Genomic DNA, 47,118 nt, shown 5'->3' with positions numbered 1-47,118 from the left:
TGACTGTGCTGGGGCTTCGTTTTAATGTCATGGCTATTTGCCGGATATTTTTCTTTTCCCGCCACATGAGGGATAGCTTTTTTCGCTCGTTCAGTGTAAGATGGTGGTAGCTCATAAGGGGCGCCGCCTTTCCAGTAGTAGTCTTTTCCATTCCTACTGTATCACAACGGCCTCTCTTATGGGCCCTTTTTACTCTGTTGCACTTCTTATTTTAATCCGCCTCGCAGAGAAAGTAAGTGCCCGCTCCGGCACGAAGGGCAAGCCCTGCGCCAGCAGAATCCACACGGGGAACCCATAAAGACAAAAACAATGATTACAATGGAAAGCCGTCTGCGTATAAAAACAACCAGCGCACGCGCGACAAACGGAGCACGAAGCAGAAGTTCTTCTAAGTACTCCCCCGCAGCCTACGTGCAGGTTTAACCTGCCGCGATATGTATGCGGGGGTCAACCCACCTTACAAAAAAAGCGCCGGATTATTAAAAATCCGGCGCATCCTATTCCAATGTGACAATTTTTCTCATATCTGCATTTTATCTTGCAAAAAATCCCAAATAATGGTAGGATACCCATGTAAGGCATGATTAAAGTGCAAAGCAGGAACGGAGTGCGGGAACACCCCGTCCCCTGCCTACGGAGAGACATCCTCCATAAGCAACGGCAAAGCCGCACTATGCAGACACAGTATAACTCATTTTTCCCCTTTTGTATAGGGGCTGTAGCAAGAATGAGAATCCCACCAACGCGGGAGTTGTGTATTGCACTTGGTGATTTAGGCGCTGTGTTTATGGAAACATCCCTTTTCAGGGATTCCGTAACACGCGCTTTTTTGTTGCCTTACAGGCAAGCCCCGGCACGGGCCGGAGAATTTTTTCATGAACATTCTCCCCCGAATCTCATGCTGAAACGCGATGTTCGCAGTTCATCGCCGAAATTCCGGCCCTGCCGCCCTTGTCTGTAAGAGAATCCTTCCCGCACACATCGCCCATGTGCGGATACCCGGCCATTCAGGCCGAAAGCGCCGTTCCTCAAAAGGAACGGCGCTGTTTTTTGCAGATTGAGCCTGCGCACGTTATCGGCTCAGCTCGTAAAATAGCTCAGGTTGCGGGCGGCTACGCCATGCTGCTTCACCCCGGCCGTTACCAGCACCCGGATGGAGGAATGCGTGCCGCGCACCGAGGAACTCACGGTGGTCGGGTCTGCGCTGGCCCTCAGGGCAGTAATGCGGTAATACACATCCACCAGCCCGTCGCTTCTGGTCACACGGCGCAGTTCCTTCACGGACGCGATATGCGAACGGCTGGAAGCCGTCTGTATCTCGTTGGCGGAAGCGCCGGAAAGCGTCACCTTATAATCATAAATGTTGCCGGGCGCGAACTCATAGCTCACGGTATCGATCATCACCCACCCGCTTTTGTTTGTCGGTGTAGAGCTTGATGTCACCGTCAGCGTATAGCTGGTGGTGGTTCCATTTGAGGATTTCACCGTAAACACAGACGTTCCCGCGGAAAGACCCTGCACCTGGTATTGGATGCCGCCATTTACCGCAGTGCCCGATCCCAGCACCTGCGCGACATTGGGATTGCCGGACGTTACCGTAAACGTGCCGGAGGTAGGCCTCTGAATGAAAATAGAAGCCGTTCCGCCCACCGCTACCGTGCCGGAATAGCTGCTCAGCTGCACGGAATCCGTGGTGCCGGAGCCACTGTTGCTGCCGGAGCCGGAAAGCCCCAGATTGGTGGGGGTCAGTACATAAGAGCCGCCGTTGGAAAAGCCGATCTTAAACTGATCATCGTCATTCAGTTTATACTTTGAGCCCGTCACATAAGAAAGCTTGGAACCGGAGAGCTTATACAGGTAAAAGGAATTCTTCTCCGCGTTCTCCAGATCGTAAAAGACGGGGTATGTGATTTTGGCATCGTCGCCCTTATCCACAGGGAGGATCAGCGACGTGTTTTTCGGCAGGGCCGATGTGTATTTCATCTGCAGCACCGCGCTGTTGATCGTGATGGGGTCTGAAATCGTTACAGTAGAAATGGAAGCCATCTTAAGCGCCAGATTGATGTCCGTAAGGGTGTCCATTTTGCCGCTGGTAAATTCCCAAGCGTATTCCATGTCGCCCTCTTTCGAGTAAATCTCGAATGTGGCCTTTCTGCCGCTTTTCTCAATCGCCTGCAGCGTAGATTTCGGCAGGGTGATCGAGCTCATATCCTGCACAGCCTTCGAGGTAGCGGATTCAAAATTCAGTTGAACCCTTACGTTATCGCGGTCGTTTGTCAGGATATATTCAATCTCCGAAAGCTTCGCGGCATCAAATTTAAAACTGGAAGTGCTCATTATATCAATATCTACGGTCTCCTCGTCTGTCGCGGCCTGGGCTGTCTGAAAAGGCACTGCAGTCCACATCAGCCCCAGCGACAACACTGCCGCGATCCATTTCTTCGACGCTTTTTTCATGGCTTTGCTCCTCCCTGCATTCATGCCCACTCCCCGCAGGCGTTTTTATGTAACCGATCAGATTTTATCACAAATTTCCTGTTTTTCCCTCTCATTATATATAAAATCTAACTCTGCGTCAAGGCAAAGGAGCAGCCCGCGCCGATTCTCGCCTCCCGTGATACACAGGTCAGCGTGTTCGCTTCACACTGATTTCCCGCTTAAAACACAAAAAAGAGTGCAGCAACATCGCACTCTTTTTTTGATTGATTCTCTGCCAGCGGATGCTTCCGTCATCCGGCACTTTCTTTCTGACGTGCTGCCTGTATCAATCTGCAAAGTTGGGCATATCGCCCTCTTCGTGGCCGGCTCCCTCAAAATAAACCTGGTACCACAGCAGGAACACAAACACCGTCCAGATGCGGCGGCTATAATCGCGGCGGCCCTTAAAGTGATCCTCCAGATACCGCAGAAGCTCCTCCGTGTGGAAGAACTGCTTCGCCAGATCGGACGAAAACGCATCCTTCACGATTTTATAGTACCGCTCGTCGCGCAGCCACACACGGGTAGGCACCGGGAAACCCAGCTTCTTCTTCTCAGCGGTGCGCGCGGGCAGATGCCGCAGCGCCGCCTGACGCATGGCGTATTTGGTAGTGTCGTTTTTCAGGCGCAGGCTCTTCGGAATCGCCGACGCCACACGGAACACCTCTTTATCCAGGAACGGCACGCGCAGCTCCAAAGAGTTCGCCATGCTCATACGGTCGGCTTTCAGCAAAATATCGCCCACCATCCACAGGTTGATGTCGAGATACTGCATGCGGGTTACGTCGTCCAAGTCCTTCACGCGGTCGTAATACGGCTTCGTCAGCGTCTGCGGGCGCGTCGCGATGGACGGGTCCTTGAGCAGGCGCAGCTTATCCTCGTAACCGAACATTTTAGCGTTGCCGATAAAGCTCTCGTTTGTGGGGAATTCCCCGCGCGTGATAAAGCCCTGCCCGACAAAGTGCCACGGCACCTTCTGCACCACGCGGCGCAGGAACGTGCGCAGCCACTGGGGCAGCTTATGGTAATTCCGGAATACGTCCGGCTCGTTGTAAACGGTGTAGCCGCCGAATAACTCGTCAGCACCCTCACCGGACAAAACGACCTTGACATACTCGCTCGCAAGCTTCGAAACAAAGAACAGCGCAATACAGGACGGGTCGGCCAGCGGCTGATCCATATGGTACTGCACCTTTTTGATGTTGCCCCAAAATTCCTCCGAGGTGATCAGCTTTTTATGGTGTTCCACACCGATCTCTTTTGAAAGACTTTCAGCCCAGTCGATTTCATTGTATTTTTCGCCGAAATCAAAGCCGACGGTAAAAGTTTTCTGTCCCGGGAAATACGTCGCCACATAGCTCGAATCCACGCCGCTCGACAGGAAGCAGCCCACCTCTACATCGCTGATCTTGTGGCACTCGACCGATTCCTCGAACACTTTTTCAATCCGGTCGATCGCTTCCTCTTCCGAAAGGGACTCGTCCGGGTCAAAGCGAGGCTCCCAGTAACGGGTGGTGGTCACCTTGCCGTCGCGGAACCACAGGTAATGGGCAGGCAGCAGGCAGGAAACGCCCTCAAAGAACGTCTTGGGCGGAACAGCGTACTGAAACGACAGGTAGTTGTTCAGCGTATCGTAATCCAGGCGCTTCTCAAAGCCCGGGAACTCCAGAATGCTTTTGATCTCGGAGCCGTACACAAAGTGGTCGTTGACCATGGTGTAATGCAGCGGCTTAATGCCGAAGAAATCCCGCGCGATAAACAGGGAATTGTCCTGCGTATTCCAGATCGCAAACGTGAACATGCCGCGCAGGCGGTTCAGCAAGTCTTCATGCCATTCCTCGAATCCGTGGATCAGCACCTCCGAATCCGTTTGCGTCGTAAATACATGCCCTTTTTCGATCAGCTCCGAGCGCAGCTTCTGGTAGTTATAAATCTCGCCGTTGAAGGTGAGCACCAGCGTTTTATCCTCGTTGAAAATCGGCTGGTCGCCCGTAGACGACACGTCGATGATGCTCAGGCGGCGGAATCCCATTGAGATGTCGTCCGTCTGAAAGGCGCCGCTGCTGTCCGGCCCACGGTGCGTGATTTTATCGGTCATGCTTTTCAGCACAGCCTCCCTGTCAATGATTTCACCTGTAAATCCGCATATTCCACACATAATCTGATTTGTTCCCCTTCTCCGGTTGAAAGTGTTTCCTCGCGAGGAATACTGATGTGTCTTTTCCACGCCTTCGATGGGGAAAAGACACAGATATCATTCTTTCAGTAACATCCTTCTCCGCCTATTGCTCCAGCAGCGTTCTGGCCAGCGCCAAATCCACCAGCTGAAAACCTGATTCCTGAAAATCCACACGCTCCGCGGCGCGAAGCGATTTTTCATATACCTCCAGCCGCACTCCCTGATACACCGGCTTCTCCTCTCCCCGCAGGAACATGGAAAAGCCCAGATAGTCCAGCTCTTCGCTCTCTGTTAAAAAGAATGCTTTTTCCACTCTGGTTTGCTGCTTGCGCTCGGTCAGCTCCTGCAGCGCCAGCTTGACCATTTCCAGCGCCACGTCATTCAGGCCGCTTTCAAAGATCATCACTTTTTCTTTCAGTTCGGCGGGCGTGAGCACCAGCCGCTTTTTCAGCCCGGCAAGGGCCGGATGCCGCTGCTCCGCCTCAATCACCTGCTGGGTGCGCCCCGCCGGTGAAAGGCAGATCAAAAAACCGCGCTCCTTGTCGTGATAAAGGCAGGGGTACACCATCTGCGCATGGTAATCGCAGTCCGGGCATTCCCAGTAAAACAGGGTCTCGTTTAAAATCTGCTCCCGCTGCTCCGGATCGGCCGACGCGTCGATCTCGACCCACATGCGGCTTTTGTTCACCGCCCCGCAGCCGGGGCAGCTGAGCTCTTTGGTGATGCAGGCTGCCACAATAACACCCCCGTCGCTTCTTATAAAATCGTTCCGCCGCCGATTACCAGATCATCCTGGTAGAACACGACAGCTTGTCCCGGTGTAACGGCGCGCTGCGGCTCATCGAACAGCACGCGCACCTTTCCTTTTTCATCGGGCAGCACCCGCGCGGCCGCAGGCCTTGCCTGGTAGCGAACCTTGGCCTGCACATGCAGCTCGGCCGGCGGCTCGTCAAAGGCGATCCAGTTCAGATCGCCGGCGATCAGCTCCGAAGCGTACTGGCTGCCCTCCGGCCCCAGAACGATCCGGTTGTGCTCAGCGTCGATCGCATTCACATACATCGGCTGCAGAAAACTGATGCCAAGGCCCTTGCGCTGGCCTACGGTATAATGGGTAATCCCCTTGTGGCGGCCGAGCACACGGCCCTCGGCATCCACAAAATCGCCCTCGGGCAGTTCTTTGCCCGTATATCGGTGGATGAAGCCCGCGTAATCCTTATTTTCCACAAAGCAGATTTCCTGACTGTCGGGCTTTTTTGCCACGGGGAGCCCGGCCTCCTGCGCGATGCGGCGCACCTCGGGCTTTTCCATCTCGCCCAGCGGGAACAGCGTATGCGCGAGCTGATGCTGCGTCATAGAATACAGCACGTAACTCTGATCCTTCCCTGCAGGGGAACGGTACAGCAGCCAACGGCCGTTTTGATTCTGCCGCACAATTGCATAATGCCCGGTAGCGACAGCGTCAAAGCCGAGCTGCTGCGCACGGCGCAGCATTTCTTCAAACTTTAAATACCGGTTGCAGTTGATGCAGGGGTTCGGCGTGCGCCCGGCCTGATAGTCTTTGGCAAAGGGTTCGATCACATCGCGCTCGAACTCCTCGGTGAAATTCATCACCAAATGCTCAATCCCCAGCCGATAGCAAACGCGGCGCGCGTCATCTATGTCATCCAAAGAACAGCAGCCACCGCTCTGGCTGCTGCACATGTACTCGTCCGGGCGCAGACGCATCGTCACCCCTGTTACCTCATACCCCTGCCTCTGCAGCAAAAGAGCAGCGACAGAGCTATCCACCCCGCCGCTCATTCCCAGCAGTATTTTTTTGCTCATGCTTTCTTGTCTCCGTCCTGTTCGCGCAGCTCCAGCTTTCCGTCGTCTGTCAGGCGGAACGCTTTTCGCTCCGCCTTAACATCGTAGATCAGCTCCCGCGTTGCCTGCAAGTCCAGTATATGGGGGCAAACCGCTCCGGCCTGCTCCAGCTCCTGGCGCATCAGATTCAAAGCCTCGCCGGCGCCGCCGGCGTGAGTAACGAATCCGTATACCGTCTTTCCTCGCAAATCGTATTCCCGGATAAAATCGTTCATCGCGGGCGTGATGTTGCCGGCCCAGACCGGCGACGCCACGATCAGCGTTTCATATTCGGCAATATCGGAATCCACGGGAAGAATATCGCCGCTTTTACGGCGGATTGCGTCATACACGCCCAGTGTATACGCGCTGACCAGACCCCGGTGGGCAATTTCCCTCAGCTCCACAAAATCGGCGTCCAGCGATTTTGCCATGCAGCCGCACAGCTTTTTTGTTTTCCCTGTCTGGGAAAAGCAGACGATCAATGGTTTCATGCCGGCGCTCCCTTATTCTTCTGTGGGAGGAATCACACTGCCGTCTGTCTCGTCGGCCGCTTCACCGGAGGTTTTTGTTTCGGAAGTGCTGAACTCCTCATCATACTCCGAGGCCCCGTGAGAATGGGTTCCCCCAACTCCGTCAACCCGGCGCAAATCACGCTCATCCTCGTACATATCGTCATCGTAGCTGTCGAACTCTGCGTCGTGTGCCTGGCAGGCATAGCAGTCCTCATAGTCCTCGTACTCGTCGTACTCATCCTCTTCCTCGTCGGTCAGCTCCTCCAGACGGGTCAAAGCACGATCCAGACGGCGGCGGGAATTTTCCAGGGCCAAACAGTGGCGCTCAGTCTCCTCAAGGTTTTTGTCACGCAGATTATTAAAATAGTATTTTCCCAGAGCAATATACGCGCGGTCGATGTTCTTTTCCTCACAACGTACCACAGCTTTGATCCGGTTAATCAGCGCGTTCTTTCGGTTGGCTTCCACTACAAAATCAATCGCTTTTGTCACATTGGATGCGACGGAAGATAAAATTTTCATAGCTTCTCCTTTATCCGCTGCACCGTTCCGTTTGATTTACCGGTGGCCCGGCCAGAACGGCAAATTTTTTCAATTGCTGCCCTTATTATATCGCAAAAGGCCTCGGAATAACAGAAAATTTTTGTGAATTTATTTTTAGAAACCTCTTTTCAGGAAACCAGGGCATGGCCGTCGCCCACGCAAAGGTTTACCACCCGCGCAGGCAGGCCGGAAAGCTGTGCCACACACTCCACGGTCAGCGGGCTGTACCACTCGCGCCAATCCGGCAGCCTGTCCTGCAACAAAAGGCAGGCCGCAAAATAATCCGCCTGATTCTCCAGCCGCGGCATGCACAGGTTTGTCGTTTCCGCGAGCTCAACCGCATTCGTTTTCCCGTGCAGCAGCACGTGCCCCAGCTCATGTGCACACACATACGCGCGCAGCTCCGGCGGAACGCTGAGATTCAGCACAATGGTAAAACGCTGCTGAAAGCAAAGGCAGAAGCCGTTCACCGACAGGGGCAGATCCTGCCACAACACGGGGATGCCCAAATGATCGCACAGCTCAAAAACGTCGCCGCCGCCAAATCGCAGCCTAAGTGAGCGAACCAGCCGGTCAATCCTTTGATTCGTCATTTTCTCCCTCCTCCGGAATGGCGATCGCCGCCGCCACCCGGATTGCATTCACGATTTTTTCACGGTCCGCCTCGGAAAGAGGCGCGCCGTTAAACATCAGCCCCTGCTGATTTTTCAGGATGTTCGTAAAGCGGTCAATGACGGTATTGACCTCCTGCTGGGCCTGTGATTCCTCCCGGATGCCGAGCAGCACATCCGTGCTGACATGGAACATGCGGGCCAAACGGGCCAAAAGCTCACTGTCCGGCTCGCGCCGGCCCTGCTCATACATCCCCACTGCCGAGGCGGAAATACTCAGACGCCTTGCCAGCTCTGCCTGGGTCAGACCGTATTCTGTCCGTAGTTTTTTCAGTTCCACCGAAAACATAACGCTCACCCATCCCCCAATTTCACCCCGTCCCAGCCGGGACGCACCTGCACCAGGCAGGCGGCACGCCGACCGCGCAAACGGCAAAGCCGTTTGCGGCCAGAAGCTTTGATGCGGCCATTCTACCACACACTTCGTGTTTTTTCAAGAGCAAGTTTTCAAATTTTCGCCCTGCCTGCTGTCACTGTCCCATTTATCTCCCTGTGATCATTTTATCGAACATTTGTTTTATATTTCTATTGAAGTTCGGGTATTGCTATGATATGATGAAGCCTGACAAGCTCCGGTAATTCCATTCCACTCTGCCGCGCTTTGTCATTCAAACTACACGATTTGTGTATAAAAAGGAGAAATGACATGGATTATATGAGTTGGGGAGAAGAATACCTGGAGGAGGCGCGAGCGCTCAAAGCCAGAGTCGACTATTTGCGCAAGCAGCTGAAAAACGCTACTCCCAATGAGGCCAAAGAACTGAATGAACGCATCACGCTAATGTATTCGATGTATTTAGACTGCCGCGAAACCGGGCGGCTGCTGAAAAGCTTCGCAAAAGAAAGGGGGGCGCGCCATGAAAAGGAAACGCTTATCTCTTGACCAGTTCACAGAGGGCCTTGCCGGGGTTCAGGAGTACCTTCGCCAGGGGGAATCGACAGATGCGGAATACCGCCGCATGCTGCATACGCTGCGCCGCGCCATGGAGGGCGAGCTCACCGACCGCCAGCGCCAGTGCGTACAGCTCTGTTTCTTTGAAGGCCTTACCGCGCGGCAGGCGGCACAGGAGCTTTGCATTCACGAATCAACTGTCAGCCGGCACCTGAAAAAGGCACGGCAGCGGCTGGGGCGTGTACTCCTCTACTCGTTCGATCGGCTGGAATAATGTTGACAAACGCTCTGTCCTGCTGTAAAATAAAGCAGCTAATTGCCCCGCAGGACAGAGCGGATAATTTCATATTTGTCCCCGTAGCTCAGCTGGATAGAGCGTTCGCCTCCTAAGCGAAAGGCCGTGCGTTCAAATCGCGCCGGGGACGCCAGCAGCATGATGCTGCACCCAAATCGCGCTCCTCACCTTGGTGGGGAGCGTTTTGTTCTATTCACGCGTTATAGCTTGTCCCTTTTTGTTGACACGGACACAAAACGATGTTATTATAATCATGTCCCAGGACACAAAAGGAGTGTGATCGTATGTATATCGATATTACAACAAAAATAACACCCAAAATAATCAAAGATGTGCAGGGGAACGAAACGAAGGCCCTGACCGGTCATCTTGGAACGCATTTTGATGTCATGAATAAAGAATTTCCGCTGGAATACCTGAAGAAAACAGCGGTTATTTTTGATGTAAGAAATGTGAGAGAAAGAGATATCAGCATAAAAGATATCGATCTGGATCAGATTCAAGAGCAGATGTTTGTCATTTTCCATACCGCATTCATAAAAGATGAAGGGTATGGTACAGAAAAATATTTCAAAGAGCATCCACAGCTTTCAGATGAATTAATTGATGTTCTTCTGGAAAAAAAGGTATCTATGATCGGCATTGACTTTGCAGGAGTCCGCAGAGGAAAAGAGCATACGCCCAAGGATCAGTATTGTGCGGACAGAGGAGTTTTTATCATCGAGAACCTGTGCAATCTCGGGGAAGCTTTGCGTAATGAAGCACAGGTTAAAATGACTGCATATACCTTCCCGGTAAATTATGCGGAAATGACAGGCCTTCCATGCAGGGTTGTTTTGGAGGTGTAAATGTTGTCGGAAGGGTATCGTGAATTACTGGATCAGTTTGCCGAATACTTAGAGAAACAGGAAATGCTTTCAAGACTGACTGAGGCGGATTTTCTGCACGGATACAGTTATGCGGAAATCCACTGCATCGGTATGATCGGAGAGATGGAAAATCCAACTGCTTCTAAGATTGCAGAACGGATGAAGATGACCAGAAGCGCAATCAGTAAGATGACGAAAAGGCAGATCAAAGCAAAGCTGGTTGAAAAGTATTCCCTCGATGCGAACAAAAAAGAGGTGTATTTCAGACTAACGGAGGCTGGATGGAAATTATATCAGGAGCATGAAAACAGGCACAGGCTCTGGGAGCAGAGAGATACGGAATTCTTTCAACACCATTCGGCAGAAGAGCTGAACAGAGTACTCCAATTCATGAGGGAATTTAATCAGTACCTGAGAGTGCAGATAGATAAAATAAACAACCGGCAAGTCACCGGTTGAAAATTGCAATCTCCCTTTGACGAAGGCATTCTTCAAAAAATCTTTTTCACTATTGCTCCAAAAGGCCAGCAAAGCACCCTTTGCTTCGCGGACCTTTTTGTTACGGGATATATTCCCCAGCTGCCCCGCTCTCTCAGGAATTCCTGTTACTAAAAATCATAAATTTGCAAATCATTCGAATATTATCGTTATTCCCTTTGCCGTTCATGTAAATCTATCGTTTCCACACAATTGAATCTCGCTATTCCACAAGCTGATTTCATGTTATTCGATTGACAAAATAGATCATCAATTATAAAATAAAGAGTATCATACAGATTATGGATAAGGTGTAAATATATGGAAGAATCTGCCCTTAATCAGATTATTCGAGTAAAAGACCGTCTTTCCAAAAAGCAGCGTGTGCTTTGTGAATATATCGTATTAAACTACAATCAGGTCATTACGATGTCCGTAGCGGAGCTAGCGAAAAATGCAGGTGTAGGAACCACAACGGTTATGCGCCTGATCAAAGAGCTGAATTACGAATCCTATCAGGAATTCAAAAAAGCGCTTGTGGAAGATACCATTATCCGCACCACCGAAATTTATTCCAATATGAAGCAGTCCCTGCTTGCACACCCTAAAAATGAAAAAAACACGCTGACTACCATCATGCAGATGCTCAACCGCATTGCATCCGACTTGATGGGCAGCGTAAACACGCAGCAGTTTGAAAAGTCCGTTCAAATGCTGCTGGACGCAGAGCATATTTTTCTGTTGGGTTTTCGCAGCAGTTATGCGGTCGCCAAATATTTTGAAGACTCCGTGCACATTTTCTCCAGAAAGGTCATGCAGCTTTCTGATACACAGGAATACTTATACGACTATATTTTGCACATGAAGCCGACGGACGTTTTGTTTGTGATCTCGGAATGGCCGTGCACACAAAAAACGGTAGACTTTGCGTATTTATGTCATAAAAACGGGATTCCGATCGTACTGGTTACCAATACGTTGCTTAGCCCCATGGCAAAATACGCCGACGCCACGATTTCAACGAATGTGGTCAGCTCGCGCGCAGGGCGGCTTCCGTCCATGCTGGTAATCGAAGCGTTAGTGCAGGAGCTTGGGCGCAGAACCGCTCCGCAATCGATCGAGATGCTCGATTCTTTGCAGACCGTGCTAACTGAAAACCAGATTGTCCTGTATCATGATAAAGACATCAACAATTGAATTTGGGATTTATCCGAAAGTATTTGTCGGATCCGGGTGCAGAAACACCCGCGGATATTAGATTCGCGCACATCGGTATTGATATCTAAACTTGTAATCCTAACTATAAAAAGCCGGCCCTGAAAGAGGGCCGGCTTTTTTCATGAATCACAGAATCATTCCGTCAGTGTATAAGCGAAAAACAGCCAGCAGCAGACTTGCAACAGACAATCGGGCACAGCGGGTTAAATCGCCAGTCCCTCGGCCCACTCGGCAGCTCTTAAAGAGTTTTCCTCTGGCTTTCTCTTTGGCTCAACAAAATCAATTTCACCGAAGAACTCATTTCCGGGGAGCACTTTCTTCAGCCTGGTAAAGCACTTTTCGGCTCCGCCCCCTCCATGGCTGGCAAACAGAGCGATCCGCTTTCCAGAGATTTTCGATTGGCTGATAAAGCTTTTGATTGGCGGCGCAAACGATCCGGCCCAAACAGGCGTTCCGATGATTATGGTATCATACCGGTTCAAGTCGATGCGTTCGTTTGTCAGCTCCGGCTCCTCACCGAAAATAACGCTCTTCCCTCCCCAAAAATATTTACGGAATCCCTCTGTCGGGTACTCCTTGCTTGTTTTTAGCTCGACGACATCGGCGTTTATTGTCTCAGCAATCTTTTCCGCAATCATTTTTGTGTTGCCGTTAAACGAAAAATATACCACCAGAGTGCTCATAGTCATTCTCCTTTTCCGTATGTTATCTCTGTTTCGGATACATTCCGAAGCGGATGGCTTTTTTAGGACAGCTGTCGACGCATTCAAGGCAGTTGATACATTCGAGGGAATCCATATGGCCGGATTTCACCATCTCAGCCGCATTCAGACCCATCGGACACACGCTGCTGCATTTCCCGCAGGAAACACAAGTGTCGGGAGCAGGCATCAGTCTGAATCTCGGGATGTGGAGAAGGTCCGAAAGCTTCTCGCCCGTTACCATAAACGGGGCCATCCAGCAAAGGCTGTGGCACATGCCGCGCCGGCCGGTTAGGAGTGTGAACAGGTATATGATGGACATGACGATCGCGTATATCATGATATAATGCTTATCGATATCCACAAGATACAGAAAATTCCCCTTGAGCGGGCGATTTTGGAACCAGAGGAACACGATGAATGAAATCCACACCGCCCAGATGATGTATTTGGAGAGGTTCCTCCCTTTGCTGTTCCATTTGCGGTTATTTGCACCAGAAATATAATCCTGCCATGCTCCGCCGGGACAGAGCCAGCCGCAGAAAATACGGCTGCCAAAAATGGAAAACAGCAGGAGCAGTCCGAAAACCATTGCGCTTCCGTTCACTATGCCACTTGCAGCGGACAGAACAATCACAAACGGCGACAAAAAGAAAAAGGTCAGCGGAAACATGAGTGCGGAAAAAGCAAGGATGCCTTTGCGGGCCCTTTGTCTCATGTTAGGAATCAGCTCCCCTCTCAGAAATGATTTCCTTCGCTTCAACTGCCCAGTCCCTCATTGCGGAATAGATATACACGCCGCAGAGTGCGGTCAGCTGACTGTAAAAGCAGTCAACCTCTTTCTCCTTTAACTCCTTGAACAGCTCGATATATCCGTTCATATCCTTGACCAGCTTTTCATTCCGCCCGATGAAACTGTCCAAATGCCCAAGCAGCACCTCTGGCTCCGTGTTTTGCCCAAAGGAAATCTTGAGTAAGATTTCGTACCGCAGCTTCTCGATTTCAGGCTCCTTTTGCAGCCAATCAGAAAGCTCTTTTCTGCCTGCGTCGGTAATGCTGTATACGATCTGCCCGCGTCCGTTTTCGGGCTGTGTACGATCAGAGCTGACGGCAAGCCCCTCTGCAACCAGCTTCTTAAGCGTGGGATAGATCTGACCGAAGCTCTCCTGCCAGAAATGACTGTATTCGTTCTCTATCCATTTTTTAATCGTATAACCAGTCTGCGGCATGCGCGCAAGCATCCCCAGCATGACATATTTCGATATTCCTGTATTCTCTTTCACAATATACACCTGCTTTTCTCAACCTATCCAAATGATATATCATGATGATATGTTTGTCAAGAGAGAAAAATTTAATATTCAAAAACAGAAAGACTGGAAAACCCGAATACAGAAAAGTTTTTTTCACTATTTCTGGTCCTCATAAAATGCAAAGCGATCGATCCCATCTGCGCTGTTATCGATTTACAGTTGAAAAAGGCCTGGGATTATGGTATATTTCATATTGAATTTGCCGCCGGGTAAACGTCTTTCATTCATTCCATTAGGCCATTGAAGGAATGAGTGTCAGGCGTTTTATTTTTTATACCAGAAAGAGGTACCGATATGTTTAGAGAAATGCGTCGTAAAAAACAGGCTTTATCTTTAGAAGAATGCATTCAGGTGTTGAATCGGGGAACGTCAGGTGTGTTAGCGGTATCCGGGGACGATGATTATCCCTACGCTGTTCCGCTCAGTTATGTATATCGCGACAACAAGATTTTCTTTCATTGTGCCAAAGCAGGGCACAAGCTGGATGCGATTGCTAAAAATGCAAAAGTATCGTTTTGCGTGATTGATCAGGATCAGGTGGTACCGGACGAATACACCAGCTATTTTCGAAGCGTTATTGTTTTTGGCAAAGCTCATATCTTAGAAGAGGAAGCAGAAAAAAGAAACGCCATCGATATGCTGGCCGCAAGATATGCTCCCAGTCATGAAGAAAGCCGCCTGCAGGCAATTGAAAAGGAATTTCACATCCTGTGCATGATCGAGCTTACGATTGAGCACATCAGCGGTAAAGAGGCGATCGAGCTGGTCAAAGCCAAGCGTGTTCAAGGCAATTAAAATCATGTGGCTTTCACATTTTCATCAATGGGAATATGCGGAAAAACTTGAAATCAGGGATGATGAGCAGCCTCTGGCCCTCACATCGCATCTACCGTTCCCCCTGCCTTGCCACAAAAAAAGTGCCGGAAAGAGTTTCTTTCCGGCACTTTTTCTGTTGTTGATTTTATGATACAGAAATCTCTGATTGCCGGATTCGACCGAAAGAACAAAAAACGTCTGTCAGTCCTCTTCTTCGTCGTCCTCCGCTTCCTCACAGCCGGGATCGCTCTGAACATTCTTCCTGGCCAGCTCAGCATAATACTGCATGTTCGTCTTTCCCCATTCAAACATCTCATCCACAATCGGAACCAGCGTTCTTCCAAGCTCCGTCAGGTGGTACTCGACTCTGGGGGGAACCTCATCAAATACATTCCGGTAAATAATTCCATCCTGCTCCAGCTCGCGCAGCTGCTTGGTCAGAATCCGGTTGCTGATGTTCTTAAACAGCCGGAACAGCTCGCCGTACCGAAGCGGACCCTCGTGTCCAAGGTGCCATAAAATCACAATTTTCCACTTGCCGCTCATCAGTGAGAGCGTAAGCTCTTTTTCGCAGTTATACTCTCCGTTTAAAAGCCGCTTTTGAAGACTCTGCCTTAGCGTCAGTACCAAAACAATGGCCTCCCTTTTTCTGAAGATCTTTCGTCCTCATCCTTTTTCAAAATCCGTATTACCAGTATAAGGCAATTTTATGAAAAAGTAAATAAAAATAAGGCGGATTCTCCGAATATTTTAAAGCAGGAATGCCAAACAAGACCCATTACTATTTGTAATGAGCCTTATTTGGCATTTGTCCAATCTATGCTATCACTCAGGAGGCTTATGCGCGTAAAATATTTTTCAGGATATAGGATTTTTCCTGTGTCATTTCATCCAGCGTGACGCTGATTCCTTCCCGGCCAATCCCGCTCATTTTCCACCCGCCGAAGGGCTGGTCGGTATGGCGGTAATTGCCCGAACCGTTGATGACCACGCCGCCGCACTCCAGCTGCGATGCAACGCGCATCACCCTCTTCATGTCGCGGCTCATCACACCGGCCTGCAAACCGAAAATGGTATGATTCGCAATCCGGACCGCTTCCTCTTCCGTGTCAAACCCGATGATCGGGAGCACAGGGCCGAAAATTTCCATGTTGCAGGCTACCTCCATCTCGGGTGTCACCTGATCGAGGACGGTCGGCTCAAAGTACGATTCATCATAAAGGTCGCCGCCATACAGAAGCTTTGCTCCCTGCGCCACCGTGAGATCAACCTGCCGTTTTACTTCCCGCGCGGCCTTGGGGCTGATCAGCGAGCCGAGCTCGGTCGCCTCGTCGAGCGGGCTTCCCAGCTTCAGGTTCTCCAGTCTTTGGATCACCCGTTGGATAAACTCCTCCTTAACGGAATTCTGCACCAGAAAGCGCTTCGGCGCGCAGCAGGTCTGGCCCGCATTCTGCACACGTCCCTGCACCGCATCGGCTACAGCCAGCTCCATATCGGCGTCCTCAAACACGATAAAGGGGTCGTTGCCGCCCAGCTCCAGGAAGATGCGCTTGAGGGTTTCCGCTCCGGCTTTGGCGATGCCTTTGCCAACCGCGGTGCTGCCGGTCAGGCTGATCGCGTTGATCCCGTCGCTGTTGACCAGCATATCGCCCACCACGGCGCCGCCGCCTGTGACCAGCTGCAGCACATTGCCGGGAACGCCGCACTCAAGGCAAAGCTCCACAATCTTCATAATCGTCAGGGGATTATCTGTAGCCGGTTTAATAATGACCGCGTTCCCCGCCGCCAGAGCCGCTGCCGCTTTCTGCGAGCAGAGCTCCACCGGGTAATTGAATGGGGAGATACAGGCGACCACGCCGAGCGGCTCCCGCTGGGTAAAAATCATGTCATTTTCCGTACCGATCTGATAATCCGTCATGGTTTTTCCATAGTGGTGGTTTGCGGCCTCCGCAAAACCGCGGAAAATCTGTGCGCAGACGCGGATCTCGCCGCGCGCTTCGCGGATGATTTTGCCCATTTCGGTAGAGAGGCTCACAGCGAGCTCTTCCCTGCGGGCATCGATTGCATCCGCACATTTTGTCAGAATCCTCGAACGCTCGTGAACGGGAGTCGCCGCCCAAACCCGCTTGCCGATCTGCGCCGCGTCGACCGCACGCTGCACATCCTCCGCAGTCGCCACCGGAATCGTATCAAGAAATTCCTGCGTTGCGGAATTCAGAACATCTGCGGTGGCCGCATCCCCTGCGTCGACGCGTTCTCCATTGATAAACATTTTCAATGTAAGACACCTCACCTGTCTGTTGAATTTTGTGCGGGATCAGAAGGAAGCGTTCGGGTCGTAATACTTATCCACGTTCTTCTTGCTGACGCTGACCGGATCCAGATAAATCGTTCTGGAAATGCTCTCGCCGCCGTACCATTTCAGCACGGTTTCCAGAGTCAGCGTTGCGCATTCCTTGGGGTCGTTTCTGCCGGTAGCCAAAATCTGGCCGCCCTCTTTGATCAGGCGGTACATTTCCTTCTGGCCGTCTGCGCCGACGATCACGATGTCGTTTCTCTTTGCCGCCTGAACCGCTTTGAGCGCGCCCAGCGCCATATCGTCGTTTTCGGCGACGATGCAGTTAATGGAAGGGGCTGCCATCAGCATATCTTCTGCTGCAGAAAGGCCGCCCTCCTGGTTCCAGTTGCCCCAGCCCTGTGTCAGAACCTGCACGCTGGTTTTATTGGATTTGCCAAGCTGCGTTTCAAGAATGCCCTTCATTACGCCCATTCTTCTGTCTACCCCCAGCGCGTTGCCCTGGTTCCCGCTGAGCAGGCCGATCTTGATTTCCTTATCGCCGAAGTGCTCGGCCACGTCGATGCCGACCTTGTTACCCAGCTCGTAGTTGTTCGACTGGATCATCGCAATGTAATCCGCCGTGGGGTCAGCCGTGTTATCCATAATAAACACCGCAATTCCGGCCTTGGTCGCTTCCTGTGTTGCGGGAATCACACCCTTGGGGTCTTTGGGGTTAATTACAATCACGTCGCAGCCCTTTGCGATCAGGTCCTCAATGTCGGCCTGCTGCTTCGTCATATCACCGTCGGCGTTCGCCGTAAAGCAGGTGATTCCCTGTTTGGCGCAGGCTTCCTTAAAGGAGCTTTCCTGCGTGGCAAAATACGCGCCGCCCAGCGTTTGCATCGAAAGGCCGATCTTCAGCTCTTTTACGTCCTTTTTCGTTTCCGCCGAAGAGGAAGTACCGCCCGACGGAGTCTCCGCCGGCTTTTCTCCCGTCGAAACTGCGCCCGCGCAGCCGAATAAGGATGTTCCCATCATGCAGGCTGCGAGCAGCACACCCGCCACCTTTTTCCTGTTTTTCATTACTACAATCCTCCCTATCAAATGATTCACACCTGTTTTGTCTGTTGCAGAATCCCCGCTCCGGGAAAAACGCCTTGGTAGTGCGTGGGGCGTTTTTATCCCTTTGCAGGGGAATCCAGGTATTTGAACGGCGGCACTACTCGCCGAACCCCTGCCAATGCCATGCTAATTCTTTTTGCGGCTGCCCTGCAGCAGTACCGCAACAATAATGATGATTCCCTTGATGACCTGCTGCGGGTAACCCGCCACGTTCATCAGGTTCATGATGTTGCCGATCAGCCCGAGGATCAAAACGCCTACCAGCGTATTGATCGCCGTACCGCGCCCGCCGGAAAGGCTTGCGCCGCCGATCACGCAGGCCGCGATCGCGTCCATTTCCATTCCGCTGCCGATCGTGGGCGAGCCCACCCCGGTGCGCCCGTCGCTGATGATGCCGGCAAACGCGCACAGAAAGCCCGAAATGGTATAGACCATCCACTTATAATAGTTCACCCGGATACCGGAGAGGCGCACCGCTGTTTCGTTGCTGCCAATCGCCTGCACAAATCGGCCGAAGCTGGTGTACCGGAGCAAAAACGCGATCACCACAAATACCAGAAGCGCCGTGATCACCGGAAACGGGATGGAGTACAGGGAGCCCTGGCCGAAAATAGAAACCGCCCGGCTCTGAATCGGGATCGGCGTACCCCTCGAAACGATATAGGCGATGCCGCGCGCGGCGGACATCATCGCCAGCGTAACCACAAACGGCGCCATGTTCTGAAACGCCGAAAAATAACCGGATATCATGCCGCACAGCGCCGCGAAAAAGAAGGTCAGCAGCAGCGCGACCGGCAAGCTGGTAAAGGTTGCAAAATAAGCAAACAGAACGCCGCTCAGCGCAACGACCGATCCGACCGAAAGATCGATTCCCCCGGTCAGAATCACCAGCAGCATACCCATGCTGACAATGGTAGTACCCGAAAGCTGCCGCAGCAGGTTCGAAAGGTTTTTCTGTGTAAAAAACGCGTCCGATATCGTACTTGAAATGATGATCAGCAGCAAAAGCACCACAAGAGCTATGTATTTCTTAAAAAGCTCGGAGGCACGTTCCTGCCCCGTGAATTTTCCCCGCAGTCCTCCTTGCAGCTTCAAATCGTCGCCTGCAGAATGGTTCATTTCGCATTCCCTCCAACCGCTAGTTTCATAATGTTCAGCTCAGAAAGCTCTTCCTTTTTCAATTCTCCCTTTTTTTCGCCGTTATCGATCACAATCGTGCGGTCACACATGCCGATGATCTCGTTCAGCTCAGAGGAAATGATGATCACACCTAGATTGCGTTTGGCAAACTCGTTGATCAGATTATAGATTTCGATTTTGGCCCCGACATCCACTCCGCGCGTCGGCTCGTCGAAAATAATCACCTGAGAATCGGTGTTGAACCATTTGGCCAGCACCACCTTCTGCTGGTTGCCGCCGCTGAGCTGATGCACCGCCGCATCGATGCTGTCTGTTTTCACCGTCAGCTTTTCCACAAGCGACTGTGCAAGACGGTTCTCCTGCCCCTGCCGGATGACGCCAAGAAACCCCCGAACGCTGCGGATATTCGGCATGGTGATGTTGTGTTTGATGGCAAAATCCAGCACCAGTCCCTGCTCCTTGCGGTTTTCGGGGATGAGACCGATCCCGAGCCTCACGGCGTCCTTCGGGGAATGGATCGTGACCTCTTGTCCGTTCAAATACACTTTTCCGGATTTTTTCCTGTCCGCGCCGAAAATCGCGCGCACAATCTCGCTTCTGCCGCTGCCTACCAGGCCCGAAATGCCAAGCACCTCGCCCCGGCGCACAGAAAAGCTGATCCGGCGAAAGACCTCGCCCTCCAACTCCTCCACCCGCAGAATTTCTTCGCCCATCTCTACTGCGCGCGGCGGGAACATGGTGGAAAGCTTACGGCCGATCATCAGCTCGATCACCTGGTTCATCTCCATTTGATCGCGCCGGCCCGTGCCGGTCACCTCACCGTCGCGCATGATCGTAATGGAATCGGCGACCTGAAAAATTTCTTCCATCCGGTGAGAAATGTAGATGATGCTGACCCCTTCGCTGCGCAGCTTGTTCAGCGTTTCAAACAGCGCCGCGGTCTCCTTCGGGCTCAGTACGGCGGTCGGCTCATCCAGAATCAGAATTTTTGCGTTCTGCGAAAGCACCTTTGCGATTTCGACCACCTGCTGGTACGCGACGCTCAAATCCTGCACACGGCTTTTCACGTTAATGTCGAAATTCAGACTATGTAAAACAGCTTCAGCCTTTTCGTAAAGGCGTTTCCAGTCGATCAGCTTGCCGCTGCTCAGCCGGTCCAGAAAAATGTTTTCGGCCACCGTCAAATCGCCGGCCAGTTCAAATTCCTGGTAAATGATCCCGACCCCCAGCTCTTTTCCCCGGCGCGGGGAACCGATTTCCACCGGTACGCCGTCAATCTCAATCGTTCCCTCGTCTTTCTGATAAGCGCCGGACAGAATTTTCATCAGCGTAGATTTTCCGGCTCCGTTTTCGCCCACCAGAGCATGAATTTCACCGGGCCTTACCGCAAGGCTTACGCCGCTCAGCGCTTTTACGCCTCCAAAACTTTTTTTGATCCCTTCCATCCGGACACGATACCTGTCCTCCAAGATTCTGCCTCCTTTCCCCCAAAACACAAGCACGCACGCAATTTGTTATATTTACTAAAAAAATTACCGTTTTGTTTTTAATATTATTATAATCCTCTTGAAGCGAATGTAAAGTACGCACATTTTTGTTAGTGTGATAGTTACAAAAATGTGCGTACTTTACAATGTGAAAAAATGAGGTATACTGAAATCAGAAAAATTTACAAAAAATACCATAAATGTAAATATTTTATATTTATCCTGAACAGTAAGGAGGTGATACCCATGTGCTAACTTCTTGTAAACTCAGGGACGCCTAGTTGAATGAAGCTAGAGACAAAAGAAAGGAAGCGTGAAAAATCATGAAATCGTGGCTTAAAAAACTGTCTGTTTTAGCAGTCGCCCTGACGATGGTGTTTTCCACCACAAGTGTGGCTCTCGCTGCTGATGCCAAAGAAAGCTCTTCTCTGACGCTATATGATTCCACCACCACTTTCCGCCATTTTGACTTTACATTGAACGCTGACAACTCCTTTCAGACAGGGAATCCTTCCAGCATTGTCAACCAGGTTTTGAACACCAAAGTCATTGAGAACTCCTATATTAAGGCTACGTTCCTGCCGGATTACGGCGCGAGGCTGATTTCCCTGATTTACAAGCCGACCGGGAAAGAGCTTTTGTACCAGAACCCCGTCGGAACGCCTTATGGGATCAACGAATACAATTTTTACTACAACTGGCTGATGGTTTACGGCGGAATCATGCCGACCTTCTCGGAGCCTGAGCACGGAAAATACTGGCTGACTCCCTGGAGCTACCAGGTCGTCGCACAGGATTCCGAAAAAATTTCGATTCAGATGACAAAAACCGACGATGTTAATTTTGCAGCGACCCCCGGCAAGTTCGATAACGGCGCGACCGGTATCACCTGCAAGGTAACATATACGGTTTACGCGGACAAGCCGACCGTGGAAATGAAGGTCAATCTGAAGAACAACAAGAATCAGGCTGTCAAATATGAATACTGGACCTGCAACACGCTGGCGCCAGGTTCCACCCCCGGCAACACCGTCGGCTCCTCCTCCATGGAGATCGTAGCCCCGATGACCGAGGTAAAGAGCAAAGATGACTGGTGGCCCTGGATGGCTACTGTGGACGATGCGGTAGACGCTTCGAATCACATCTTTAAGTTTGACAACCTCGCGCATTTCTCGAATTGGGACGACATGGGCATTGCCTATGCGAACGATCTTTCCGACAACTGGTGGGGCGTCATCAACCACGATAATGAGCAGGGAATCCTGCGCATCGCCGACAATGCCAACGCCACACCCGGCATGAAACTCTGGACCTGGGGACATGACCAGAGCTACGCCGTTAACCCGGAAACCTCTTATGGCAATTCCGCACGTCCTTATATCGAACTGTGGGGCGGCAACTCCTTTGAGTTCTTTGCCGACGCAACCCTGCAGCCCCTTGAGGAAAAAGAGTGGACAGAATATTATACTCCTACCGTAGGGCTCAGCCAGGTTACCAAGGCGAATCAGAACGCCGCAGCTTACCTGACCAAGAGCACCACGGGCACGCAGGCCACCTTCGACGCAAAGGTCAACACTACCCTGCCGGGGAAAACGATCCGCGCGACAATGAAGCTGATCGGCAGCACCAATTACACTCTTCTGGACACCACCTTTACCGCTCAGGCAAACAATGCACAGACGCTGACCGCAAACGCTGATTTGAACAACATCGCGGCCGGAAGCTACACCTACCAGCTTGAGCTGAAGGATTCCTCCAATCAGGTTCTGCTCGTCGCCTCCATTCCCTTCACCAAATCCGGCGGCGGCACCTCTCCCGATCTGCCCAGCGCGACCTGGTATCTGTACAACCAGAACGTCAGCGGCACTTCGCCCAGCGGCCAGAACCTGCAGACCACCAACAGCGGACTCACCGGCTGGCAGCCGATCCGTGAAATCACCTCTGCTCCCGCTCATTGGTACAGCCCCGAGTTAAACGGCACCTATGCTGCCGGAAACTGGGACTTCACCCTTTGGAGCTCCGCGCCTGCGGGTGCCTCTAATGTAACCGTGGAACTGTATAAGACAGATCTCAACGGCGGGAACGCCACACTGATCGGTTCACAGACCAAAGATGTCTCCCTTACGGGCACCGGAAACCATCCATCTCAATACACCTTCAGCAACGTCGGCAAAACGACATTCTCCGGCCAGCGCCTGATGGTAAAAATCACAAAAGCCTCCGGTGCATCTGTCACGATGGCCTACAATACCAACGACTTCCCAACCCGGCTTGTTACCCCGTAACGCGGGAACAGCGGTGAGGAAAGTTCCATCTTCCGCTGAACCGCCGCACTGAGTTCTTCCTAATGCCGGCCGGTCTCATTCAAAATGGGGCCGGCCGGCATTTTTTGCAAATCGCTGTGCGCCTCCTTTCCCCGATCCCCATTTTCTCACCCCGATTCCTGCCAATATTCTTGAAATACGGGGATCCATTTTCCCGGAAAGGACGCACATATTGCTTTATTTGTAATAAATAGATAAAATTTCGGGGAATGATATCTGCAAAAACAGCTTTTTCCTTAAATTAATCTTGACAAAAATTATCCAGTTTGCTAGAATGCAGACAGAAAGTGGAGGTGGCACCTTGCTCATCACAAAAGAGACCGACTATGCACTGCGAATTCTGCGCGCATTGGCAGGCGGCGATCGTCTGACTGCCTCAGAGCTGGCCGCAAATGAGCAGATCCCCCAACAGTTTGCCTATAAAATATTGAAAAAGCTCCACAAAGCGGGCTTTGTTCAAATCGCGCGCGGGGCCGACGGCGGCTGTACCCTGGACGCCAACCTCAGCAGCGTCACGCTGTTCCAGCTCATCCGTGCAATGGAACGGGACGCCACCGTGAGCGCCTGCACCGCTCCCGGCTACGAGTGCCAGTGGCGGCGCGCGCACGGGGGCGAGATCTGCAAGGCACACATCCATCTTGCGCAGATTCAGCAGGCAATCAACCGCGAGCTGGATTCCCATGCCCTGCAGGATATTTTATTTGGCAGCTGACCCTTCCCTCTCTTACCGTCAGCAAAACTCTAACGATACACAGTCGCAAAAGGAGGAAGCAATATGTTATTCAAGACCACACAGCAGCACGAGGAACTCCGGGCGAAGGTCCGGAACTTTGCAGAGGAAAAAGTCAAACCCCTGACCTTCCTGCTGGACAAGGAAAATGAATTCCCGGCGGAAGCAGTCGCCGAGCTGGGAAAAATGGGACTGCTGGGCATCCCTTACCCCAAGGAATGGGGCGGCCTGGGACTGGATATCATCAGCTATGCCATCGCCGTAGAAGAGCTCTCCCGCATAGACGGCGGAACCGGAGTTATTCTTTCGGCACATACCTCTTTAGGCACATGGCCTATTTTCGCCTTCGGCACCGAAGCCCAGAAGAAAAAGTACTTAATCCCGTTATGTAAGGGCGAAAAGCTCGGCGCCTTCGGACTCACAGAGCCGAACGCGGGCTCGGATGCCGGCGGAACGGAAACCACCGCCGTAGACAAGGGCGATTATTACCTGCTCAACGGCGGCAAGATTTTCATCACGAACGCCCCCAAGGCAGATACTTACGTGGTCTTTGCAGTGACCACCCCCGACATTGGTACACACGGAATTTCGGCCTTCATTGTAGAAAAGGGCTGGAAGGGCTTTGAATTCGGCGATCATTACGACAAGATGGGCATCCGCTCCTCCTCCACCGCTGAGCTGATTTTCAACGACGTAAAGGTTCCCAAAGAGAACCTTCTCGGCAAAGAGGGCGACGGCTTTAAAATCGCGATGGCCACGCTCGACGGCGGCCGTATCGGCATCGCCTCTCAGGCGCTTGGCATCGCGCAGGGCGCGTTCGAGCAGGCGGTGGATTACGCTAAAGAGCGCGTTCAGTTCGGCAAGCCCATCGGCTTCCAGCAGGCCATCTCTTTCAAGCTTTCTGATATGGCAACCAAGCTGCGCTGTGCGCGGCTGCTGATCTACTCCGCCGCAGAAATGAAGGAAAACCACGAGCCTTACGGCATGGAGTCGGCCATGGCCAAGCAATATGCCTCCGACATTGCACTTGAAGTCACAAACGACGCGCTCCAGATTTTCGGCGGCACCGGCTACCTGAAGGGTATGGAAGTGGAGCGGATGTACCGCGACGCCAAGATCACCACTATTTACGAGGGTACCAACGAGATTCAGCGCGTCGTCATCGCGTCCCACATTCTGGGCAAGCCGCCGAAAAAAACCGGCGGGGCCGACCGCCGCATGCAGAAGCCCGCTCCCATCACCGGCGTGCGCAAAAAGGTACTGTTCCGCGAGGGCGACTCCAAAGAGCAGGTACAGGCGTTGGCGGAAGCCCTGAAAAAGGACGGCTTCGACTTTACAGTCGGCATTCCGATGGATACCCCCATTGCCAGAGCGGAGCGCGTTGTTTCCGCCGGCAAGGGCATCGGCGACAAGAAAAACATGAAGCTGATCGAGAACCTGGCCAGGGCCGCGGGAGCCGCCGTCGGTTCTTCCCGCCCGGTTGCGGAAACGCTCAAATATGTTCCGCTCAACCGCTATGTCGGCATGTCCGGCCAGAAGTTCACCGGCAACCTGTACATTGCCTGCGGCATTTCAGGCGCGACTCAGCACCTGAAGGGCATTAAAGACGCCTCGATCATTGTGGCGATCAACAAGAACGCCAACGCTCCCATTTTCAAAAACTGCGACTACGGCATCGTTGGCGATGTCAACGAGATCCTGCCCCTGCTGGCCGAGGCCCTCGGCACCGCTGAAAAGCAGCCGGCCCCGCCCATGGTAAAAATGAAGCGCCCGCAAATGCCAAGACCCGAACCCATCGGCCCCCGCTACGTCTGCAGCGGCTGCGGCTACGAGTATGTGCCGGAGCTGGGCGATGAGGAAAGCGAAATCGCACCCGGCACCCTGTTCCAGAATCTGCCGGAGGATTGGGTCTGCCCCGAGTGCGCCGAGCCGAAGGATCAGTTTATTGAGGCATAATGTCAGAGGGAGGAAAAATTTATGTATTGCGTCAGAAATGTAACCGAAGATTTATACTGGGTCGGGGCCAACGATCACCGGCTCGCCCTGTTTGAAAATGCATATCCCATCCCCAGAGGCGTTACCTACAATTCGTACCTTCTGCTGGATGAAAAAACCGTGATGTTCGATACGGTGGACTGGTCCGCCTGCCGCCAGCTGGTAGAAAATGCGCAGCATGTGCTGAACGGCCGCCCGCTGGATTACCTCGTCATCAACCATCTGGAGCCGGACCACGCCGCTTCCATCGATGAAATCCTGCTCCGCTGGCCGGATGTAACGCTGATCAGCAACGAAAAGGCGTTCATGCTGATGCGTCAGTTCGGGTTCCACGTGGATTCCCACAAGATCATCGAGGTAAACGAAGGCGACACCTTCAGCTTCGGCAAGCACACCGTTACCTTTGTATTCGCGCCTATGGTGCACTGGCCCGAGGTCATGGTCACGTTCGATACCACCAACGGCGTCCTGTTCTCCGCCGATGCGTTCGGCACCTTCGGCACTCTGGACGGAAAGCTCTTCGCGGACGAGGTCAACTTTGACCGCGACTGGCTGGACGACGCCCGCCGCTACCTAACGAACATCGTCGGCAAATACGGCCCGCACATTCAGCTGCTGCTGAAAAAGGCTGGCGGGATTCTCGACCAGATCAAATACATCTGCCCGCTGCACGGCCCCGTGTGGCGCAAGGACTTGATGTACTTTATCCAGAAATACGATATCTGGAGCCGCTATGAGCCGGAGGAGAAAGGCATTCTGGTCGTCTATGCCTCCATGTACGGCAACACCGAATCCGCCGCACAGGCGCTGGCTGCAAGGCTGTGCGACAAGGGCATGACAAACGTCGCGCTGTACGACGTTTCCTCTACCAACGTGTCTCAGCTGATCTCCGAAACCTTTAAATACAGCCATCTGGTGCTGGCCTCCGTCACCTATAACCTGGGCATTTACCCTGCCATGCACAACTACCTGCTGGATATGAAGGCTCTGAACGTGCAGAAGCGCACCGTCGCCATTGTTGAAAACGGCTCCTGGGCCTGCAAGTCCGGCGATCTGATGCAGAAGTTCCTCACGGAAGAGATGAAGGATATGACCGTGCTCAACGAGCGCGTCAGCATGGCGTCTGCCCTTGGCGAGGATAAGGAAGTGGAGCTGGATACTCTGGTGGATGCGATTCTGGATTCCATGAACGAGAAAAAATAACCGATTACCCTGCGGTACGTCAGCTGCCACTCCCCTTGTTTTAACCGCCGCGCGGCTAAACTGGATGCTGACGCGTGCAGACTGATCCCGCAGCCGGATCGCCGGGCCTCTTGCCGGCACCCCTATCTTGGCAAGAGCCCGGCGGTCTTTTTTATATTCACAGCAGAGATCGCACAGCGTGTCACCTTCCAAATTCACTTGTGCGCGCTCTTCCTGACCGCTCATGTGTTACACTCACGACAGGCCGAACCTGCGCGCGCAACGCATATTCCACCAGCGGGGTGTGTCGCATCTTTATCGGTACGTAGAAAACCCTCCCATCGCAGCTTGTGCCCGCGACAGGAGGGTTTCATACAATAGGCCGGGGCTTTTGAGCCCCGGCCTATTGTAACATTCTCTATTATGAGGGAGTGGTCGTCATTTCTTCCTGTTTTTCTTCCGGGACAGCCGGAGCAGCTTCACCAGCCGGCGTAGAATCTGTGCCGAGGAAGTTCGGCAATGTCATACCCGCCTGCTGGAACAGTTCGTTCATCGGTGGAATGGATTTCAGCATACCGGAGAGAAAATTGGCCGTGGTCGGGGAGCCGTTTTCCCCGCCCATGCTGTCCCATACGGTGACCTTGTCGATCTTGATATTCTTGATGGCGTCCACCTGAAGCTGCACCAGCTGCTCCAGCTTGTCGGCGATGATAAACTTGACCGCCGCATCCGGATCACCGCCTGCCGCACTGACAAGCTGCTGCATACCGGCTGCCTGTTTGGTCAGGATTTCCTCAACGCCTCTTGCCTGCGCCTCCATTCTGGCATAGATGGCGTCCGCCTCACCTCTGGCCTTACGGCGGGTTACCTCTGCCTCTGCTTCGGCCGCAATTTCCTTCTGCTGCTTGTCGATTTCGGCCTTTACGACGATATCTGCCTGCTGAGAAGCCCGAACCAGCTCGGCGCGCTGCTGCTCCGCGCGCTGCTGCGCACCGTAAGCCTCCTGCAGCGCCATAGCCGCCTGCACCTTTTCCGCAGCCGTTGCCTGGCGCAGTGCCTCGGCTTCCTTTTCGCGCCGGTTTGCATCCGATTGGGCAACCTCTATTTTTGCGTCGTTTTCACCCTGAATGGCAGTGGCATCCGCCGCAGCCACCTGAATGCGCTGATCCTTGAGGGCGTTTGCATGGCCGATTTCACCGTCGCGATTCTTTTCCGCCACGCTCTTTTTCGCGTCGTTAATGGCTTTGGCCGCCGCTTCCTTGCCCAGCGCATCAATATAGCCGGATTCATCGTTGATATCCGTCACGTTCACGTTGATGAGCCTCAGGCCGATTTTCTTCAGCTCGATCTCTACGTTATTCGACACCGCAAGCAAAAACTTGTCGCGGTCGGTATTGATCTCTTCTATGTCCATTGTCGCGATGATCAGACGCAGCTGACCGAAAATAATATCCTTCGCCAGCTCCTGAATCTCCACCAGCTTCAGTCCCAAAAGCCGCTCCGCCGCGTTTTGCATGATCCCCGGCTCTGTGGAAATGCCGACGGTAAAGCGCGAAGGCACATCCACCCGGATGTTCTGCTTGGACAGAGCGTTCTTCAGGTCAACATTAATGGAGATCGGCGTCAAATCCATATACTGGTACGCCTGAATGATGGGGATGATGAAAGCCGCGCCGCCGTGAATACATTTCGCGGACCGCATCTGCCCCGACGTGTCGTTCCCAACCTTTCCGTAAATGACCAGAACCTTGTCGGACGGGCATTTGCGGTAGCGTGAGAGCACACCGATCAAAGCGGCGAAAAGCACAACCACAATGATCGTAATTGCTACAATAATTTCAATTCCCATAAAAAGACCTCCCGATTTCTATATTTTCATATTGTTCCTGTCATTGCGCAGGATCAGAGGGCTCTTCCTCCTCCTGCTCCACAACAAGAACATTGTCCGCGCGAACATCCACTACCCGCACAAACGCCCCGCTCGGCAAACTGACCGCTCCGTCCGTGATGGCGGAGGCTTCGATAAAACGCTCCTGCACCGTCAGATTTACCTTTCCCTGCCCGGCTCCCCGCGCCGGAATCATCAGATACACCGTCGCCGTCTGCCCCAGGGCGTTGCGCATTTGCAGCGTCCCGTTCGAGGCCAGGCGCGCCGTCAGCTGAATGATCTTTGCCACGCCATACATGGCAAGCGCACCCAAAACAGCACCAATGAACACGGAAAGCGTCCCTGCTACGCCAGACTGATACGCAAGAATTGCCGTCCAGCTGAAAACAGCGAGAAACGCCACGATCCCTTCCAGCGTAAACAGGTGCAGCGCGCCCAAATCGCCGGGACTTCCGCCGTCCCCCGTGCCGGGGTCAGCAGAATCCAGCCCCGCATCCCCGCTGATGTCCAGATCGAAATCGACCGAATCCCCAAGGCTGTCAAGGCCGGAAAGGTCATCCGGATTGATCCCCGGGCCGCTTTGGCCAAAGCCGACAATCGTCATCACGATCTGGATCAATAAAATAACGCTCGACGGCACGGCAATGCAGTATAATACCTGCGAAAGCAAATCCAGAGTTCCCCACCACTCCTGCATATTCCTCACCTCAACGTAAATTTAATTTACTTTTAGTATACCACTCCGGTAAATATGTGTCAATTGATTTTACCGTTATTCACAGCAGACCTTTTCGGATTTTTTGAGATATTCAGTTGAAAAACCGTAAAAAGATTGCTATACTGATGTAAATAAAATTTACGTACGCAGCACAGAGGTGACTGGGATGGATGCACAGAAACTTGGCCGAAAGATACGGGAAGCCCGCCTTGCCAAGCGCTTGACGCAGAGCGAGGTGGTCGGCGACTTTATTACACGCAATATGCTCAGCCAAATCGAAAGCGGCGCGGCGACCCCCTCCATGAAAACACTGGAGTATTTGTCTAAGGTTCTGTCTGTTCCGATGAGCCAGCTCGTTCCGGGGGACGACCCCATTGAAACGCTGACGCAGGCGAAAACTGCCCTGGCGCAGGGGCAGGCGGAACGCGCTCTTTCCCTTGTGGGGGATTTCATTTACGATCTGCACGACGAAAGCGACGCGATTGCAGCCCGGGCCCACCTGATGCTGGCGCGACAGTTTGCGCAGCACCACGAATATGTATCTGCCGCCACGCACGCGCGCCTGGCAGCAGAACGCGCCCAGCGAGGCATTTACGCCTGTGCCGACGTTCGCGTGAGCGCGCTTTCGCTATTGGATGAAATCGAGCAGTCATAAGAGACGCCCCGTGCTGTCATCCGCATACCGCACCTTTTGCATCTGTGGGCACGGTTTATAGCAGCCGCGGCTGCGCCCTCAAATTTCACCGCTGCGGTTCCAATTTGCTTTTTTATATGTTATAATAATTTCACACTGCACGCCGAAGCGGAGCTTCGGTCAGCTGAGAGAACATTGAAACATCCACCTTAGAGGGAATCATATTTTGTCTCACTCTAAGAAAGAAGAAACGGCCATAGGATGTTATAACGACCTCACACCGCAAATCAAGGCAAAGCCTTGGGTGGTTGAGTCGTCTCAGAAATCCGGGTAGAATTTTCATCAATCGGTTTGATTATTGATGATAGCATCATTTTACTGATATCGATCCCGGGTACTGTTTTCACGTCGGGTCAGCTATTCACCCCGCCGCGGGGTGTTTTGCATATTAAAGGAGAGTTAGCATGAATCAACCAGCCACCGGCTTCCCCACCGATTTCAGCCGGTACTCCGCCGGGCAGGAAAAGAAGGCTCTTCGCTGGGAGGCGAACCGCCTTTGCATTGTTTTAATTGCGATTCAGGCACTTGTGGCGGTTTTATCACTGCTGTCACGAATTTATCTGCGCGAGCTGGGCCTCATGGGTTACCCGCTCGATGCGTTTCAGGGAGTTCCTCCCATCCTGTACTTTTTGTCCTATGCGTCTTTGTATCTTGTTGGCCTCACGCTGCCGGTGCTCCTATATTGGGGAATTCGCCGTATTTCACCCGTACAAGCTTTGCCATTTGAGCCGGTTCGGCCCATGGCCGCCTTCTGGATGATTCTGTTCGGCGTAGGGGTCTGCACCACCGCGAATATCCCCTCCAGCATGGTGGTATCCTTCTTCAAGTCCATGGGGTACAGCGGCAACATACCCGATCTTCCCCTGAATGAGGATCCCTTCATTCAGGTACTGTTTTTTCTGACGCTGGCGGTGATTCCTCCCCTTACAGAGGAACTGATCTTCCGCGGCGCAATTTTAAGCGGACTGCGTCAGTTTGGCGATACAGCGGCAATTTTCGGCTCTGCGTTTCTGTTCGCGCTCTACCATGGCAATTTCGCTCAGATGGTGTTTGCGTTCCCGTGCGGCCTGGTGCTGGCATTCGCCGTCGTCAAAACCGGCAACCTGTGGGTGGCGGTTTTGATCCATTTCATCAATAACGGAACCTCGGTTCTGTTCCAGCTTTCTCAGTTTTATACCGATCAGGCGACCGCCTCCACCGCTTACACCATTTACTTTATCGGCTCAGCCTTGGCGGGTGTCGGGGCGCTGATTCTTCTGTCCCGCCGCAACAAAAGCTTGTTCCGGCTGGATAACCACAACTCCGCGCTGTCAACCTCGCAGAAATTTGTCACCACGCTGTGGAACCCGGGCGCCGTCGCCCTGATTCTGCTTTCGCTGGTCAGCGCAGTTTACGTTCTGGAGACCTATTGACATGACAAATCTGGAACGCGATGAAAAAATGATGCGCCGCGCGCTCGAGCTGGCGCGGCAGGCTGCACTGGAGGGCGAAGTCCCCGTCGGCGCCGTTGTTGCGCGGGGGGATGAAATCATTGCGGAGGGCCGGAACCGCCGGGAAACCCGCAAAAACGCCCTTTGCCATGCGGAGATTGAGGCGATTGACGCCGCGTGCCGCGCGCTTCATGGCTGGCGGCTGTGGGAATGCGATCTTTATGTCACCTTAGAGCCATGCCCCATGTGCACGGGCGCGATTCTGAACGCCCGAATTGCCCGGGTGATCTTCGGCGCCAGCGACCCCAAAGCCGGTTCCTGCGGCTCCATTGTCAATCTGTTTGATCTGCCGTACAACCACCATCCCCAGCTGGTATCCGGTGTTCTGCGCGAGGAATGCGGCGAAGTTCTCACAGAATTCTTTCAGCGGCTGCGCGACCAGCGGGCTGTGAAAAAGGCCTCAGAACCGAAATCCCCCGCAAAAGATGGAACAGAATAATCACCGGGATGCCAAAGCCGGCGGATGAGGCTTCACATAAATTCCGCCCGCGGATTATAATAACATCAGGAAACCCATAATCATTGAAAAAACACCAACCAGCAGCCTGCCATTTGCAGGCTGTGATTTTTATCTGATTGACGAGAGGATGGAAAGCCGATATGTGTACATCGATCACACTGCTGAATGCGCAGGGAGAAAACTTTTTTGGACGAACCATGGATTTTTCTTACGATATTGAGCCGGAGCTGTATGTGCTGCCGCGAAATTATGTGTGGAACGGCGCCTGTGGCGGTCAGAGAATGCACAATCTGTATGCCATTATTGGCGTAGGGCAGGAGGATGGCCCCCTGATGGCTTTTTATGACGGCGTGAATGAAAAGGGCTTCGCCGCAGCTTCTTTGTATTTTGCCGGGTACGCGGCATACGAAACAAAACCGATGCCGGGGAAAATGCCCGTAGCCTCGATGGACTTTCTCCATTACATGCTGGCAAACTGCACCTCTGTGGAGGATGTGGAAAAACTGGTTTCACAGGTTTCGATCATCGGCGTGCCGGACCCGGTGACAAATACGGCCGCCCCGCTTCACTGGATCGCCACAGACCGCAGCGGGAAAAGCGTTGTCGTCGAGCGCACAGAGCAGGGCACACGGGTATACCCAAACCCCATCGGCGTGATGGCAAACAGCCCGGAATTCCCGTGGCACATGACGAATTTAAAAACCTACGCGCAGGTATCGCCCCGGCAGGCGACGGAGAGCCAGTGGGGTAACCTCACGTTAAAGCCGTTCGGCCAGGGGGCGGGAACCTCGCTTTTACCCGGCGGATACACCTCCCCGGAGCGCTTTGCGCGCGCGGCCTACCTGAAAACACACCTGCCCGTCCCACAGACCAAGGAAGAAACGGTAATGTCCTGCTTCCATGTGATGGAGAGCGTATCCATCCCGAAGGGCGCGGTGATCAGCAACCGCGAGACATTTGATTACACACGGTACACGGTATTTTTGAACACCAAGACCTGCGAGTATTATTTTAAAACGTATGAGAATTCACAGATTCACATGGCCAGCATGTGGGAGAATTACCGTGACGGAGAATCCCGAATCCGACTGGGACGTTTGAGCCGTCCTGTTCAATTTGGAAAGGTTACTGTCGTTTAAACCGAATGCTCCTGGAGCTCATCCTCTAAATACACAATCGAAATATCTACAATCAGTAAAAAGGGAAGTGTTTTCAACCGCTTGTTAACAAATGGTTGAAAGCACTTCCCTTTTCGCAAAATCCTGCTTCCCTTTTGGCAGAGGGCAGTCTTTTAAAATCACTATCCTTCCCTGGCAAACGCCGTTACCAGCCTTTCGAAAGCCCCCATCGCCCGGTGCAGGCCAATCACTATCAGCAACATCGCAACAACGCCCAGTACACAGAAAAGGGAAATTCCCATTCCGGTGAACGTAAAAAGCGTACTCGACACATACAGCAAATAAACGCAAATCGGGAAAAACGGAATTGATGTCACAATGCCGGGTACATAATGCCGAAAACGCAGGCATAAAACGCCATGCACAAGTAAATGCACAGTAAAGCCGAAAAACAGACCATACCACAGCAGGTACCAATTCATCAGGACAGACAGCAAAGAAATTCCGCAAATCACAATGAACTCGATTGCAACGGCAATTGAAAACGATGCGCTGCTCCTTAAATCCTCAAAGGGCGGCTTTTTCATTTTTGTTGCTATCCGCTGTGCCTGATAGCGATTTTTCCAGGCCTCCACAACAATAATTTCCTCAAAATCGTGCAGCATAAACAGAACCGGAAACAACCAGATGATCGCATTTATGGTAAACAAATTATCGTCTCCTTTCTAAACTGTCACACTTGCGACACTTGTTTGTTTTCAGTATAATAATTTTAAGCACCAACGTCAATCGTTTCGGCACAAGTGCTACATGTTCCAAAAAGTGTGACAAAGAAAGGGGAGGAAGCCATGAATCCACTGAAAAATCCCATTGCCGAGCAATCCCGGCAGTGGCTGATTCAATCTTTATTAGACTTAATGAGCAAAAAGGAATACAGCGAAATCACCGTAACCGAAATCGCCGAACACGCGCAATTATCCAGAAGGACATTTTACCGTATTTTCAATTCAAAAGAAGAATTGCTGGAGCAATACTTTTTGACTATCTCCAACGAATATGTCTCTTGTTTCAACAAGAGCACCTCTTATTCGCTGAAAGAGATCATCGAAATCTTTTTTACTTTCTGCGAGAAGCATATTGATTTTTTAAGGCTGCTGCAAAAAAATCATCTTCTTTATTATCTGCTGGAGCAATTCAACCTGATCCTGCCTGTCATTCACGACATGGTGCGCGGTGATCAGGGCATTTATCAAACTCCGCTGGAAAAGAAAATTGCTCTGCTGGCCAGCGCGGGCGCGCTTTGGAATATCCTGTCTGAATGGCTCCAGATGGAAGAGCGGCCCGCCCCGGAAGAAATATCTGAAATCATCCTTACGGCAATCGAGCGAAACAAAAAAGGTCGTTCTTCGCCGTGAACAAATCACTTTGAATAACAGCCTTTTTGTTATGCACTATAAATCGGCTAACTCAGCTCCTCAACCGCAATTCGCGCCAGGGCCAGGGATTCATTATAAATACAGTCGCCGTCAATCCACCCGCTCTCAAAAAAGCAAAATATCATTTGCTGATCCACAGATACCGCCAGATCGGAATAGCCCGCCTGCTGTTCGATCAGCACGCCGCCAGACCAGGTTACACCGTCGTCCGCGCTGAATCGGAGGATCAGATTCTGTCGGGCGTCGCGGCTCCATTGGATGGTATCCCCGGACTTTTCCAGTTCAACGGCCGGAGCATCCCCATAGGCACAGTTGGAAAACAGCAGTCTGCCATCCTCCAGACGCGCCAGCGCCCCGGCGCAGATCGGGTCGGGAAGGCCGGGGTTCAGCTGCGCTTTTTGCCAGCAGTCTGCTGTACCGCGTACAAACGCGCGCTGCCGCACACCGAGGGTTCCATGGCGCATTGTCGCCAGCAGGGTCCCGTCAGAACATTCTGTCACACTGGCCTCCGTGGGGTCGGTGATCTCCGGTGAGCCGTCTACCATGTCTCCCCTTTGCCAGATAAGACCGTTATTATCGCTGTACAGGCAGGCAAAGCATGCGGGGCGGTGCGCGTTGACCCCCCGGCTCATCCACAGAGGTACCACAAGCTGCCCGTTTTGGGTACAAATTGCATGGCCAGGCGCCACCGCAAATACATTCCACGGGTACTCCGGCTTCCACTGCTCCACCAGACAAGTGAGTTCCCGGCAAGATCCAAAGCTTTTTCCATCATCAAAGCTTTCCTGAACAAAAAGACGCTTATAATCCTCCATCCAGAAGAATAAGATTCTTCCATCCGGAGCGGTCAGCATCAGCGGATTATGTACCATTCGGCTATTCTCGCTGTCCTTTAAAATCTGCTGAGGGGCAAACGTTTTTCCGCCATCCTCACTTCTTCTGCACAACAGGGTTCGCCGCTGCAAATCCTCCTGCCGTCCCTCGTAATAGACAAGCAGCGTGCCTCTTTTCGTCACAATCAGCCCGGGAACCCGATACATTGCGTACCCACCCTCCCCATGCTGAACCATTTTTTGAATCTGCGGCATTTTTCCACCTCTTTCTTGAATCATAAAAAAGGAAGACTGTTTCCTCTGCGCGGGGAAACGATCTTCCTTTTATTTTATCTTTTATTTTTCAAATACCGCGCCGCGTGAACCGGAGGTCACGTGCTGCGCATAGCGCTTAATGTACCCGGAAAGCTCCTTCTCGGGCGCCTTCCACTGCTTGCGGCGTCTTTCCAGCTCCGCAGCATCCACATGCAGGTTCAGCACGCGGTTTGTAATATCCACATCGACGATATCTCCCTCGCGGATCAGCGCGATGGGGCCGCCCACAGCGGCTTCAGGGGAAACATGGCCGACTGCCGCGCCGCGCGTTGCGCCGGAGAAGCGCCCGTCGGTGATGAGCGCCACGCTGGAGCCCAGACCCATCCCCGTCAGGGCAGAGGTGGGAGTCAGCATCTCGCGCATGCCGGGGCCGCCCTTCGGGCCCTCATAACGGATCACGACAACGTCGCCCGCGTTGATCTTGCCGGAGAGGATCGCTTCTGAGGCGTCCTCTTCGCAGTCAAAGCAGCGTGCCGGGCCGGTGTGCTGCATCATTTCGGGAGCAACCGCACCCTGCTTGACCACCGCGCCGTCAGGGGCGATGTTGCCCTGCAGCACGGCGATGCCCCCGTCCTTGCGGAACGGGTCTTCCAGCTTGCGGATGATCTCGCCGTCCGCGTTGGGCGCGGCGCTGATGCGATCCTCTACGGTACCGAGAACGGTCTTGCAGTCGGTGTTGAGCTTGCCGCCGCGCGCCAGCTCCTTCATCACGGCGGGGATGCCGCCTACCTGATTCAGGTCGGTGATAAACACCTGGCTGGCCGGGTTCAGCTTGCACAGCTGCGGGGTGTCGCGGCTGATGCGGTCAATATCGGTAATATCGAGCTTAACGCCGCGCTCATAGGCGATGGCGGTCAGGTGCAGCACCGAGTTGGTGGAGCAGCCGAGCGCCATTTCGGAGCGGAGGGCGTTCTCAAAGGATTTTTCCGTCAGGATGTCGCTCGGGCGCAAGTCTTCATGGTACAGCTCCAGAATGCGCTCACCGGCGGTTTTCGCCAACTGGATGCGGTCGGACATCACGGCCGGGATGCTGCCGTTGCCGGGCAGGGCCAGACCGATCGCCTCGGTAAGACAGTTCATGGAGTTCGCCGTGTACATACCGGAACACGAACCGCAGGTGGGGCACGCGGATTTTTCCAGCGCGGTCAGCTCGGCTTCATCAATCTTGCCGGCGGCAAAGCTGCCCACGGCCTCAAACATTTCAGAAAGGCCGAAGCGGACGCCGTTGTGCAGGCCCGGCAGCATGGGGCCGCCGCTGACAAAGATGCTGGGCAGGTTCAGGCGGCAGGCGGCCAGCAGCATGCCGGGCACCACCTTGTCGCAGTTGGGGATAAACACGACGGCATCCAGCGGATGCGCAGTGAGCATCACTTCAATGGAGTCGGCGATCAGCTCGCGGGAGCACAGGGAATATTTCATGCCCTTGTGGTTCATGGAAAGCCCGTCGCAGACGCCGATGGTATTGAACTCAAACGGAACACCGCCCGCGTTGCGAATTCCGGCCTTGACTGCCTCACTGATGTCCTTTAGATGACGATGGCCCGGGATGTAATCGCTGGCGGAATTGACCACCGCAATAAAGGGGCGTTTCATTTCGTTTTCCGTTAGTCCCAGCGCGTACAGCAAAGAGCGGTGCGGGGCACGTGCGGCGCCTTCTTTCATTAAATCGCTTCTCATTGTGTTTTCCCTCCTAAAAGTGCCTGATTATGAATCTTCCATCCATCAGCAAATGACAGTCGTTCCGTCTCCTCGCCTCCGGCGGAGAAACGAAACGGTTCTTTACTGAAAGAACTCTAAATTTATTTTCCATACACCAGCCGGTCGAACAAAGTACGGCTGGCAGTGTAATAGGATTCCTTCTCCGGATTCTGCTCCAGGGGAGTTCCGCTGAAGACCCGCAGGGAAATGCCCAGCCCGTCGAGCTGCTGCATCACCTTTTGGCGGCTGTCAACGTCCAGCATACTCAAATCCGCTTCGGTGACAAGAGAGGACAGCGGCTTTGCGTCCTTCCAGGGCAGCCGCATGGCGGTTTCGCTTTCTTTTCCGACTTCCGGCACAGTACCGTCCAGATTCGAGAACATCTCCCGGGATTTCTGGTGCCCCTGAAAGCTCGTGTCATCTGTCAGAAAGATCATGCTGTCGCCTGTTTCCAAATCCGACAGAAACTTGGCCACACTCGCCATCTGTAAAGAGGGATCGCTGACTTCCTTCCCTTCTTCCATGACGATGAAATAGGGATTCACGCGCACGATCACGCGGCCATCCCCGTTCAGATCCTCCCCGTACCGGGCAATCTTTTGCTCCAGCACGGCGGCGGCCTCGTCCGAAAACTTGGTTTCCGTCAGAACACCGATCTGGTAATCCGGCTCTTCCTTTGTCGTCAGCTCGTACACAAAGCTATAAATCAGAGCGATGACGATCAGCCCGATCAGCAGGTGAAATTTATGGTAGTACCAAAAATTCTCCCATTTTCCCTTAGGGGTTTGGGGATGTGCCGTCTCACCGTCCTGGTGGATGGTCTCTTCCCCCGCGTTCCACAGATACCGGTCCCTTGCCAAGTGAATCTCACTCCCTGGGTTTCATAGTCGGGAACAAAAGCACGTCGCGGATCGACGCGCTGTCAGTCAAAAGCATCACCAGGCGGTCGATGCCCATGCCCATGCCACCCGTGGGGGGCATACCGTATTCCAGAGCGGTGAGGAAATCCTCATCGATCATATTCGCCTCTTCATCGCCGGCCTCTCTGAGCTGCATCTGGCGCATAAAGCGTTCGCGCTGATCAACCGGGTCGTTCAGCTCGGAATACGCATTTGCGAATTCGCGGCGGGTGGCGAACAGCTCAAAGCGTTCCACCAGCTCCGGCACATCCTTCTTGCGCTTTGTCAGCGGAGAAACCTCTACCGGGTAATCGTAAATGAAGGTCGGTTGTACCAGCTCGCCCTCTACCTTCTCCTCAAAGAACAGATTCATAATATCGCCCCAGGAGTCGGTGGCCTTTGTTTCAAAGTGGAACTTCTTCGCCTCTTCCAGCGCGCGGGCCGTATCGCCCTTGAACGACAGGAAATCCACGCCGGTGTACTGCTTGATCGCGTCGTTCATCGTCATCCGGCAGAACGGCAGCTTCAGGCTGACTTCCTCACCCTGGTAGGTGATCTCCTCCGTGCCGCATACCTCTTTGGCGCAGGCGTTGATGAGGCGCTCGGTCAAATCCATCATGCCGTGGTAATCGGTGTAAGCCTCATACAACTCGATGGTTGTGAACTCGGGGTTGTGCTTTACGTCCATTCCCTCATTTCGGAACAGACGGCCAATCTCGTATACCTTTTCCATGCCGCCGACGATCAGGCGCTTTAAATACAGCTCCGGCGCAATGCGTAGGTACAAATCGAGGTCGAGCGTGTTGTGGTGAGTGATGAACGGGCGGGCCGCCGCGCCGCCAGGGATCAGGTTCAGAATGGGGGTCTCCACCTCCACGTAGCCGCGTTCGTCCAGAATGCGGCGGATAGTCGCGATCACACGGCTGCGCTTTTCAAAGGTGCTCTTCACCTCGGGATTTACGATCAAATCCACATAGCGCTGGCGGTACCGCAGGTCGGTATCTTTCAGGCCATGGAATTTATCCGGCAGCGGCAGCAGGGATTTTCCCAACAGCGTGATACTCTTCGCATGGACGGAAATTTCGCCTCTGCGGGTGCGGAACACAAAGCCGGAAACACTCGCAAGGTCGCCGATGTCCCAGTTCTGCAGGCCATGATAGGCTTCCTCACCAATGTCGTCTATTTTCAGGTAGACCTGGATTCTGCCCGTGCGGTCCTGAATATCCATAAAGCTGGCCTTGCCCATGTCGCGCCAGCTCATAATGCGGCCGGCAATCACAACATCCTGGCCCTCAATCTCTTCGAACCTGTCGCGAATATCCTGCGCGAACGCATTGCGGTCGCAGACCGTAATTTCAAACGGGTCCTTGCCCGCCTGCTGCAGTGCAGTCAGCTTGTCCCGGCGAATCTGAAGCAGCTCGCTGATGTCCTGCTGCTCCTGCTCCACAGGCTCCTTTGTCTTATCGCTCATCACTATTCTACTCTCCCTGTTTTCTGTATTCCTCCGCCGCACGGCGGTCTTCTGATATAAACCCGCATTCCATAAAGCCGCAAACACAACGGTTTTTCACTTTGTGATCGCAGATTCACATTCTTGTGCAAAAACGGGGCAGGGTGAAAATTTTCACTCCCGCCCCGTGCCGTTTCGTTCTTTTCGGAATCTGTTATTTCGAAATCGCAAGAATCTCGTAATGGATGATTCCGGCCGGAACCTCCACCTCAACCTTGTCGCCCACGCCGTGGCCCAGTAGGGCCTTGCCGACCGCGGATTCATCCGAAATTTTTCCCTGCAAGGGATTCGCTTCGTTGGAACCGACAATTTTATATTCCTTGATCGATGAGTCTCTTCCCTCAGGAGTGACACGAACCTCCACCTTGGAGCCAATGTGGATATTTTCGTTGCCCAGCTCATCTTCATCGATCACGACCACGTTTTTGAGCATCACCTCAATGTCGGCAATGCGCGCTTCCATGATCGCCTGATCGTTTTTCGCTTCATCATATTCGCTGTTTTCGGACAAATCTCCGAAAGACAAAGCTACCTTGATTTTTTCGGCAACTTCTTTTCGTTTTACCGATTTTAAATATTCCAACTCCTGCTCGAGGGCTTCAAGTCCCTCCTGGGTTAAAATGACCTGCTTTGCCATCAGCTGTTTACCACCTTTTTCAGAGTGAATCTATAGCCATACAACATAAAAAGGGCTCGATTCTTCCCCCGCGAGGGAAGAATCGTCATGCTTTGTCTGACTATACTTCGCAATACATCTATTATAGTGAACAAGTATGCGTCTGTCAACGCCTATTTGGAGGCCGCCGCGGAAGACGAAGCCACACCGGACGCTGCGCTGGAAGCACCTTCTTCCAGGTTGCCGCTGTCGGTGCCCGGAATCTGCTGCACGTCTGCGCCCTGCGTCACCAAAGCGGTAACAGCCGCCTGAATCTGCGGGTCCTCCAGCGTGGTGAGCGAGCGGCGCAGCAGCAGATCCTTCTGCTCCTGGGTCATCTCAATCGCCATGTCGACATCCACGCCGACACCGTTGAAGGTCTTTCCGTCAATGCGGGTATAATTGCCAACGGAAAGCTGAATTGCCGAACCATCCGACAAGGGGATCATGTCCTCCTTGGTGCCGTGGCCCGCGGTTTTTTCACCAATCAGTTTTCCCTTTTTATAGTCCTTGATATCCGCAGCAAAAATTTCCGCCGCACCATACGTGCTGGAGCCTACCACCACACTGATCGGCAGGTTGATCTCACCGGATTTCGAGCTGTACTCCACCGTGATCTTGCCGTTTCTGTCCGCATAGCTCACCAGGCTCACTGCCGGCAGGAACTCGTCGAGCACGGAGGCCATCACCTCTTCGCTGCCTCCGGAATTGTTGCGCAGGTCGATCACAAGGCCCGCCACCTTTTTCTCGGTGAGGGTATTGATCGCCGAAACAAACTGATCCTTTGTGGAGCTCTGGAATTCTGAGATCGCGATGTAGCCGACGTTGCCGTTGATGACGGATGAAGAGACCGTTACGCGCTGGTATTCAGCGCGGGTGACGGTCACATCCATCTTGTTGGTCGTGGTTTTGCCGTCTGCCGTCGTCTTGCGCAGCAGGCCGAGTTTTACCGTAGTGCCCACGGTGCCGTCGAGCTTGTTTACGGCCTCGCCGTAGCTCAGGCGGATCACCTCTTTGCCGTCGAGCGAAAGAATCACGTCGCCCTTTTGCAGGCCGGCCTTGCTGGCTGGCGAGTTGGGCAGCACTTCAATGACTTCCATGTTTCCGTCGGCGTCCTGAATGGTGCGGATGCCGACGCCCACCGCCTTTTTAGAGGTGGAGCTGAGATAGTTCTTATATTTTTCCGCGGAAAGATATTTCGCACCGGAATCGCCCAGCCCGGCCATATAACCGGCTGCGATACCGTCGTTCAGCTCAGTTTCCCCAATTTTCCCGATATAATCCTGCCGTACCTTCTGGTCGATTTCACTCAGCTTTGTATACATGGCCTGGCGTTCGTTCACATCGGCCACTTTTTCATTAAAGCGCCCCATCGCAAAGGTATACGTCAGAGAAACCGTAATGGCGGCTGCCACCAAAGACATCGCTGCTGCCGCGCCGAGCGACACTTTTTTGCTCATATGCTTCCCTCTATCTTTTTGTTATCGTCCAATCGCTTTCAACGTGATCTTCCCTAAAAACGGCGATTCCGTCCCCCGCCTTGGGCGGAGAAACAGCGATTTCTTCCCCGACCGAAGGCCGGGGAAGAAATCAACCGCCTGTTTTCGTTTAGCTGAACCATTTCATCGGGTTCTGCGCAACACCGTTCACGCGGATCTCAAAATGCAGATGCGGCCCGGTGGAATCGCCGGTGCTTCCCACATAACCGATGGTCTGTCCCTTTTTGACCACGTCGCCGGTCTTTACAATGATTTTGCTCATATGTCCGTAGCGGGTGGAATATCCGCCGCCGTGGTCGATGTACGCGCAAAGGCCGTAGCCGCCGCCCCAGCCGCTTTGAACCGCAAGAATGACCTTGCCGTTATCCGCCGCGACGATCGGCTTGCCGTAAACGCCGGAGCCGGCGATGTCGATGCCTTTGTGCCCGCGGTTATCGCCCCAGTAGGCAGTGATCTTAGTATAACCTGGAAGCGGCCAGGCAAACTGCCCCTTGCTGACGTAGCCGCCGCTGGCCTGATTGTCCTTATTATTGTCCTTGATGCTGGCGTAATACTCTTTATACCACTGGTCGACCTCGGCATCCACCTTTTTGCGTTCGGCAGCCAGGCGGTTATTTTCCGAATTGGTGCTGACCACATTGGCCGAAATCTCTGTCAAAACACGCGAGCTTTCCGCCAGCAGGCCCGAGAGCTCCGAGTTTTTGGTATCCAGTTCCTTTTTGGCCTGCGCCACGCTCTGCCGGTTCTGCTCGATCTGCTCTTTCTGCGTTTTGATCGAGGCCATATCGGTTTTCAGCGTCTGAATCACCTGCTGGTCATGCTGCGAAATGGAGCGCACCAGCTCGGTTTTATCGAGAAAATCCATCACATCCTGCGCACCGAGGATCATTTCAAGCTGAGAGGATTCCCCCAGCAGATAAATGGCGCGCACGCGCTGCTTGAGCTGCTCAATGTTGGCGTCGATGCTCTTCTGCTTTTCCGCAATCTGCGATTCTTTCTCTTTGATGTCCGCATCCAGCGCGGCCACCTGATCGTTCAGCGTGTCGATCTGGCTCTGCACGGTCTGCACCTGAGTATCCAGCGTGCTCTTATACTCCTGCTGCTTGGCCTTGTCTGCCTTCAGCTGTTTGAGCTTGGCCGCAGTAGCCTCCTGCTGCTTTTTCAGCTGGCTCTGCTTTTGCTGCAGCTGATTGATCGTGGAGCTGGCCTGCACCCCCGGCGGAACACATGAAAAAACGACAATCACCGCCAGCGCAAGTGCCAGAATCGAACGCCTGCCTTTACCAGCCAATGGAATTTCCTCCCTTCAGATATTTACCGATGGAAATACCGCCGCCCAACGCGCCGAACAGGGCGCCCGCGGCAATAAACAACAATACGATCTGTCCCATCACATTCCCAAGCGGCAGCGGCTGGAAAAAGGGGACAATGCCCGTAATGGTTTTCAGGGTTTTATCATAGATCAGCGCCAGCAGGCCGCTGGCCAAAAGGCCCGAAAACAGACCAATCAGAATTCCCTCCACAACGAACGGCACTCGAACGAAGCTGTTTGTCGCACCCACGGATTTCATCACACTGATCTCCAGTCGGCGCGAGAACATCGTAATCCGAATGGTGTTGGAAAGAATGAATACCGAAACCAAGCTCAGAATCAGCACGATCCAAAAGCCGGCCGTTGTCACAAGGCGGTCAAGGCTTGTCAGCTTTGCAGCCACATCGGAATAATCGCGGACCTTATAGACCCCCTCCAGCGAGCTGATCTTCTTTGCGGTTTCCTGATACTGAGAAAGGTCTTTCATCTTCACCTTGAACACATCGTTCAGGGGATTGTCATCGCCTAAAAGGCTGCTGAACACGCTGCCATCGTCGCCCATGGACTTCATCAGCGCCTCCAGCGCCTCGCCCTTTGGAACAAACTCGCAGTCTTCCACATTGTCGAGCTTTTTGATCTCCTCGCCCACCTGCACCGATTTGAGTGTGGGCAGATCGTTTGCCATGTACACGGTAACGGAGTTATCGTTTTGCAGCGTCTGCATGGCCATGTTCAGGTTCATCGAAAACAGCGTGGCCGCTCCCGTCATCAGCAGGCATGCCACCAGAACGCCAATGGAGGCAAAGGCCATCATGCGGTTGACCCAGACGTTCTTGACGCCCTCCTTCAGTAAATACTTGACACTGCTAATTCTCATCGGGTACCTCCAAAGCAAGATTGCAGCTGTCGGCCACAACCAGCCCGTCGTGAATTTCCACCACGCGGCGGCGGAAATGCTTCACGAGCCGGTGTTCGTGCGTGACCATCAGCACGGTGGTGCCCCTGCGGTTGATTTCACTTAAAAGGCCCACGATTTCAAACGAAAGGGCCGGGTCAATGTTGCCGGTAGGCTCGTCCGCAATAATCATGCTGGGGTTGTTCACCAGCGCGCGCGCAAGCCCCACCCTCTGCTGCTCTCCACCGGAGAGCTCTTTCGGGCGGCAATTGATTTTTTCCTTTAGCCCAACAAGATTCAATATGTACGGCACACGCTTTTTGATCTCTCTTTGAGAAGCTCCCACCACGTGCATGGCAAACGCCACGTTGTCAAACACCGTCATTTTGTCGATCAGGCGAAAATCCTGGAACACCATTCCCATCGTGCGGCGCACATAGGGGATGTCCCTTCTCTTCACGGTAGAAAGCTTCCGGCCGTTGACGATGATCTCGCCGCTGTTCGGAGCTTCCTCACAGGTAATCAGCTTTAAAAAGGTGCTTTTGCCCGCCCCGGAAGAACCCACAATAAAAACGAATTCGCCTTTTTCCACTTTCAGATTCACGCCCCGGAGCGCTTCTGTACCATTCCCATATGTTTTAAAAACATCTACAAATTCTATCAATGTCATCGCTCCAAAAAATAAATTTCCCCGTGCGAAATGCCGCCGGGCGCACCAAAACGCCTCCAGAAAACGGCACGATTTCTCCCTAAAAATCAACACCCATTGGTATGTTTACATAATACCAATGGGCGAAAGATTTATTGTTCTCGAAAAGAATAAATTTGTAATTTTTCTGTAATATTTTTATTCTTTTCCGTCAAAATTTTACCGGATTCGAGGAAAGATATTTCTTGACCATCAGAGCTACCTTAAACACAATCGCGTCCTCGAACTCGCGCAGATCCAGCCCGGTTATTTTTTTGATTTTTTCCAAGCGATAAACGAGCGTGTTGCGGTGAACGAACAGCTTGCGCGACGTTTCGGAAACGTTCAGATTGTTTTCGAAGAAGCGCTGAATCGTGAACAGTGTCTCATGGTCAAGCGATTCGATCGAGCCGCGCTTGAATACCTCCTTGAGGAACATTTCACATAAGGTGGTGGGCAGCTGATAGATCAAACGGGCAATGCCCAGATTGTCGTAGCTGACGATGGATTTTTCGGTATCGAACACCTTGCCGACCTCAAGCGCGACCTGCGCTTCCTTGAAGGAGCGCGCCAGATCTTTAATGCCGACAACAATGGTGCCGATACCCACAACGCAGTGGGTGTAGAATTCGCTCGAAAGCGTGTCTACAATCGAGCTGGCCAGCTTATCCAGATCCTTCGGCTCAATGCCGGTGCGGATCTCTTTGATCAGCGCGATATCCGTTTCGTTGATGTTGATAATGAAATCCTTGTTCTTGTCGGGGAACAGGTTCTGAATCACATCGTAGGCCGAAATATCGGATTTGTTCGAAATCTTAATCAGCATACACACGCGGCTTACATCCGAATTGAAGTGCAGCTCGCGGGCCTTGAGGTAAATATCCCCGGGCAGTATGTTGTCGAGAATCACGTTCTTGATGAAATTGCTGCGGTCGTATTTCTCGTCGTAATACTGTTTGATGCTGCTCAGCGAAATCGAGAGCAGGTTTACATACTTCATCGCTTCGCTGTCGCTGCCCGAAACGAATACAGCGTATTCCGGGCGGGGGCGGCTGCCAAAAGACTTGTAGGTATATCCTCCTACCACAAAGGGATTGGGCGAAGCAATGGTGTCCGGAGTAATGCTTTCGTTCACTTCACCGATACGACCCAGCTCGCTGCAGGCAATAATAACCGAGGTCTCGTCAATGACGCCGATCGTTCTGTCAATCGCGTCGCGCATTTGGTGAATAACTCCCTGAAACAGTCTATTTGACATGATGCTCCCTCACTTTATCAGTTTTCCAGATGACTCTGGATCAATCAAGCATATCGAATTGATATTGTCCAATATATTTTACACAAATTTTGATGAAATTTCAAGCTTGGAGCAGATTATTTGTTAAAAAACTTTCTGAAATCGACAGAGTAACGTTCTAAATCAGAAAATGGCGCGGCCGCAAAAGGCCGCGCCAAAGAATGATTCTTATTTACTGCCCGCTGCTTCCACAATTCTGCGGTAAGCCTCGGGGTCTGTGTTGCCCTCGGTACTGAACAGCAAAACGGTCGCATTTTCATCCAGACCCATGCGCTGCCGTTCGGCGTGCATTTCCGGTGCAAGGCACAAATGCACGAGCAAACCGAGCCCCACGGCGCCCGATTCCCCGGAAATCACTTTCCCGTCCCCGTTGTGCGGATACGCCAGCGTGCGCATGCCAAGCTCGGTCACCCAGTCGGGACAGGCGGCATAGCACGACGCAAAATCGCGCAGCACCGGCCAGGTGAGCGGATTCGGCTCGCCGCAGTTCAGGCCCGCCATGATCGTTTCCGGGTTCCCGCCGATCGCGACGGGATTACCGCCGCCGGTTTTCACCGATTCAAAAATGCAGGCCACCGTATCCGGCTCCACAATGACAGTGTACGGAGGATTTGCGGTCAGTTTTTGCTCCAGATACGCCAGAACG

45 protein-coding genes, 1 tRNA gene and 1 pseudogene are annotated in these 47,118 nt (G+C 52.9%); 16 read left to right on the top strand and 31 right to left on the bottom strand.

What is annotated here, in order from left to right; genetic code table 11:
- The 9 genes from TY09_RS18945 to TY09_RS11705 all read right to left on the bottom strand — a co-directional run.
- Positions 1 to 115: helix-turn-helix domain-containing protein (locus TY09_RS18945; protein ID WP_187119609.1), on the bottom strand; the 115-nt coding region annotated here is incomplete at its 3' end.
- 965 nt (positions 116 to 1,080) lie between these two features.
- Positions 1,081 to 2,457: a hypothetical protein gene (locus TY09_RS11740; protein WP_042434607.1), complete on the bottom strand. Its 1,377-nt coding sequence runs from the start codon at positions 2,455 to 2,457 to the stop codon at positions 1,081 to 1,083.
- Between the two features lie 307 nt (positions 2,458 to 2,764).
- Positions 2,765 to 4,636 (bottom strand): asparagine synthase (glutamine-hydrolyzing), encoded by a 1,872-nt coding sequence (asnB, locus tag TY09_RS11735; protein ID WP_042434604.1) that lies wholly within the window; start codon positions 4,634 to 4,636, stop codon positions 2,765 to 2,767.
- Positions 4,637 to 4,760: 124 nt separating this feature from the next.
- Positions 4,761 to 5,393 carry a CpXC domain-containing protein gene (locus TY09_RS11730; RefSeq protein ID WP_009061469.1) on the bottom strand — a complete coding sequence of 211 codons (633 nt, stop codon included), beginning with the start codon at positions 5,391 to 5,393 and terminating at the stop codon, positions 4,761 to 4,763.
- A 20-nt stretch (positions 5,394 to 5,413) separates the two neighbouring features.
- Positions 5,414 to 6,481 (bottom strand): tRNA 2-thiouridine(34) synthase MnmA, encoded by a 1,068-nt coding sequence (mnmA, locus tag TY09_RS11725; protein WP_042434600.1) that lies wholly within the window; start codon positions 6,479 to 6,481, stop codon positions 5,414 to 5,416.
- Positions 6,478 to 6,993, bottom strand: coding sequence for a flavodoxin family protein (locus TY09_RS11720; RefSeq protein ID WP_009061476.1), 516 nt, complete (start codon positions 6,991 to 6,993; stop codon positions 6,478 to 6,480). The genes mnmA and TY09_RS11720 overlap by 4 nt, the downstream gene beginning before the upstream one ends.
- A gap of 12 nt (positions 6,994 to 7,005) precedes the next feature.
- Positions 7,006 to 7,536 carry a hypothetical protein gene (locus TY09_RS11715; RefSeq protein WP_042434598.1) on the bottom strand — a complete coding sequence of 177 codons (531 nt, stop codon included), beginning with the start codon at positions 7,534 to 7,536 and terminating at the stop codon, positions 7,006 to 7,008.
- 149 nt (positions 7,537 to 7,685) lie between these two features.
- Positions 7,686 to 8,150: an ImmA/IrrE family metallo-endopeptidase gene (locus tag TY09_RS11710; protein ID WP_042434595.1), complete on the bottom strand. Its 465-nt coding sequence runs from the start codon at positions 8,148 to 8,150 to the stop codon at positions 7,686 to 7,688.
- Positions 8,131 to 8,517, bottom strand: a complete 387-nt coding sequence (locus tag TY09_RS11705; RefSeq protein ID WP_042434591.1) for a helix-turn-helix domain-containing protein — start codon at positions 8,515 to 8,517, stop codon at positions 8,131 to 8,133. Before TY09_RS11705 ends, TY09_RS11710 begins: the two co-directional genes overlap by 20 nt.
- 357 nt (positions 8,518 to 8,874) lie before the next feature.
- Here TY09_RS11705 and TY09_RS11700 point away from each other — a divergent pair, with 357 nt between their 5' ends.
- The 6 genes from TY09_RS11700 to TY09_RS11675 all read left to right on the top strand — a co-directional run bounded on the left by TY09_RS11700 (position 8,875) and on the right by TY09_RS11675 (position 11,958).
- Positions 8,875 to 9,111 carry a hypothetical protein gene (locus TY09_RS11700; protein WP_042434588.1) on the top strand — a complete coding sequence of 79 codons (237 nt, stop codon included), beginning with the start codon at positions 8,875 to 8,877 and terminating at the stop codon, positions 9,109 to 9,111.
- Positions 9,086 to 9,394 carry a sigma-70 family RNA polymerase sigma factor gene (locus tag TY09_RS11695; protein ID WP_009061520.1) on the top strand — a complete coding sequence of 103 codons (309 nt, stop codon included), beginning with the start codon at positions 9,086 to 9,088 and terminating at the stop codon, positions 9,392 to 9,394. Before TY09_RS11700 ends, TY09_RS11695 begins: the two co-directional genes overlap by 26 nt.
- 77 nt (positions 9,395 to 9,471) lie before the next feature.
- A tRNA-Arg gene (locus TY09_RS11690) sits at positions 9,472 to 9,548 on the top strand.
- A 151-nt stretch (positions 9,549 to 9,699) separates the two neighbouring features.
- On the top strand, positions 9,700 to 10,263 hold the full coding sequence (locus TY09_RS11685; RefSeq protein WP_042434585.1) for a cyclase family protein: 564 nt from the start codon (positions 9,700 to 9,702) through the stop codon (positions 10,261 to 10,263).
- A complete protein-coding gene (locus tag TY09_RS11680) occupies positions 10,264 to 10,743 on the top strand; it encodes a MarR family winged helix-turn-helix transcriptional regulator (RefSeq protein WP_042434582.1) in 480 nt (159 codons plus the stop codon). It abuts the gene before it with no gap.
- 339 nt (positions 10,744 to 11,082) lie between these two features.
- Entirely contained in the window at positions 11,083 to 11,958 is an 876-nt protein-coding gene (locus tag TY09_RS11675; RefSeq protein WP_009061468.1) for a MurR/RpiR family transcriptional regulator, read from the top strand.
- Between the two features lie 224 nt (positions 11,959 to 12,182).
- Here TY09_RS11675 and TY09_RS11670 read toward each other — a convergent pair whose 3' ends face one another.
- Genes TY09_RS11670 through TY09_RS11660 form a run of 3 tightly spaced genes read right to left on the bottom strand, consistent with a single transcriptional unit; the run spans position 12,183 to position 13,963 of the window.
- Positions 12,183 to 12,662, bottom strand: coding sequence for a flavodoxin family protein (locus TY09_RS11670; protein ID WP_042434579.1), 480 nt, complete (start codon positions 12,660 to 12,662; stop codon positions 12,183 to 12,185).
- A 22-nt stretch (positions 12,663 to 12,684) separates the two neighbouring features.
- Positions 12,685 to 13,398 (bottom strand): 4Fe-4S binding protein, encoded by a 714-nt coding sequence (locus TY09_RS11665; protein WP_042434576.1) that lies wholly within the window; start codon positions 13,396 to 13,398, stop codon positions 12,685 to 12,687.
- Between the two features lies 1 nt (position 13,399).
- Positions 13,400 to 13,963: a PadR family transcriptional regulator gene (locus tag TY09_RS11660; RefSeq protein WP_042434573.1), complete on the bottom strand. Its 564-nt coding sequence runs from the start codon at positions 13,961 to 13,963 to the stop codon at positions 13,400 to 13,402.
- A 324-nt stretch (positions 13,964 to 14,287) separates the two neighbouring features.
- Between TY09_RS11660 and TY09_RS11655 the strand changes: the two genes are divergently transcribed.
- A complete protein-coding gene (locus tag TY09_RS11655; protein ID WP_042434572.1) occupies positions 14,288 to 14,788 on the top strand; it encodes a pyridoxamine 5'-phosphate oxidase family protein in 501 nt (166 codons plus the stop codon).
- Between the two features lie 222 nt (positions 14,789 to 15,010).
- Here TY09_RS11655 and TY09_RS11650 read toward each other — a convergent pair whose 3' ends face one another.
- From TY09_RS11650 to TY09_RS11630, 5 genes are all read right to left on the bottom strand, one after another.
- Positions 15,011 to 15,439 carry a winged helix-turn-helix transcriptional regulator gene (locus tag TY09_RS11650; RefSeq protein ID WP_009061452.1) on the bottom strand — a complete coding sequence of 143 codons (429 nt, stop codon included), beginning with the start codon at positions 15,437 to 15,439 and terminating at the stop codon, positions 15,011 to 15,013.
- A gap of 208 nt (positions 15,440 to 15,647) precedes the next feature.
- Positions 15,648 to 17,081 carry an aldehyde dehydrogenase family protein gene (locus TY09_RS11645; protein ID WP_326520110.1) on the bottom strand — a complete coding sequence of 478 codons (1,434 nt, stop codon included), beginning with the start codon at positions 17,079 to 17,081 and terminating at the stop codon, positions 15,648 to 15,650.
- A 45-nt stretch (positions 17,082 to 17,126) separates the two neighbouring features.
- Entirely contained in the window at positions 17,127 to 18,170 is a 1,044-nt protein-coding gene (locus tag TY09_RS11640) for a substrate-binding domain-containing protein (RefSeq protein WP_009061504.1), read from the bottom strand.
- A 165-nt stretch (positions 18,171 to 18,335) separates the two neighbouring features.
- On the bottom strand, positions 18,336 to 19,328 hold the full coding sequence (locus tag TY09_RS11635) for an ABC transporter permease (RefSeq protein WP_009061536.1): 993 nt from the start codon (positions 19,326 to 19,328) through the stop codon (positions 18,336 to 18,338).
- Positions 19,325 to 20,818 carry a sugar ABC transporter ATP-binding protein gene (locus TY09_RS11630; protein WP_042434566.1) on the bottom strand — a complete coding sequence of 498 codons (1,494 nt, stop codon included), beginning with the start codon at positions 20,816 to 20,818 and terminating at the stop codon, positions 19,325 to 19,327. The genes TY09_RS11635 and TY09_RS11630 overlap by 4 nt, the downstream gene beginning before the upstream one ends.
- A gap of 341 nt (positions 20,819 to 21,159) precedes the next feature.
- On the opposite strand from TY09_RS11630, the gene TY09_RS11625 reads away from it, so the two are divergent.
- The 4 genes from TY09_RS11625 to TY09_RS11610 all read left to right on the top strand — a co-directional run bounded on the left by TY09_RS11625 (position 21,160) and on the right by TY09_RS11610 (position 27,088).
- On the top strand, positions 21,160 to 23,121 hold the full coding sequence (locus TY09_RS11625) for a DUF5107 domain-containing protein (protein WP_042434563.1): 1,962 nt from the start codon (positions 21,160 to 21,162) through the stop codon (positions 23,119 to 23,121).
- 340 nt (positions 23,122 to 23,461) lie between these two features.
- Entirely contained in the window at positions 23,462 to 23,872 is a 411-nt protein-coding gene (locus TY09_RS11620) for an RrF2 family transcriptional regulator (RefSeq protein ID WP_042434560.1), read from the top strand.
- 63 nt (positions 23,873 to 23,935) lie between these two features.
- Positions 23,936 to 25,846, top strand: coding sequence for an acyl-CoA dehydrogenase family protein (locus TY09_RS17970; RefSeq protein WP_074432634.1), 1,911 nt, complete (start codon positions 23,936 to 23,938; stop codon positions 25,844 to 25,846).
- Between the two features lie 21 nt (positions 25,847 to 25,867).
- Positions 25,868 to 27,088, top strand: coding sequence for an FprA family A-type flavoprotein (locus TY09_RS11610; protein WP_042434557.1), 1,221 nt, complete (start codon positions 25,868 to 25,870; stop codon positions 27,086 to 27,088).
- A gap of 400 nt (positions 27,089 to 27,488) precedes the next feature.
- On the opposite strand, the gene TY09_RS11605 is transcribed toward TY09_RS11610, so the two are convergent.
- A complete protein-coding gene (locus tag TY09_RS11605; RefSeq protein WP_042434554.1) occupies positions 27,489 to 28,916 on the bottom strand; it encodes a flotillin family protein in 1,428 nt (475 codons plus the stop codon).
- Positions 28,917 to 28,956: 40 nt separating this feature from the next.
- Complete coding sequence (locus TY09_RS11600; protein ID WP_042434551.1) at positions 28,957 to 29,652, bottom strand: hypothetical protein; 696 nt, start codon at positions 29,650 to 29,652, stop codon at positions 28,957 to 28,959.
- Between the two features lie 187 nt (positions 29,653 to 29,839).
- Between TY09_RS11600 and TY09_RS11595 the strand changes: the two genes are divergently transcribed.
- From TY09_RS11595 to TY09_RS11580, 4 genes are all read left to right on the top strand, one after another.
- Entirely contained in the window at positions 29,840 to 30,328 is a 489-nt protein-coding gene (locus tag TY09_RS11595; RefSeq protein ID WP_009061486.1) for a helix-turn-helix domain-containing protein, read from the top strand.
- Positions 30,329 to 30,771: 443 nt separating this feature from the next.
- A complete protein-coding gene (locus TY09_RS11590) occupies positions 30,772 to 31,779 on the top strand; it encodes a CPBP family intramembrane glutamic endopeptidase (RefSeq protein ID WP_042434548.1) in 1,008 nt (335 codons plus the stop codon).
- Position 31,780: 1 nt separating this feature from the next.
- A complete protein-coding gene (tadA, locus tag TY09_RS11585) occupies positions 31,781 to 32,296 on the top strand; it encodes a tRNA adenosine(34) deaminase TadA (protein WP_042434546.1) in 516 nt (171 codons plus the stop codon).
- Between the two features lie 161 nt (positions 32,297 to 32,457).
- Positions 32,458 to 33,456 carry a linear amide C-N hydrolase gene (locus TY09_RS11580; protein ID WP_042434543.1) on the top strand — a complete coding sequence of 333 codons (999 nt, stop codon included), beginning with the start codon at positions 32,458 to 32,460 and terminating at the stop codon, positions 33,454 to 33,456.
- 161 nt (positions 33,457 to 33,617) lie between these two features.
- Here TY09_RS11580 and TY09_RS11575 read toward each other — a convergent pair whose 3' ends face one another.
- Complete coding sequence (locus TY09_RS11575; protein ID WP_042434540.1) at positions 33,618 to 34,145, bottom strand: HXXEE domain-containing protein; 528 nt, start codon at positions 34,143 to 34,145, stop codon at positions 33,618 to 33,620.
- Positions 34,146 to 34,283: 138 nt separating this feature from the next.
- On the opposite strand from TY09_RS11575, the gene TY09_RS11570 reads away from it, so the two are divergent.
- Positions 34,284 to 34,850 carry a TetR/AcrR family transcriptional regulator gene (locus TY09_RS11570; protein WP_042434538.1) on the top strand — a complete coding sequence of 189 codons (567 nt, stop codon included), beginning with the start codon at positions 34,284 to 34,286 and terminating at the stop codon, positions 34,848 to 34,850.
- A 47-nt stretch (positions 34,851 to 34,897) separates the two neighbouring features.
- Here the strand turns inward: TY09_RS11570 and TY09_RS11565 are convergent, their stop codons facing one another.
- The 11 genes and pseudogenes from TY09_RS11565 to TY09_RS11515 all read right to left on the bottom strand — a co-directional run.
- Positions 34,898 to 35,959: a sialidase family protein gene (locus TY09_RS11565; RefSeq protein ID WP_042434535.1), complete on the bottom strand. Its 1,062-nt coding sequence runs from the start codon at positions 35,957 to 35,959 to the stop codon at positions 34,898 to 34,900.
- Between the two features lie 81 nt (positions 35,960 to 36,040).
- The gene (gene ilvD / locus TY09_RS11560) at positions 36,041 to 37,696 is read right to left on the bottom strand and encodes a dihydroxy-acid dehydratase (protein ID WP_042434532.1); all 1,656 of its coding nucleotides are present in this window, start codon (positions 37,694 to 37,696) and stop codon (positions 36,041 to 36,043) included.
- 122 nt (positions 37,697 to 37,818) lie between these two features.
- Positions 37,819 to 38,577: a hypothetical protein gene (locus tag TY09_RS11555; protein ID WP_042434529.1), complete on the bottom strand. Its 759-nt coding sequence runs from the start codon at positions 38,575 to 38,577 to the stop codon at positions 37,819 to 37,821.
- A 7-nt stretch (positions 38,578 to 38,584) separates the two neighbouring features.
- On the bottom strand, positions 38,585 to 40,087 hold the full coding sequence (gene lysS, locus TY09_RS11550; protein ID WP_042434526.1) for a lysine--tRNA ligase: 1,503 nt from the start codon (positions 40,085 to 40,087) through the stop codon (positions 38,585 to 38,587).
- 193 nt (positions 40,088 to 40,280) lie between these two features.
- Positions 40,281 to 40,763 carry a transcription elongation factor GreA gene (greA, locus tag TY09_RS11545; RefSeq protein ID WP_009060885.1) on the bottom strand — a complete coding sequence of 161 codons (483 nt, stop codon included), beginning with the start codon at positions 40,761 to 40,763 and terminating at the stop codon, positions 40,281 to 40,283.
- Positions 40,764 to 40,915: 152 nt separating this feature from the next.
- The gene (locus TY09_RS11540; protein ID WP_042434523.1) at positions 40,916 to 42,241 is read right to left on the bottom strand and encodes a S41 family peptidase; all 1,326 of its coding nucleotides are present in this window, start codon (positions 42,239 to 42,241) and stop codon (positions 40,916 to 40,918) included.
- Positions 42,242 to 42,389: 148 nt separating this feature from the next.
- Positions 42,390 to 43,571, bottom strand: coding sequence for a murein hydrolase activator EnvC family protein (locus TY09_RS11535; protein ID WP_042434520.1), 1,182 nt, complete (start codon positions 43,569 to 43,571; stop codon positions 42,390 to 42,392).
- A complete protein-coding gene (gene ftsX, locus TY09_RS11530) occupies positions 43,561 to 44,469 on the bottom strand; it encodes a permease-like cell division protein FtsX (protein WP_009060836.1) in 909 nt (302 codons plus the stop codon). Before ftsX ends, TY09_RS11535 begins: the two co-directional genes overlap by 11 nt.
- Complete coding sequence (ftsE, locus tag TY09_RS11525; protein WP_009060820.1) at positions 44,459 to 45,151, bottom strand: cell division ATP-binding protein FtsE; 693 nt, start codon at positions 45,149 to 45,151, stop codon at positions 44,459 to 44,461. Before ftsE ends, ftsX begins: the two co-directional genes overlap by 11 nt.
- 196 nt (positions 45,152 to 45,347) lie before the next feature.
- Positions 45,348 to 46,433, bottom strand: coding sequence for a PucR family transcriptional regulator (locus TY09_RS11520; protein ID WP_027103879.1), 1,086 nt, complete (start codon positions 46,431 to 46,433; stop codon positions 45,348 to 45,350).
- A 207-nt stretch (positions 46,434 to 46,640) separates the two neighbouring features.
- Positions 46,641 to 47,118: pseudogene (locus TY09_RS11515) on the bottom strand (pyridoxal-phosphate dependent enzyme); the annotation flags it as partial.

The sequence above is a fragment of the Faecalispora jeddahensis genome (assembly GCF_000577335.1).
GTDB lineage: Bacteria > Bacillota > Clostridia > Oscillospirales > Acutalibacteraceae > Faecalispora > Faecalispora jeddahensis.
Note: the sequence above shows the minus strand (reverse complement) of the source record. Positions and strands in the feature narration are given on the sequence as shown.

Bases quoted from the DNA above. Each gene is read 5' to 3' on its own strand.
- TY09_RS11740 (WP_042434607.1), bottom strand. From the start codon at position 2,457: ATGAAAAAAGCGTCGAAGAAATGGATCGCGGCAGTGTTGTCGCTGGGG.
- asnB (WP_042434604.1), bottom strand. From the start codon at position 4,636: ATGTGTGGAATATGCGGATTTACAGGTGAAATCATTGACAGGGAGGCT.
- mnmA (WP_042434600.1), bottom strand. From the start codon at position 6,481: ATGAGCAAAAAAATACTGCTGGGAATGAGCGGCGGGGTGGATAGCTCT.
- TY09_RS11720 (WP_009061476.1), bottom strand. From the start codon at position 6,993: ATGAAACCATTGATCGTCTGCTTTTCCCAGACAGGGAAAACAAAAAAG.
- TY09_RS11715 (WP_042434598.1), bottom strand. From the start codon at position 7,536: ATGAAAATTTTATCTTCCGTCGCATCCAATGTGACAAAAGCGATTGAT.
- TY09_RS11710 (WP_042434595.1), bottom strand. From the start codon at position 8,150: ATGACGAATCAAAGGATTGACCGGCTGGTTCGCTCACTTAGGCTGCGA.
- TY09_RS11705 (WP_042434591.1), bottom strand. From the start codon at position 8,517: ATGTTTTCGGTGGAACTGAAAAAACTACGGACAGAATACGGTCTGACC.
- TY09_RS11700 (WP_042434588.1), top strand. From the start codon at position 8,875: ATGGATTATATGAGTTGGGGAGAAGAATACCTGGAGGAGGCGCGAGCG.
- TY09_RS11695 (WP_009061520.1), top strand. From the start codon at position 9,086: ATGAAAAGGAAACGCTTATCTCTTGACCAGTTCACAGAGGGCCTTGCC.
- TY09_RS11685 (WP_042434585.1), top strand. From the start codon at position 9,700: ATGTATATCGATATTACAACAAAAATAACACCCAAAATAATCAAAGAT.
- TY09_RS11680 (WP_042434582.1), top strand. From the start codon at position 10,264: ATGTTGTCGGAAGGGTATCGTGAATTACTGGATCAGTTTGCCGAATAC.
- TY09_RS11675 (WP_009061468.1), top strand. From the start codon at position 11,083: ATGGAAGAATCTGCCCTTAATCAGATTATTCGAGTAAAAGACCGTCTT.
- TY09_RS11670 (WP_042434579.1), bottom strand. From the start codon at position 12,662: ATGAGCACTCTGGTGGTATATTTTTCGTTTAACGGCAACACAAAAATG.
- TY09_RS11665 (WP_042434576.1), bottom strand. From the start codon at position 13,398: ATGAGACAAAGGGCCCGCAAAGGCATCCTTGCTTTTTCCGCACTCATG.
- TY09_RS11655 (WP_042434572.1), top strand. From the start codon at position 14,288: ATGTTTAGAGAAATGCGTCGTAAAAAACAGGCTTTATCTTTAGAAGAA.
- TY09_RS11645 (WP_326520110.1), bottom strand. From the start codon at position 17,081: ATGTTTATCAATGGAGAACGCGTCGACGCAGGGGATGCGGCCACCGCA.
- TY09_RS11640 (WP_009061504.1), bottom strand. From the start codon at position 18,170: ATGAAAAACAGGAAAAAGGTGGCGGGTGTGCTGCTCGCAGCCTGCATG.
- TY09_RS11635 (WP_009061536.1), bottom strand. From the start codon at position 19,328: ATGAACCATTCTGCAGGCGACGATTTGAAGCTGCAAGGAGGACTGCGG.
- TY09_RS11625 (WP_042434563.1), top strand. From the start codon at position 21,160: ATGAAATCGTGGCTTAAAAAACTGTCTGTTTTAGCAGTCGCCCTGACG.
- TY09_RS17970 (WP_074432634.1), top strand. From the start codon at position 23,936: ATGTTATTCAAGACCACACAGCAGCACGAGGAACTCCGGGCGAAGGTC.
- TY09_RS11610 (WP_042434557.1), top strand. From the start codon at position 25,868: ATGTATTGCGTCAGAAATGTAACCGAAGATTTATACTGGGTCGGGGCC.
- TY09_RS11605 (WP_042434554.1), bottom strand. From the start codon at position 28,916: ATGGGAATTGAAATTATTGTAGCAATTACGATCATTGTGGTTGTGCTT.
- TY09_RS11600 (WP_042434551.1), bottom strand. From the start codon at position 29,652: ATGCAGGAGTGGTGGGGAACTCTGGATTTGCTTTCGCAGGTATTATAC.
- TY09_RS11595 (WP_009061486.1), top strand. From the start codon at position 29,840: ATGGATGCACAGAAACTTGGCCGAAAGATACGGGAAGCCCGCCTTGCC.
- TY09_RS11590 (WP_042434548.1), top strand. From the start codon at position 30,772: ATGAATCAACCAGCCACCGGCTTCCCCACCGATTTCAGCCGGTACTCC.
- tadA (WP_042434546.1), top strand. From the start codon at position 31,781: ATGACAAATCTGGAACGCGATGAAAAAATGATGCGCCGCGCGCTCGAG.
- TY09_RS11580 (WP_042434543.1), top strand. From the start codon at position 32,458: ATGTGTACATCGATCACACTGCTGAATGCGCAGGGAGAAAACTTTTTT.
- TY09_RS11570 (WP_042434538.1), top strand. From the start codon at position 34,284: ATGAATCCACTGAAAAATCCCATTGCCGAGCAATCCCGGCAGTGGCTG.
- TY09_RS11565 (WP_042434535.1), bottom strand. From the start codon at position 35,959: ATGCCGCAGATTCAAAAAATGGTTCAGCATGGGGAGGGTGGGTACGCA.
- ilvD (WP_042434532.1), bottom strand. From the start codon at position 37,696: ATGAGAAGCGATTTAATGAAAGAAGGCGCCGCACGTGCCCCGCACCGC.
- lysS (WP_042434526.1), bottom strand. From the start codon at position 40,087: ATGAGCGATAAGACAAAGGAGCCTGTGGAGCAGGAGCAGCAGGACATC.
- greA (WP_009060885.1), bottom strand. From the start codon at position 40,763: ATGGCAAAGCAGGTCATTTTAACCCAGGAGGGACTTGAAGCCCTCGAG.
- TY09_RS11540 (WP_042434523.1), bottom strand. From the start codon at position 42,241: ATGAGCAAAAAAGTGTCGCTCGGCGCGGCAGCAGCGATGTCTTTGGTG.
- ftsX (WP_009060836.1), bottom strand. From the start codon at position 44,469: ATGAGAATTAGCAGTGTCAAGTATTTACTGAAGGAGGGCGTCAAGAAC.
- TY09_RS11520 (WP_027103879.1), bottom strand. From the start codon at position 46,433: ATGTCAAATAGACTGTTTCAGGGAGTTATTCACCAAATGCGCGACGCG.